We start from the raw sequence: 57671 nt of genomic DNA on the forward strand, positions 1-57671 counted from the left end.
TAATTAAAATTGCCAGAGAACGTGAGGATTTTCTCCGTTATCAGGAAGCAAGGGAAAAGAAGATTTCTGATTTAACGCAGGAAGTCAGTTCTCTTACCTCTGAAGTTGCAAAACTACATGAGTTATTAGAAAAGAATGGCATCAGTTACGAATCATCCGAAAACTAAATTATATAGTTAATTTTTATAAAACAAAGAGTCTGCTCCTTTATAGGAGCTTTCTTTTTGATCATATTACTCAACAGTTTTCATAAGTAATTTACGAGCCAGCATCCTCTTATAGTTATTTGCCCAATTACTTAATTCTTTGCATAGCAACTCGCCCTGATTGGCATATTTTAAAAGTTCCACTGTCGTAGTTTTCTTTTTCAATAATGCATGAATGACAGCATTTCTATAGTTCACTCACTCCATTACCTGCCCCATAAAATCATCAGCAAAATACCTTCCGATAATAGAACCCTTTTTCTCACTAAGTTTCATGATTTTATTTGCTTTTCTGGAAAAAGAAATAAACTCTTTCGCATTTTTATGAATGATCTGTTTTCCATCATAGGCTAGGATAGATTCTGCTCTATCTTCCATGATTGCATATTCTATAATAATCGCCTCAAGGTAAAAATAATAAGCAAATGCTTTTTTCAAACGGCCAAATTATGCTTTATAATTCTGTTGTTTTTCTTTAATGGTTATTGCCATGAACTTCTATCTCCAAAAAAAATATAAGTAATTCCAACGTTTTCATCTCATGTTAACTTCTTGTATACATATTTTTTAAATATTGTCTCTTTAAAAACCGCAAATATAACAGAAAAAGAAAGTGAAACTAATAAAACAATAATAGAAAGCGGCAACATACAATATAATCCATATTTTTTAAATATAGCTTCCAACAAGTAACCCATAGGACAATGAAATAAAAAAATGAAAACTGAACACTTGGTGCCAAATAAAACCAAGAATTTAGGAATCTTGATATTATATACTAGACCACACACTATTAGGCTTATTGATAATATTACAGAACCAAAATACAAAAAAGAATCTCCCCAAAAAGTCCGTTCTACGATAGTAAATATAATTCCCACTATTACCGCACATGCTGGCACACATTTCCAACCACAGTGTATTTCTTTAATACGTTGTTCTCTGATATAATAACCAATTAGAAAAAAGGGAATCCCTGTAAATAAAAAATTTGCAACCATCCAAAAATGCTCGCTGAATCTACTTGAAATAACGATATTACATAACAATAAAACAGGAACAATATAACGTATCTTATACAACAGTTTGTACTTATTTAATGCAATGAATATGCAAAACACATAAAGTAACATGAAAAGATAATACATAACTGAACTTAAAAAACGTGCCCTATTAAAAAACAAAAATAAAATAAATGTCTTAAAGCTTAGCGCATCTAGTAACCACTGATAAAAATGTTTATTTTCCAATAAATTACAGAAAGTATTAGAAATTGCACTACTTACCACCCCAAAAAAAATCAAGCAAAGAGTAGCTTTTATTCTTTTTTTGGAATAACTTATGTTTTCTAATACAGTCCCGCGATTAGCAAAGTAGCCTGATAATAATAAAAAAAATGGTACCGCAAATCTCGCAAGCGCAGTTAAATATTTCCCATACCAGCACTCAATTTTAAAATGACAAAAAATCACAAGTATACATGCAATACCTCTGATCAAATCAAAAAAATCATTTCTTTTCAATTATTCACCTCAATTATCAGCAACTTTACACTACGCCTTGTAATGATTAGTTTCATTATTACATTTAAATCTACCTTTCCTATACAGCCACTATACCTGATAAAAAAATTAATGTATCAGAAAGCTTCTATTTTTTGTTCTAAGCATTTTGTTATAAAATATCATCTAACTGATGATAATTCCCTTGGTCACAAGCTATCACTTCGCCTGAAATACACCCAGATATATCACTCATCAAAAAAACAGCCAGCTCCGCTATCTCTTCAGGCAAATAAATTCTTTTACCAATTGATTTTTTTCTATATAAATTGTCATTCTCCCCTACTCCCACCATATCAGATACCGTCACTCCGGGTACAATACCATTTACACGAATATCATAATCGATTCCTCTTCTTGCTAAGCCCTTAATCAAACTATTAATCGCCGCTTTTGTCAATCCATATGGCAAATCATCACCCATTTTCCCACGTTCAGATGAGATAAATAACAGATTTCCAGCATTCTTCATCGTGACTGTCACTTGCATTTTATCATTCAGGTACCACATACTTTATGAGCTGTCATCTCAAATACCTTCTTTATCACTCGGCATAAAATCTATGGCATATTGTAATCCTATCTTTCTCTTACATGTTATGATTCAATTTGGTTGCAAATCTTATCAACTAATAAGTCTATTTTTATAATCTTTTTGCAATATTCCAAAACAATAGATATAAGCAAAGAAATAGTAAATAGGATAATAACAATCAATGCAAAATGCTTAAACGAATATGTAAAATCGGCCATATAGCCGCCTCTTATAAATGAATGTATCAGAAAAATATTCATTGAATGTCTGCCAAAAAACTCTAGTATTTTATGTAATAAATATATTGGCATTATATACTCTACGCAAAACATAATGAAAAACACTGGTGCAATACAAAAATGAAATTCCCAGAATATATTCAGAGGAAGTCTTATATAAAACAATGCACAAATAAATAGTGCCAAAACCTCAACTATGCACTTTGTAGCCTTTTTTAGTACCCCCCCGAAAAAAACAATGTAGTGGCAAAAATGGAACCACTGATAAATACTGGAATAAAGGCATAAATGGAATTGCTTCCAGTAAATGAACCTGCATCCGTATGGGATAAAATAACTCTAAGAAAAAACATACTAAAAATTAAAATAATCCAAGTTTTATCCTTCAGCTCCTTATACAGCAATGGCACTAATAGTATATACACGACAGCTGCACTCATATACCACCATGTAACTAACAATGTATCTGTACCAAAAAGTTTAGCAAAACCTGCAAAATCCAAAAATACGCTTGCAATTCCAATCCAGATACCATGTCCAAAATACACTTTCAAAAAGCGGCTTCGAAAGATAATATTCACGAAAGCAAGTAAAATGTAAATAATCCAAAAACCAGAAAATGTTTTAATATATCTGCTCAAAGCCCATCTAGACGCTGTTGCCTTCTTTTTTTCATAGCTAATTATCAAACCATATCCAGAAATAAAAGCAAATAAAGCAACACATATCTTGCATATTACAGCTATGTTAACAATAATATTTTCCTTAAAAGGGAAGAACGAAATTGTATACTTTTCATAAAGCTCTGTTGAACTGAAGCAATGATGAAAAATCATCATAATTATTGCTATTCCTTTTAGAGCTTGAGCATCATCTTTTTTGAATGTATTTATCACAATCATCTCCCCCGATAATCCAGTACTATCGCTCTTTCCTGGACATTTTTAAGCTACATATGCATAAAGCCCATATGTTCATTTCACATATAATCTATATAACGCTTAGATTTCTTAACATAAAATCATAATTCAAAGCTGCTCTTCTCAGGCATTATGCAATTAAAACTGTGATGTAACTTCTTTTTTATCGCTTTATATTCTTCAATTGTACACTTTGTATCATTCAAGCATATGCGCTTATACTGATGATTTTCTATCGCCTTGAAAAGCATCTCGTCGTTCGTTAATGACATCATTTTGCCTTCTTTTAATACATTCCGCGGAATAAAATTTCCTTTTAGAAGATTCCATATTCTCATGACATATAAACATATATCCTTGTCACTTCGAAATTTCTGCATACACACAGAATCTAGCCTTTCCTCTTCTACATTCCATACTTCCTCATATGAACTTTTTAAATATGGCAAAGCATAATGTGGCGTTAGTATGCCAAAAAATTTTGGATATGGAATAATAAATTGCAAACAATTATAAAAAAGCAAGGCGCCATAATTGATATTTAGTATTTTTCCCATTAATCTATTTTTATATTCATTCCTACGAAAATGATTACCTAGTAAACAATAGTTATTAACTAATATATGTGCCATTGCTTCACTTCCACCACCACCACACATTATCGGGTATTCCATAAATGAATCGACAGGAACCCCTTTAATAAAAAAATCCTCTTTTTTCACATAATCGGTAAAATAAAAGTCATCATTTAGCACAATAAAATGCTCAGAAAGGCCTTTTATCCGATGATAGTTTAACTCAATAGTATTGCAATTAAATGTAGGTAGATATTTTGATGGTATATAATCTTTATGATCAACCAATACTAATTTAGGGTTCTCAAGATTAAGCCATTCAGGTCTTTGACCACAAGTAACAAAAAATACTTTATTTACCCAAGAAGCATACTTTTCTATACTACGAAAAACATATTTTAAACAATCCCAGTCCCTGTATCTAATATCATCAATACTTTTTTCTTCTTCTGACTGTTCCTTTTCGTATTGCTTTTTACTTTTTTTCCATACCGGATCATTACCATCAACCCAATCCAAAACTATATCTATGGGAAATAATTCTTCTTTCATACAACAACCTTATCCTCTTTAAATAAAATCAGTATTTCTATAATCTATTCGTTACAAGTGCAATTATAATCTTTTACAATAATCGCCCGTTCTTCTTTTTTAAACTCATAATTCCCCTAATATTATCCAACAATTTGTTTCGAAAGCAAAACCATAGTAATAACATAACAAACAATAATAAATACCTTAATACCAGACAATTATATGTAGAAAGCAGAACAAACCCACCAATCATAAAAGGTACAATTATACTTACAATCTTTTTGACATCATATGGATTATCTGTAGAGCAAATACTGCTTACATACTTTCTTCATAAATAAAAAATGTATCATACAGTATGTCATATAACATACTAACGTCGTATAACCAGCGGCAATATAACCATATTTTCTTATGAAAATGAAATTCAAAAGAACATTTAAAATTGCCCCTCCTACACTAGCTGCCATGATAAATCTTGTCTTCTCATAATAAAAAGCAAACTTAGCAAACAAATCATATAAAAACAAATAAAACACGCTCATTGCGACGGGAGGAATTACATAAATGGCTTCATAATAAGACTTAGGAGCAAAAATTGCCACTATCTCTGGTGCTAATGCAATAAGTAAAAGATTTACAATAGCAATTAACGTTAAAGCCACATACGCAATTGATGCGATGTCTTTTTCATTTTTCGTTTTTATTTTTTTATACATCCATGGACTTATTGTTTGCATAAGCGCATTGTTAAAGATTAACATAATCATAGAAAGAGAATAAGCAACCCCGTAAATACCAGCTTGACTATCGCCAATCATTCTTTGAATCATTATCCTATCAGATGAGTTAAGAACCGTTTGCGATAAATAATGAGGAATAAGCGGAATATTAAATCCAATAGCATAACTCCAATATTTTGTTATCTTGGAAGATACCATTCTTTTCTTCATACTGAAGAAAAACATCCATGAATAACCAATTATTTCTACTATAATTATGCATAAAATTCTTGCTGTCACCTTATCCTTCTTATAATCCATCCTAGAAAAGTGATCACCTAATAAACAATAATTATTTACAAAACAATGCCCCATTGCCCTACTAGCTCCACCACCACATGATATAGGGTATTCCATAAAGATATCTACCGGTAAAATATTTTTAAAAAAATCTTCCCTTTCTAAATAATTGGTAAAATACATATCATCGTTCATTACAATAAAATGATCAGACAACCCCTTAATTCTATAATAATTTAACTCAATAGTATTAGAATTAAATGTCGGAAGCTATTTTTGCGGTATATAGTCTTTATGATTTACCAATACCAATTTTGAACAATTAACATTCAGCCACTCTGGTACTTGACCGCAAGTAACAAAATATACTTTATTTACCCATGGAGCAAATTTTTCAATTCCTCTAAATAAGTATTTTAAGCAATACCAATCTCTAAATCTGATATTATCTATTTTCTTTTCTTCTATAGATTGATGATTTTCATATTTTTGTTTTCATTTTGCCAATTAATATCGCTACCATCAACCCAATCCACCACTATATCTATAGGATATAATTCTTCTTTCATGAAAAATCTTATTCCTTTCTAAAATAAGTATTACTAAAAACGCATACGTTCCAAATACAATCGTATACTATCAACCATAAACATCTTTTTATAAATCAATTAATGTTATAAATCTATATCATTCATAAACAATTCCAATGAATACACTAACCATTTCTGATCACCTGTCATTCCATCTTGACAATTAGGCAAAAACTCATTACGAGATGGTCCCTTCCATCTGCTTAACCATTCATTCATTGGTCTTGGCATTGGAGTCTTTGGAGGTATAATCCAATCAGGATATAACCTTGAAAATAATTCTCTTACTAAATATTTATTTTCTCCGCTCCTAATCCTCTTCAAATCTAATGGTTCTTTCATTTTTGTATATGCATATGGAGCTACAAGATCCATTCCCGCAGTCTTAGTTGCGTTAATATAAAAATTCAATGATGCATAATACTCAAACTCAGACAGAAATCTAGGGACATCGACCCAACCATCTACAGAATAATTCATATATGGCTCTGATATAAACTCAAAATCTTTTAATACATAATATGGTTTTACGAAACTCCATCTATCTGCAAACTCTCCTATTGTCCAATCTCGAGAAAGAAGATTACTATGCCCACCATATACACAATCAGCTGTTTCTCCAAATATTAACGTATCAAAACCATCCTTTTTTGCTTGAAGTGACGCTTTATATATTTGAATTTCAATTGAATGTGTTGGACAATTCTTAGCTCTCATAATTAAAGAAGCATATTTTTCAAAATCTTCCCAATATATATCTATAACTTTATGTTTCAACCCACACTCTTTAGCATATCGTGCAGCCATCTCCGTTTCGTCAGTCACTTTGCATCCAGGAACTATGCATCGAAATGTATATGCAGTAGCCCCCTCTGGCATAAACTTTGCCAATATAGCAGAATCTATTCCTCCACTCAACGCAATAGCCGCTTTTCTGTTTTCACATGTTTTTCTAACAACTTTTCTTAAATGTTCTTCAAGTTGGTAACTATCAGATATTAAGTTTCTCTCTATATCCCTTACTAATTTAGTTTTTGTCATACTATCACAGAAGCATTTCTCTTGATCAACAATGAATCTATACATAAGAAATGAGCTCATACAATACTTTAAATCTACTATCATCTTTAACCACCTTATCTTTAATACCAAGCACATTGGCAATTAAACATTTTTCTTAATACCTTTTCGTATACTAAGCATTCCCTTTATTGCTATAATTAACCTTTTTCTAAAAACAAAAATCATAATAATAAATACGGCCAGTATACAATAGCGAATAATGGAGTATTTGTATGTAAGAAGAAGAATGAATCCGCACAGTAAAAATGGAATCGCTATCATTAGTATTATTTTTGTTTCATATGGATATTTTCCAAAGCAACACAGTCTACAAACTCTCCTCATAAATAAATAATGAGCAAGAGCATATGTAATATAGCAAATTAGTGTTGTATATCCAGCTGCAATATATCCATATTTCCGAATAAAGAAATAATTCAATATAACATTCAACAAAGCCCCTAAAACACTGGCTGTCATAATAAACTTTGTCTTTTCATAATAAAATGCAAATTTTGCAAATAAATCATATGAGAACAGAAAAAAAACACTCATAGCTACCGGTGGAATAACATAAATTGCTTCATGATAGGATTTAGGTGCAAAAACAGCAATCACTTCTGGTGCCATAGCAATTAGTATAAGATTCACGACTGCTACAAAAAGTAATGATGCATATGCAATAGGAGCAATATCATTTTCCTTCCTATCCTTTATTTTTCTATATATCCATGGACTAATAGTCTGCATTAATGCAGTATTAAACAATGTCATTATTAATGATACAGAATATGCCAATCCATAAATACCTGATTGACTATCCCCTACCATTTTTTGAATCATTATGCGATCCGACGAATTTAATACAGTTTGAGACAAATAATGTGGTACAAGCGGTAAATTAAATCCTAATGCATAAATCCAATATTTCTTCGAATAAATACCCTTTCCTTTACGGATTAATGATAGAAACATCCAAGAAAATCCAATTAGTTCAACCGACACTAATCCAATTATTCTTGCCGTCACCTTATCTTTACACAATGATACCAGGATTATCCCTAGTATAGGCTTAATGCAGGATACAATAATTGTAATGATTACTAAATTTCTGTATGCATATTTTATTCGCTGTTCATTAGCCCAAAAGTGAAAAACCGATGACGACCATACCTTTACCAACATCGCCACTATCTGTATCGTCGTTAATGATAAAAAAACATCAATATAATCATGAAGCAAAAAATAAATACCCATCCACAATGATACTGAAAGTGTCATCAATCCAAGTAATGAAGATGAAAACAGATCTTTGTCTTTATCAAATTTAACTAATCCCTGCGTATGAACTCCTGAAGATAATGATAATCCTACTACAATAGCCACTATCCCCTGCCAAGAATTCCAAACTCCAAATCTCCCATATTCATCAGTACTCAGCAATCTAGTAAAAATTGGCATTGTTATTACTGAAATACCTTTTTGCAAAAAAGAACATACTAAAAACCAAAATGATGCTCTAACTTGAACTGGTAAACTCTTATATTTTTTCAATATTCCTATACTTTTTTTATATCCAAATGAATCACTTAATATCACTCAAATTATCCTTTCTCACAGCTTGAAGTGCCTGGGAGATTTTCGTACTAGAAACACCCTTTGTATATGGGAAATAAACTATTTGAATTCCTTCCTTAGAAAAATCAATTTCATACTGCTTCCATTTTTCTGTACCATACCAATCATCACCAACAAATAAATATGATGCCCCTAATTTTTTACATGCTTCAAGTTTATCCATATTATATTGTGGAACGGCAGCATCAACATATTTACATGAACGAACAATTTCAAGCCTATCTTCAAATGGAATCATTGCATTTTTTCCCTTGTATTGCACAAGTTCATCAACTGTAACCCCCACTATTAATTTGTCACACATTCCTTTAGCATTTTTTAGCAGATTCAAATGCCCCACATGAAACAAATCGTAAACACCTGTTGTATATCCAATTATCATAAATTTTCACCTCTTCTTTTCCTATCAGCGTAATAGCCAAAAGCATTGCACAAATCTAATAAATAAACGTTATGAAGTGTCTTTTGCTGTTCTTTCGGTGGTAGTTTCATATAATTTCCAAAATCCTGTTTTAGATATTGATCATAGCCAATCGGAACCGCTATTGTTGTATTTTCAAATGGTACTTCCACCACAGAATCGAACATTTCTTTTGCATATACTTTCCTGTTTATTGACGCTTTGTATCTCCAAGTAAATAAAGCCCTATCAGAATTTTCACCATCAAATTGCCTTAAACACTTTTCTATTTTGTTAGAATAATAATCAGGTTTATGGGTTATCTGAATTAATGCAAAAATGCAATGCTTTAGCTTACTTGACATAGATAATGATTTACGAAATGGCTTTCTATTTACATTATTCATATGAGATAACTTTTTAACTTTTTTAATAACAAAATCAACTTTATCTGCAGGAATGGCATCAACCGGCATAACATCAATAAACACACCCGAATATCGACTTGGGAAATCAACAAAATGCTGCTCTATATACGTTGTTCTGGAATCATGAATCTTCATATATAAGCCGTTATATATTTTGCAGTTATCACCATCAAGTTTTTGTAAGTAATCAGGTAACTCTTTATAATACTCTTTTCTGAATTTCTCATAATCTTCCCTAGGCATTGCAATGTCTATGTCATCATCCCAAGGAATGAAGCCCTGATGTCGGACAGCTCCAATACATGTGCCTCCTATAGCAAAATAAGTTAATCCATGCCTTTCTAATACTTTCTTTACCTCGATGAAAATTTCTAATTCTTTCTTTTGAAGTTCATTCATAAGTGCATACCCTCTCAATAAATTGAACGATATAACTCAAAATATTGTTTTAACATAGTATCTTCATCAAATCTTTCCCTATCATATTTAAGAAAGGTATTCCTTACTGATAATTCTCTAAAAGACAACGTTTCAATAATACTCAATAATTCTTTTTCATCATCCAAAGAAAATACCCAACCATTTTTAGAATTGACTATTTCACTATTTCCTCCGCTATTACTTGCAATTGCCGGTGTTCCACATGATAAACTTTCCAACAGAGCACAAGAATAATTTTCAGCTGCGCTAGGCAAAATAAATACATCGCACTCCGCATATATTTGTGCCATAATTTTTTCATCAGTAATATACCCATGTTCTACAACTTTATACTCTGTAGAAAGCATATCTGGCACGTCACCACCATAAATATGTAAAACAAACTTATTCTTTTCACGAACTTTATTCAAAACTCTAATCAGAAAACTAATATTCTTATATTTACTGTCATTTTTATTTGCACCAAATAGTATGGATATAGGACGATCATTCGAAAAATCTTTTGAAACATATTTAAAAATAGATAAACTAACACCATTACTTATCAGCACACGTTTTTGTGAACTCAAAAAACTCTCTTCCAGTAAATCAAATAACCATCTTGAAGGCGTAACATATGTTACACTTTCTCCATAAGCACTCTCTTTATTCCTAAATAATCGTTTGGTATTACGAAATAACACCGATGGGTATAAATCCTTTTGTGCACATTTGAAACATTTTTCGTATTTCCATTTATCACATTTCAAAGAATAACCACAATGTGCTGTAATTGGCCACATATCATGTAAAGTCCAAACCACTTTACAGTACTTTTGAAAATATTTCATATCAGAATACCCAATATAATTTCCATGAATATTGTGAAAATGAATTATGTCTATATGATATTTTTTAATTAGTGCTTTAACCTTATAACGTGTATAAAAATCTATTCTTCTCGCGTTATCAGTAACAACAGAATATACGTAATTGATACCTCGTACCAAACCATTGTGTGAATAAACATGATATACTTCACCAGAAGTCTCTTTTCCTTCCAAAAAGTATGTATTGCAGCCGTACTCTTTTTCCTTCTTGTACAATACCCTGGATATTTTTTCAGCACCACCGCCAACATATCTGGTATTTACATACAAAACATTCATATTGACCACCTATATAACAATCACAAAATATTCACTTCATGCTAATATTGCCACACTACATATCTATCATTTTCATATACAATACTGTGATTCTTTATATCTTTCATATTTTCATCATTATTAAGCGATATCACTAGTTTTCCTCTATCATCATCCGAAAACTCTTCTATCGTATCCTTTAAATATATCCTAGAGAACATATTGTTATACTGTAATAAACCACTACCATACTTAAAACCGTTATATACAATAAATTCGTCAACATCATTTAAAACTTTTTGTATGTCATATGTTTGTTCTACATAATTTCGTTGTTTTTCATACAATTCCATAGATTCTTTATTTGCTATGGAAACAGATATAATTACTACAATTGAAAATGTTATTATCTCAATTTGCTTAGAAAATTTGCTTATATTTTTGGAAATAAAAATCAACCAAAATACTAATGAAATGCAAAGTAACCCCACCTGAGTATGGTACAATGTAGCTTCCCACGGTGAAGTCTCAAAATATTGGGAAATAACACCTGGACAAGCATTTCTAAAAGCAAATAATTTCTTAACTTTATGATCATGTAATACATTAAATGTCGACAAACCTCCAATAATAAAAATCACCATTATAAAAATATATGCTCTTAATATTTTTTGAGTGTTTTTCTCAGTTAAAAGATACATCACCCCCAACATCAACATTGGTGCAAATAAATATGAACAATATCTCCCATAATGCATAAACTCAACACGTTTATAAACTGTTTTATTTGCAAATTGATATGTAGGTAAACAAATTCCGCCAATTGTAGTTGTAAAAATATAAAACAACCCGCCCCATTTATCTGGATTAAATAGTTTTATTCTCTTACGATTTTTCCATATATATGCAAATCCCCAAAAGAAAAGCCCACAATCTATAGCTCCGATATAATAAATCATTCCTCCAATGTTCTGAAGTGCTATAATCTCTTTGGATATATTAAGCAATATTCCTTTAATCAAAAACTCTAATGTGTACCCTCGGTCTGACAGTAAGTTTCCCATTTTCTTACCACTTTCGACAGCAGCATACATGGTCCCTTTATATATTGAAAGCGGAAGTTTATATGCAAGATAATAAAAAATCACTGAAGCCAAGCACGTAACGACAATTTTTGTTATCTCAATAAAGTTTATTTCTTTCCTAATAATACAAATCAATACTGCATAGGCAGATAGGAACACTGCCATTACAAGTAATAAAATACACCTTTGATGAACTGAAAAAGCATATATAGAAATAGCATTAATCAAGAAAACCTTGTACCATTTTCTTTCATTAAACCAACTTAAAGTCAGAGCTGAAAACGCCCAAAATACGAACCTTAATAAGCTTTCTGCAAAGAAAAAATAAACATAGAACAAATCAGTAACAGAGATAACACTCACAAAAGCAACTATTATTTTTTTATAGTCTTCAACATCTGGAAAAATGATAGATATACAATAATACGATAAAAATAAACAGCTAGCATGCATAATTGCTTGAAAACATAAAGCAACTTGTGTTAGTACACTGGAATTATGTCCAAATAAATTAACAAGAGGAGCAAGCAAGTAACCATATCCAAATCCATAAAAACCATTTTCTGAAACTACCTCTTTCCAGTTAAGATTCAAAATCCATGCTGCCCCTTGCCATACGCCAAATTCATCATTTTGATTCCAAATGGTCCGAACATCACGCACATGTAATGTTTCTAATAAAATAATCAAAACAAAGCTAATCAATAATGAAGTTTTTTGATCTATCCTAATTTGTTTTTTTAACACTAGAATCCCCTTTAATGCGTTTCCATATATACATGTAATCTGATATCATCGGATTTATAGATACAATTTTTGTTTTAATGCTATTAACATATCTATTGTGTTTCTTAGAATCTCTATTATATTTATGATTGATATCATCTATTTCCTCGTAAAGCGCAGAAAAATTCCTAGATGACACCCCTTCTCGATCAAATGTCGAAACAATAATATTTATCAGCTCTAAATGATACCCATCTTCAAATAGCTTAAGCAAAAGGTCTCTATCAGCAGCAACTCTATATTTTGTATTGAACCTAATTTCTTTCATGAGTTTTGTCCTAACTAAAACAGATTGATGACAAAACCTAATACTATCCTTATTAATTAGAGGTTTCTCTATAAACTCTCCACCATTACTCAAAATTGAATTCGTAGCTCCAATCATAGCATCTGCTGTGTTTTGGAACTTTATGCTGGCTAAGAGTTGCATCACATTCTTATCATATAAAGTATCACCAGCATTCAAGAAAAGAACATAATTGCTATCGCTACAAAAATCCAATCCCTGATTCATTGCATCGTAAATTCCACTATCTTTTTTTATAAAATGCTTAAATTCGATTTCCTTATCAGCAAATGCTTTTTCGTATTCCTTTAACATCTCATTTGTTCCATCTGTCGATTCACCATCTTTAACAACATACTCAAAACTAGCATGCTGTTGATTCAAAACAGAATCCATAGTTTTTTTTAAGCCTTCTTTATCATTTAAGCAAATAGTAATTATTGTAATATAATTCATCAAACAACCCACATCTCTATAAACATTTAGTTCCATGATATCTGTATTATTAAATAGCCTTTTTGAATTGAACATTCTTAAGAACTCTACATATTCTAACTGTAAATGAAACAGAAATCATCGATAAAGTGCTTAACACCCTAACCACCTTTGAAATATTATGATTCCTAAACACTTTAGTTTTATTCCGTTTTATAAAGTCCAAGTATTCCTGAGCATAGCTACTGCTATCTTTATAATTCTTAATTTGAGAAAGTAAATCGTATGATAATACAAAAATTCTACTATCAATTGCATCACGTATAATCACACTAGCTTCTTCTCTCTTATGAAGTAAATCTAAAAAATGCTTATGTGCTACTTCATAATCCAAATTATGTGTAATGCTGCTTACTACATCTAAATGGTAATAAAGGATTTTATTCACATATACTATCGTTTTTGCTCGTTCCAATACTTTACAGTTAAAATCTAAATCTTCTCCAAGTTTCAATTCATGTGAAAACCTAATATCACCAATAATGTCCTTACTAAAAAGTTTCAAATAAGGATATGGCATAACCAAGCGCTTATAAAACATTTTCTCTATGCTTTCTTCACCGCTCATAGTCAAGCAATCACTATCATTTAATTCACTTATATGTTTCGCGTACTCGGAATGAGAAAACTTATCTCTATCAAATTTCTCATAATTGCACATTACAATATCAGCATTTCTTTTCTCTGCCACTGAATATAGCAAAGACAAATACTCAGGATGCACAAAATCATCTGCATCAACAAAGGTAATATATTTCCCAATTGCTTTTTCTAATCCTGCATTTCTGGCAGATGATGGTCCCTGATTCATTTGAGAAAAATATTTTATTCTTGAATCAGAAAATGCCAAAACTTTGCTCTCTGTCCTATCCACAGATCCATCATTAATTACAATTAATTCCCATTTTGTAAACTTCTGAGCAGTAACCGCTTCAATCGCATCACCAATAGTATCTTGAGCATTATACGCAGGCATAATGACACTTATCTCAACATTATTCAGTTCATTTGCACTATTCATAGCTTGAACCATATAACAGACTCATACGAAATATAATTGCTCGACATGTTCAACTAGTCTTTCCCATGAAAAACAGGCCTTTTGTTCAACTATTCCAGCAGCACATTTCGTTGAATAATCTCCTTTATAAAAATCAATGACAGCTTTTGCAAAAGCCATAGAATCCTGCGCAGATACCAACAGCCCAGTCTCTCCATCTGTAACCACATCCGGCAAGCCACCAACATTTGTCGCAATAACCGGTTTATCAAAGCCGTACGCAATCTGGACTATTCCGCTTTGTGTAGCACTAACATATGGAAGAACAACTACGTCACAAGCTGCAAAGAATTTCTCAACATCCTTGTCGGGGATGTAGCCGTCATAGATATCAATCACATCTGAAACATCTCCATCTTTGATAAGCCCAAGATACTCGTCCTTGTCATCTCCGAAGTCGCCAACTACCAGCAATCTGCAATCCGAGAGATTTTTCTTTACTTCCGGCATAGCTTTTATGAGGTAATCCAGACCCTTGTACTTTCTAACAAAGCCAAAGAACAGAAGGATCTTTTCATCAGACTTTATACCAAGAAGTTGCCGAGCAGCTTCTTTTGACATATCCTGCATCTTGAACGCATTGTATGTAGGATGAACCGCTCTCTTATACTTGGCATTAGGGATAATTGTCTTTAAATCTTCTTCATCCTGAGTGGATTGAACGATATAATAATCACCATTCTTCAAAGTTTTCTCTGTAAGCCATTTGTCCAATGGAAAACGCTCATGCGGAAACACGTTATGGCAAATGAACATAACTTTTGCTTTGATGTGCTTTGTCATAATCTGATAGCAAGGTGCAAAATATGGATGCCACCATTGAATGATCACCAGATCTGGTTTAAGCTCATTTATCCTCTTTGCAGAACTGATCCAATTTAAAGGGCTTGCAGTATGTATAAAAAATTGTGTATTATTAATCTTGAAAGCATCATTCGAATAATCCCTCTGCTCTTTTTTGTAGAGCACTTTGGGATACTGAAAAGAATACGAAACCATTGTTACGTCGTATTTCTTAGATAATGCCCTGTACATAAGTCCCGTATAATGTGATATTCCTCCCTTGTACGGATATACTGGACCAATCAGTACAATTCTTTTTAAATCGTTCATTTCAACCCCTAATCCTTCTTCATGCATAAATACTGACTATGCTTTGCATGAAAAAGCCGTTCCAAAATGTTTACTTTTTGGAACAGCCGAAAACCCGCATGAATACTGCATTCAATTTTAAAAAAAATGAAAAAAGACAGAACTACATTTTGATATCTGTAGTTCTGTCTCACTTTTTGGGTGGATATGCTTTTTAAATCAGATTTCTCCAGCCTGCTTTGCCTTGTTATAGAAAGTGGTCTTGGACATGTTGCACTTATTGGCTGCTTCTGCTATTGTGCACTCATTGTTTCTAAGAAGAGTACAAACCACCTTGAAATTGCTGGGAAGCGCGGTTTTGGGTCTACCGAAGCGGACACCTCTTTTCTTGGCGGCAACTATTCCTTCTTTTTGCCTACGCTTAATATTGTTTCTTTCTGTCTCGGCGACAAAGGATAAGATTTGTAACACCAGGTCGCTAATAAATGTACCAAGGAGATTTTTGGCAACTCGTGTGTCAAGAAGCGGCATATCAAGCACCACTACGTCAGCTTTGATGGTCTTGGTAATGTACTTCCACTGATCGATAATCTCCGTATAATTTCGTCCAAGTCTGTCGATGCTCTTGATAAAAAGGACATCAGATTCTCTAAGCTTTTTTATCAGCTCATTGTACTTGGGACGATCAAAGTCTTTGCCGGATTGCTTGTCTACATAGATGTTTTTTGGCTTTACGCCAGCTTTCAGAAATGCGTCAATCTGACGGTTTTCATTCTGATCACGGGAACTTACTCTTGCATATGCTAGTTTTCTTTGTCTCATTTTGTAACCTCCATGAGAATAAACAGATTAGTAAGTTACAAGTAATATTTCGACATACTTTTGCAAAAGTTTTTAAAATATACTATTGAATTATTTTGATATTTTGAGTAGAATACAAAAAGAGTTTGTTCCAAAAAGTAAACATTTTGGAACAAACTCTTTTTATGATAGACAGTGCATCCTAGCACTTTTCATTTATTTTTGAGATATTTCTTGAGTTTATTTCTGACTCTCTGCATAGCATTATCAGTAGACTTTTCATCTCTGGAAAGAACTGCAGATATCTGTTTGATACTCATTCCTGTGATATAAAGATCGAGAACCTGCGTTTCCATAGGACTTAGCTCGCGCTCAATGGCTTCCTCGAGAGCGTTTAGATTTTCCTGGTCTATGATATGCTGTTCCGGGATAAGGCTTGAATCAGATTCCAGAATATCCTCAAGGGCAACATCGGAGCCCTCATCTTCGCCTTCTCTTTTTGCATAGATGGAGATATAGCTGTTTAGAGGGGTATGTTTCTTGCGGGCGAGAGCTTTTACCGCAGAGTACATCTGACGGGAAATGCACAGGTCAGCAAATGTGGCAAAGCTTGCATCTCTTCCGTAGTCATAATCACGGATTGCTTTAAAAAGACCTATCATTCCTTCCTGAATGAGATCGTCTCTATCAGCACCGAGGATAAACATTGAAGCGGCTTTCTTCTTTACAAGGTGCTTGTATTTATTCATGATATAGTCAACGGCATCTTTTTCCTCGTTATCATGAATCGAGAGGATCAGTTCTTCATCCGATTTGTCTCTGTACTTATTCTCGTTCAAATGAAATCCTCTCCTCTCTCATAAACGACATATTCTATTGATTATCTTTATAATAAACTGTAAATATATCTAACCAATATTCAAATATATAACCATTACTACCACAGCATCTTACAACAGTCTCTGTCTCACGATCTCGTAAGCAAGAACACCGCAAGCTACAGAAGCATTAAGGGAATCGATGTCTCCCTTCATAGGGATTGAAGCTATCATGTCACATTTTTCTTTTACAAGGCGTCCTACTCCGCTTCCCTCATTACCGATAACAAGGCCGATTGGCCCCTTAAGATTAAGGTCATACATAGTTGTTCCGCCCATATCTGCGCAGACAAACCAAAGTCCTTTTTCCTTGAGTTCTTCAATAGTAGCAGCGATATTTGTAACCTTGGCAACAGGAGTATAATTGATTGCTCCTGCAGAAGCCTTGGCAACAGTAGCTGTAAGTGATGCAGCCCTGTGTTTAGGGATAATAACACCATGAGCGCCTGCCAGATTAGCAGTACGGATGATAGCACCTAAATTGTGTGGATCTTCGATATTGTCAAGGACTATAACAAATGGCTCTTCGCCCTTTTCACTTGCTCTGTCAAGAATATCCTCAACTTCCACATACTCATAAGAAGCAGCATAGGCAAGAACGCCCTGATGCTTGCCAGTTTCTGAGAGCTGATCAAGTCTTTCTTTTTTCACAAAGCTGATAACGGTATCCTTATGTTTCTTGGCTTCACGCAAAATTGTCTGAACCGGTCCGTCTTTGCAGCCATCAAGTACAAAGAGTCTGTCGATTGTCTTCCCTGAACGAAAGGCCTCCAAAACTGCGTTTCTTCCCTCTATTATCCTGCTTTCAAAATTCTCTTCCATTTCATTACCTCTAAAAATCGTAAAACAATTCATACTATCCAAACCACATATGAATTGATAATATTTATACAATAAATACCTTATTCTTTACTACAACATGAACTCAATTGCAGCTAAATTACCTATCATTTCCATCAGATGGTCACTTCAATATATCCAGTTCCAATCTTTCAATTCCCTTTGCCACAAGTTCACAGGCTCTGTCCATGTTGTCTGTAAGATAAAGAAATCCTATCACTGCTTCAAAGCCTGTAGCCTCAAGGTAGTCCATCGTTGTGGCATTCTTAGCCTTGGTGTGTGGCTTGGAATTGCGACCTCTTCTATAATAATCAGCCTCTTCCTCAGTCAGATCATCCATGAGAACTTTGACAAAAGCAGCCTGAGTCTGTGCCTTAACCACCTGACTGGCTCTTTTATGAAGATTGTTGACAGCCGTGTTTCCTTTATTGACAAGTATTGAACGGATAATCACATCAAATATCGCATCGCCTATATACGCCAGCGTAAGTGGTGAATAGGTCCTGATATCTTTTCCCTCAATACCAAATCTGTCATTTAGATAATCATTTAAACCAGCTGCCATTTTACTCCCTCGCGAGTATCCTTGATCTCAACGCCTTTTGCAAGAAGTTCAGCACGAATAGCATCAGCTGTAGCAAAGTCTTTGGCCTTCTTTGCTGCTGTTCTGCGCTCAATGGCATCAAGAATATATGCCTCAAGTTCTGAATCTATCTCAGTTCCTTCTGAAAGGCTCTTTGCATGATTTATAAGGTCAAGAGAAAGAACCTTATCAAAGCTGTCAATAAGAGCAAGTTTGGTTGCATCGTTAGTATCAGCTTTAAGAGCATCATAAAGAACTGTGATAGCCATTGAAGTGTTCAGATCACCGCATACTGCATCTCTGAACTTGTCCTCAAACTGAGCCTTAACTGCCTCATCAACTGCTCCATCCTCTTTAAGCTCAGAAACTCTCTTCACAAGCTTATTGAATACAAGCGCTGCATTATCAAGAGCATCAAAAGAAAACTCCAAAGGCTTTCTATAATGTGACTGGAGGCAGAAGAATCTGTATACAAGCGGATCATAGCCTTTTTCCTTAAGAACAGAAACTGTAAGGACTGCTCCCTTGGATTTACTCATCTTGCCGGCTCTGTCATTTAAGTGATTGCTATGGAACCAGAATTTACACCACTCATGTCCAAGATAGCTTTCTGACTGAGCAATCTCATTAGTATGATGAGGGAAAATATTGTCGACACCGCCGCAGTGGATATCGATATATTCGCCAAGATGCTTCATGGAAATGCATGAACACTCAATGTGCCAGCCGGGATAACCAACTCCCCAAGGGCTGTCCCACTTAAGAGCCTGATCCTCAAACTTGGACTTTGTAAACCAAAGTACGAAGTCGGTCTTATTCTTTTTATTAACATCTTCCTCAACGTCGTCGCGTACGCCTACCTGAAGCTGCTCTTTTTCCACATCTGATGAAAAGACATAGTAATCCTTGAGCTTGCTGGTGTCAAAATATACGTTTCCGCCTGCGACATAGGCAAAGCCTTTTCCCAAAAGAACTTCAACCATGTTGATAAACTCAGGAATGCAGTTTGTAGCAGGTTCCACAATATCAGGACGCTTATTGCCTACAGCATCAAAATCTGTAAAGAAAGCATCTGTATAGAACTTTGCAATTTCCATAACTGTCTTGTGTTCTCTCTTTGCGCCTGCCAGCATCTTATCTTCACCGGTGTCAGCATCTGAAGAAAGATGTCCAACATCTGTGATATTCATTACTCTCTTTACGTCGTATCCCGCATATTCAAGGGATTTGATAAGAACATCCTGCATGATATATGTTCTGATATTTCCAATATGAGCAAAATGATAAACTGTAGGGCCGCAGGTATACATTGAAACCTTGCCCTCTTCTCTTGGTCTGAACTCTTCGACCTTTCTTGATAAAGTATTATAAAAAGTAAACTCGTGTGCCATGTTATCTCCTGTATTAATTCTCAAAAAGAGTTATTGTATTATTCTTATATTGTTTTTCAGCCCTTACACTTAGGGCAGCCTCCGCAGCCGTTTCCTTCGCTGTCATAAACTGATCTGCTTGCTTCAAAAAGACTCTCTATCATACAGATTGCCTGCGATGATATTCCTTCACCTGTACCGGTAAAACCAAGTCCTTCCTCAGTTGTAGCTTTAACGCTTACCTGAGATATATCTATTCCAAGTGTATCAGCAATATTCTTTCTCATGTTATCGATATGAGGTCTCATCTTAGGCGCCTGGGCGATTATCGTGGCATCGATATTTCCAACAAGATACCCGTTTTCTTCCAGGATTTCTCCAACTCTTTTTAAAAGAACCAGTGAATCAGCGCCCTTATACTCAGGATCAGTATCAGGGAAATGCTTTCCAATATCTCCCAGTGCTGCTGCTCCAAGAAGCGCATCCATTATAGCATGTAAAAGAACATCTGCATCAGAATGTCCCAAAAGACCTTTTTCATAAGGAATCTTCACACCGCCCATAATGAGGTCTCTTCCCTCAACAAGCCGGTGCACATCATATCCCATTCCAACTCTCATGTCAATTTCCTTCCCAAAAAACAAGTTATTAAATTACAACAGCAGCTCAACCAGAAATGCTGCTCCGCAGGCACAGCCTGCAACGGTCAAAAGGCTCTTTTTATTAAAAGCAAGAATAAGCGCAACCGCAAATCCTGCAATAGATGAAGCTACATAATCTGTAGCCTTAAGTATAGCCGGAAAAGTCATGGCTGCCAGTGTTGCATAAGGTACATAATAAAGAAAAGATCTGATAAACTTACTCTTTATCTCTTTTCTTATAAGTGTCAGCGGCAAAGCCCTGATAAGATATGTAACTACAGCCATAAGGAGAATATATAAATAAACTTTACTCATTCCTTTCCTCCTTTATGGGCGCAAGAATCGCGGCAACAGCTGCAACCGCTATTGTAACAATTATTATTCTAAATCCTGATGATATTAGCTTTAAAAATGGCGCGTAAGTAAACACACAGCTCATCACCATTGCGCAGATAACAACAAGCGCCACTGCCTTGCTGCTCCTTGTTTCAGGAATTATTATCGCTATAAACATACCATAAATTGCAAGTCCAAGACAACTTATCAGTCTCTGGGGAAGTAATTGTCCCGCCACGGCGCCAAGGACTGTGCCAAGCACCCAGCCAAAGACCGAAGTAAAGATAAGTCCATAGGAAAACATAGGATAAAGTTTTCCTTTTTTTAGAACGCTTACGCCAAAAATCTCATCTGTAACACCATATGAGATACCCAGTCTGTGCCCTGTGCTTACGCTAGAATCAAGTTTTTGTGAAAGTGCGCAGGACATAAGCATATATCTAAGATTAATTATAAACTGTAAAACCGCAAGTTCTATAAAGCTGCCATTTCTGGCAATTATCTCAAGCGCTGAAAACTGACCGGCGCTTGTGACATTAAGAAGCGATGTCATAGCCGCCTGGAAAGGTGTCATTCCTACCTTGGCGCTCTCGATTCCAAATGCAAAAGAAACTGCAATGTAACCAAGGCATATGGGAATCGCGTTTTGGCATCCCTCTTTAAAATCCTGTAAGCTTCCGCTGCTCATTCCTGACTCTTCCTCTGAAACTCCAACATCCATCAGCCATTCACTCCCAATTTTCTTGCCATGTTACTGTTCACTCACTTCACCGCAGATACTACCGTTTCCTTCACACTCTCGATATCATCTGCAAAAAGACTTCCCTGCACCATGTTCGCAGAACCGCCGCCCTTTGCTCCAAACTTTTCCCTTAAAACATTTACAACCTGCTTAAGGTCTTTATTAAGGCTTCCTGACCCCAGTATAAATCTGTAGCCATCAGCCTTATTTCCACATAAAACGCCGCAAACTCCTGCATGCTCAGCACAAAGAGAATTCACCAGCTTGCGCATGGAATTATTGTCGATTCCATCTTTTACAAGTATCACATTTTCAAGAGATGAATCTATTTCTTTAAGCTCATATTCTATCAATGCTTCGTTAAGGCTTGCAAGTTTGCCCTTGATATCGGCATTCTCTTGAAGCACCTTATTTATTGCTGCCTCAACCTTGTCTGAAGAAGTTGTAAACTTCCCGGAAAGGTCACTTACAATTCTCTGCTGCTCATTTAAGAATTCTAAAGCTCTTTTACCGCAAAGGATATTGACTCTCACGCCACCTTTGTAGTTCTGAAGGCCTACCACTTTAAGAAGACCGATCTCACCAGTTTTTTCAACGTGTGGCGCGCAGCAGGCGCATACATCGTAGCCATCTATTGTAACAAGCCTTATCCTGCCTGTCAGTTCCTTCTTACTTCTGTAATCGATATTCTCAAGTTCTTTTTCACTGGGAAAATCAGCAGATACACGGATATTCTCCCAAATTGCCTGATTCACCCTCATCTCGATATCAGAAATCTGCTCCCTGGTCAGAGCCTTGTCATAATCCATTGTAACTTCCGAATCACTCAGGTGAAATCCAACATTGTTGGCCCCATACATGCTATTTACAATTCCGGAAAAGATATGTTCTCCGGTATGCTGCTGCATGTTGCCAAATCTCCGCTCCCAGTCGATCACGCCATGGACCTTGGTTCCCACAGGAATCTCAATATCAGAACAGTGCTTTATATCTGCACCAATGCTAACATGGGAAACCTGCGCCTTAGTCTCATCCGCTCCATAGACAAGAACGCCTATATCGCTCCCCTGTCCGCCCTGTTCCGGAAAAAAAGCTGTCTCATCAAGAACTATCTCGTATCCGGCATCAGTTTTCTCGCAACTTAAAACTTTCGCGTCAAATTCCTTAATGTACGCGCTATCATAATATAACTCTTTCGTCATACCTTCATCCTCAAAAAATCAATCACTGCTTATTCTAACACATTTCACGGATAAATAACATGATGAAAAAAGGAGACTGCATCATGCAGTCTCCAATGGAAGGTCTGAAAGCACTCCTATTACTCTTCTCTTGATAACATCCTTTTCCGTCTCAAGAGAAAACGCAAGTTCAGTGTAAAGTATTTTCTCAGCCATATTCAAGTATTTTTCATTAAGAGTTGCAAACTTCTTGCCTTCGGCCTCTCTATGCGATTTGATCTTATGCAAGGACTTCACAAGACCCATCATCTCATACGCTGTGTTCCTCTTAATGATCGCCATTATCGCGGGCTCAGCCTTTTTACCCTCCGGAAGCTCAGTCTCCGGTGCTTCCTCAATGTCGTCTATCAATCCTTCAGCATAGTCAGCGCTAATAACTTCTCTTATCTTATCCTCGGCACCCTCTACCGGAACGTAGAGGACACTTCCGACATCGACAGCGGAAATCATCATGTAATATAGTTTCTCTTTTCCCCTCTCAAGAAACGACGGTACGAGAATATCCCGAACCTTACATAAACCATGACTACCGTAAATTACGCACTCTCCGATATTTAACATTTTGTTCCTCCTTTGCGAAACAATAACAACTGCTACCTGAAAGCGCTTTCATGCCTGAAGGAAAAGAAAAACATGGCAAGAGGATGTCCTTGGTCCCCACTTACCATGTCCTTGCTCGCATGGGAATATTATACCATACTATTACAAAATTTGTAACACTTTTACATGTTTTTTTGATACTTTTTTATAAAAATATGTTACCTAAGGCTTACTCTTGCACTGATGATACAAAGAAAAAAATGATTTAGGATTGTTCCGCAAAATGCACGCTCACACCCCTAAATCATTTATAGTAAAAAAAGAACTCCTCTCTAGTAAGAACATTTATATGCTCCACTTTTGTCTCGCCAAGCATGATAACCTTAGTATCATTATTAGTGCGAAGATACTTAAAGCAACATTTTTCCTGGACTCTTTTTGACCTCTCATTTCCCTGAAAGTATCCGCAGAGAACTCTTTTTAGGCCAAGATCCATAAAGCCATGCTTCAGAATTTCAATCGCCGCCTCGGGAACAAGCCCCCGCCCCCAAAAAGGATATCCAATCCAATATCCAAGCTCTGCTTCACCCTCCGAAAGAGGCCTTTCCTTGCTGCCTTCAAGAGTAAGTCCAATGCTGCCAACCGGCTCTTTTTCCATGCCTTTAAGGCAGATGGCATAGACCTCATCCCTGGCAAAAACAGTCCGTATCACAGCCCTGCTGTAACTTACATCTTTATGGGGCGGCCATCCGGCAGCCGGTCCTATCCTTTCATCGCTTGCATACTTAAAGAGACTGGGGGCATCTTCATCTCTCCAGCCTCTTAACAACAGCCTCTCTGTTTCCAATATCATCCTCATCTGCTATGGCTCATGTACTGAAATCCGGTTCTGGCGGTAATTCCTTCAATGTATTTTTTGAACATGGTAAAATAAGCTTCTTCCTTATGAACAGCGTCATGAGACATGAAGAAGATTACCTTTCCACTCTTAATATCAAACTCTATATCATGCTGAGGATCAAGCGCATCGATATCTTTAAAGGACAAACCAAACTTTTGTCTGCAATAGTCATCCTTATTATCCATATCCATTGTTGCCTCAATGATCTTACTCTTTGCTTTTATGAGAGTATCAATTTCCTCAAGCATTATCTGCTGAACGATATTAAGAGACGTTATTTCATAACCTACAAGTCTCATATCCGATATGATTCGGTCAAAATCTACTGCAGTAAGTTCAAATGGATCAATCTTATTTTCTCCATAACCAAAAACCGCATTATAAAGACCTTCGTTCATTGCCTTCTCCTTTCGTCAAAACGATCACACTTTTTGACTATACGTTTGTACTTTCAAACATTCCCTTTTGTGCTTTAAGAAAATCTATATATTCATTCTCAGGAATTGCCTTTGAGTAATAAAAGCCCTGAAGATACTCAACTCCTTTATCCACAAGGATTTTGGCCTGATCAAGATTCTCAACGCCTTCCGCAAGAATATGAAGCCCAAAATCTTTGAGGAAGTTTATTGTATACTCCAGCATTTTCATATTTTCAGGTCTGGTTATATCAAGACAATTCCAGACAAATTCTTTATCAAGTTTGACAAGGGCGTAATCCATTTTCAGTATTTCCAGCAGATTCGAGTAGCCCGATCCGAAATCATCCATGGAAAAAGAACTTCCTACTGCCTTAAGTCTTTTTACATTCTCAAGAAATACCTCGTCGTTACTAATATACGAGGTTTCAGTTATCTCAAAATTGATAAACTGAGGCGGTATATGATATTTTTCCATCTTGTTAAGAAGTCTTACATGCGTCTGTTCATCAACAACCTCATTTCCCGACAGATTGACTTCTATGATCTTTATTCCCAATCGTGGCAGATTTTCTCTTGCGATAAAAGAACATACTTTTTCAAAAACAAGATCATCGATCTCAAGGATAAGTCCGCACTTCTCAGCTATAGGTATAAAGTCTTCCGGTGAAACAAACTTCCCCGTGTCCGGGTGCTTAAGTCTTACAAGCGCCTCCGCGGATGAAAACTTTCCTGTCTCCACGCAAAGGATTGGCTGATAATAAACCTCAAACGCTTTTTCTTTTACCGCCTGCCTTACCACATCTTCGATGGTATTTCTAAAGATCATCTTATCAACAACGTTCTGATCTATGACAAGGTTTGGCGATGACTGGGTGTAAACATATTCCCCGGAAACGTAATTTAATATCTGAATGACCTGTTCTGCCCCATTCGCATATCTTTGCACATCCAGGACACTAAAGGTAAGCCGGTAGTTTTTGCCCTCACTGTCTTTAATGTTATTGATGCTGGTCATGAAGCTTTCCACCTTTTCAGGCGAATAAATGATCGAACAGAGTGTATTCCAATTGAACAGATATGCCGGAACTCCGATCTTATTCTCAGAAATCTTTCCTACATTCTTCATAAGCTCTGCCAGTTCAATTCTGTCAGAATTGCTCATTATTGCTGTTTTTCCGGTAAAAATAACAGAGATCACAAAAAATGATTTGTGCCCCGGTCCAAATCGCTCCGGCAGGACCATATTGAAAGCGTCCCGGTTTCTTATCCCATCTATCGACCGTTCATAAAACTCTTTCGGGTTTTCCATCGACAGGAAAAGAATAAGCTCCATCAGCATAGTAGCAACAGATGATACCTGCATATCTCTTTTAATAAACTGAAAAGCCGCTAAAACCGCCCAAACGCCCAGGCCTACAATAATAGCGGTAAAGTTTTCGACAGATAGCCTGTCTCTTAAGAATACCACCCTTATTATCGCGACAATTATGTACATAAAGCCGATAATATAGCATACTCCGATGACCGGTCCATAATTGTAATATATGCCTTTATCATTAACTCCAAATTCAATCTGTCTAAAGAAAATAGCTGTAAAAGCAAGCATTGCAGGCGCAAACGAAATAAGTATCGCCATGTTCTGTACGCCTATTCTCTTGGTAGTCTTGGAATAAACGTAGACGCACATCACCGCGGCTGTCAGTATAATGGACATAACGTACATTCCCTGCGAGACATGCCTTAGCGCCACAAAAGAATCATCCAGGTAGTAAAATACGGCACATTCAATTATTTCGCACAGGTTATTAAAAAAGACCGCAATCAAGAAAACGAAAAATATCCTTGCAGAGATAAGCTGCGGAAGATTTTTCCTGAGGTAAATGACAATCAATATAATAGATACTAAAATTGCAATAATTGGTGTACGTATTTCCATATATCGATTATATTATAGTTTCCTCGCACTCACAATAGTTACGCCTTATTCAGTTACTCTTTTCCTTTAAAAATCTGTCAAAGCAGATAGGATAAACACCTACAACAATAAATGTTGAAATCCCATAGCGAAGTGTCCGTACAAGATGCGCAAGAAGCGTCCCAGATGCAAGAAAATCCTTGCTAAAAGGCATCTTCAAAACTGTATTGAAGGCTAAAAATATCGCGCCGCCACAGACTACTCTCAATATGCACTTTAAAATATTCTTTGTATTCTTAAAGCGAATATTTTTTTCGTCGAACTCTATTCCCACGAAAAATCCTGCCATAATCCCCAGGCTTGCAAAATAATCATCTGTCTTGCAATAGAAATACCCAAGGCAGGATACTAAAAAAATGATCAGATTAAGGAGCCATCTCTTTTCCCCATAAAATTTCCCCATAAGGAAAGACAGAAGGAAAACTATTACTAATCCGGACAGCCATCCCACAAGTACATCCGTAGGATAATGAACGCCCACAGACACTCTTGAAAAGCCAACTAAAAGCGGCATCACAACTGCCAGTATCGTAAGCGCCTTTTTCTTTCCGTATTTGGCGATCGCGCTATACACCGTTACCGAATTTGTTGAATGACCACTGGGAAAAGAAAAGCCCTGCGCTGAAATGTCATATATATCAGTTCCCTTTTCCACCGGCCTGAAGCACTTTATCCCCGGATTATCAAAATACGGTCTTCTTCTCAAAAAGACATTTTTAATCATGGGATTTGCAATTATTCCTACAACAAGATTCGTTCCCACAAATATCCCGAATTTCTTGTCATAGCACCAATAAAGAAACCCCATAATGATTATCAAAAGAAATTCTTCCCCAAATGCTGAAAAATTTGATACAAATAACGCCCCTGTTTCCCCTAATAACTGCTGAAGTGCTTCCATAAGCCTGACTTCAAAATCAAAATAAAAAGTATTACCTACAATTGCCTCCATATTCTCTCTTAAGCTCCATTCCCGTTATTCACTACTCTTAATCCCATTTTACCACATTATGCCCATGCGTATTTCTGATAATTCTATAACGGTAAAAAAATTTTTAAAAAAATTTTATTTTATGTGTTGACATTAGTCTCTAAACGAGGTATATTATACGAGTCGGCTGCGGAACACAGCGACAGAGAAACAGACATGGCGAGATAGCTCAGCTGGCTAGAGCACGCGGTTCATACCCGCGGTGTCGAGGGTTCGAACCCCCCTCTCGCTACTAAATTTAAAGCTCATCAGGAATTCCTGATGAGCTTTTTTGTTGTCTAATGAACCTTGACCATCGTTCCAATATCCACCATATCATAGAGCGTCTTTGCCACATCCGACGGAAGATTTACGCATCCATGCGAACCATTTCTCTTATATATATCACCGCCAAATTCACTTCTCCAGCTGGCATCGTGAAGTCCCACGTTTCCGGTAAATTTCATCCATCTGTCTACCCACACATTCCAGGTTGGCCCCACAAGGTATTTCCCTGGAATCTTGGTATTTATATAAAATGTTCCGGTGGGAGTATCATTCCCATTACTTGCATTGCCCGTAACAATTGCAGATGATAAAACAGGCTCACCAAGCACATAATAGGTCATCTGCTGATTTGCTATATCCACATCCACATAGGTCTCAAATGACTGTAAAGCACCGGGAGTAGCAGGAGTATCAGAAGCAGCAGGCGTCTCATCATATCCGATACCATAAGCCATTTCTTCAGCGTTTTTATATCTATTCTCATGAACTCCAAATGTAACATAGTGATTATAAAGTGCCTCCGGATCTGTACCACACACAGCCACAACATCAGGATACATCTTTGCATAGAACTCAGCATCAAAATCAGAAGCTTTTGCACTGGTACTTAAAAATATCATTCCCCCAAGAAACAGAGAAACCGTAATAATCATAGTAACAACAGACTTTTTCATAAAAATACCCCCTTATCCACCTCAAAATCAATCGCAGCATCAGGCTCAAGCGGCTTGCTAAAGAAAAATCCCTGCACAGCATCCGCCTCAAATTCACGCAGTTTGGTAAACTGCCATTCTTCTTCGACACCCTCGATGATAATGTCTTTCTTTATATCATGGACAAGCTTAATCACATCGCCGATAAACTCATCTTTTCCCGGAACCAGATACGCATCAACCAGTGATTTATCAAGCTTAATTTCATCTATTGGCACATAAATAAGATATCCAAGAGACGAATAACCTGTTCCAAAATCATCCATCAAAAGCCTTATTCCAAGATGTTTGAACTCATCGAACAGCTTTTTTGTCTGAAGGCTCTGTTCTATCAAAAGCCCTTCAGTAATCTCAATTTCCAGATATCTTGCAGGAATATCGTATTTAAAAAGAAGTTCCTTCAAAAAATCTATATATCCGATATCATTGACCTGTTTAGATGAAAAGTTAATGGAAACCGGCAACAGTTCTTTTCCCGCCTTCTGCCACTCTGAAAGCTGTTTTAGCACCATCTCTGTAATAAGTCTTCCAAGCCTTATTACCCATCCGTTTTTTTCAATTAAAGGCACAAAAACATCCGGCCCCTGCTCAAAATCTCTGATTCTTACAAGCGCTTCAAATCCTATGATCTTGCCGGTCTTGGTATGCACCTTAGGCTGGTACAGCATATAAAAATCATCATCTTCGAAAGCTTCTATTATCCTGGCCTTTAGCTTATTTTCCTCACGCACCTTTATCTGCATCTCATCAGCGTAGACAAATGCATTATTTTTGCCATGCTCTTTAGCCTCATACATGGCTATTTCAGCATTAATGATGTGCTGCTCCGGATAGCCGGTACCCTCAGAATTAGCAATACCCATGCTGGCAGAAAGAATTATCGTATCTTCTCCTGCAGTTATCGGCCTTCTGAAAACATCCAGCACCAGCTTAGTCTGTCTTGAATCCACATCAAGGCTTTCATCAGGCACCATGATGATAAACTCATCACCGCCATATCTGCCGAGGAGCCACCTGTTAGCATCAGATGCTTCTTTTAGCTTATCCGACAGGTATTTCAGGATATAATCAGACATACTGTGCCCATAGTTCTCATTGATTTCCTTAAATGCATCAATATCAACCATCATTACGGAATATTCCTGATCACTCCGCACAGCTTTATTCATAGCATCAACTATAGCCCGCCTGTTTAAGATACCTGTCAGATCATCATGTTCAGCCTGATATCTTAATTTTTTCTGGGATGCTCTTATCTCATCCCTGGACCTTCGCAGCTGCTCATAGTCTTTTCTTTGCTGCACAAGCGTAAGTCTGTCGCTAATTATAAGAAGTATCAATGCCCCAACTATCATCAGCATCGTTGGGATGATATCTTTATAATACTCAAAGAAATTAAACGGCCTGTTAATTATTTCTGCGTTCGCAGGAAGCAGCTTTTCATTGATGTTATATTTTTGCATCAGGCGATAGTTATACACTGTTTTGCTGGGAGTATCGGTATCCAGAGGATATTCCGAAATATCAGTCTTTTTTTCCAGAACATTATAAACAATAATCGCTGCATCCCTGCACTGCACAGTAAAATCCATATATGTGCCGCCAAGAACGCCCTCATTTCTACCACCTGAATAATTTCTTATAATAGGCACATCAGCGTATCTTACAATAGTTGCGGTCCTGTCCTGCATGGATTTGGTTGTTCCATTGATCCCGCTATAGCAGGTCATGTAAAAGAGAACAGAATCTTCAGGAAGGCTTTTTAGTTTCTCAATAAGTTCCTCTTCAGTAAGCTGCTCAGTATTAATATCCGTAAAAGAATAATCCGGATATTTCTGATCATAGGAATAAAAAATCTCCGCATCAGCCTTTCCGGCTGCAGAATCATCATGAAGCGCCACAAATTTCTTTCTATCCGGCATTGTGGCCACAGCCTGTTCAATACAATCCCTCAGATAATCTTTTTCATAAAAGCCGGTAATCATAGGATTTTTAGCAGCTTCTATTGCAGCACTTGCATCATTTATACCAAAAAACACCATGGGATATCCCGAAAACAGTTCATCCTGATATTCAAGGGCAAAAGAAAGAGCATCATCATCGCCAAGGATAATTGCCTCATATCCTCTGTCTTTTTTTAATCTCTCCTTCAGATAATCATGAAAGACTTTCTTATCAGATTCCGTGTCATAGTTCTTGGAATCCATGTAGACAACATCAAAATCAATTCCATTAGGATAAAGGCCTTCCTTGAGGCCTTCAATCTGATCATCATATGTAAAATAAAGTGAATTATACGCGCATAAGAACAATACGCGGTGGCTTACCATAGAAGGCTCCTGCAATTCGTACTCATCAGTATCTGAACGTGTTATACTGACGAGCACAAAAACAGAAGCAACCAGAATCAACATTCCAATTACAGTTAAGGCGTAGCGTATGTAAAAAATATTGTTTCTATTATTTTTATCCATACGATTTTTCAAACCAAAACAAACTGTTAATAGCTACACCATAATTATATTTAAGTTCACAATATAATTTAATTAAAAAAACATTAAAATACTAAGAAGTACTACGAAACAACTTTGTGTATCCATTTTCCCCTGTAAAATCTGATTGTAAAAATTATTCCGCGGATTCCCCAGTCGCAGAACATTCCAATCCAGACACCCATAGCTCCGATCCCGGCAACGCGGATGAGGTATGTAGCAAGAGTAACTCTGCAAAGCCACATGGTAAGCGTAGCCACGATCATTGAAAATCTCACATCTCCTGCAGCCCTCATTGCATACGGTGTAACAAAAGAAACAGGCCACAAAACAGGCTTTATTATGGTTATCCATCCAAGCATGTATACGCAAAGTCTTGCGCTCTCTTCTTCCATACCGGCAAGATATGTTACAGGCCTTGAAATAGCGTATGTCAAAAGACAACTACTAAGTATCGCAATATATCCCCATCCGATCATCTTTTTGGTGTAATATACTGCTTCATCCTTTCGACCGGCGCCAAGACACTGGCCCGTAATTGTCATAAGCCCTATTCCAACGCCTATTCCGGCGACACCATTTACATTTTCAAATATATTGGTCATTGACTGGGCAGCAATAGCCGCAGTCCCTAAGATAGAAACAGATGACTGGATAGCAAGTTTTCCAAACTGGAACATGGAGTTCTCTATTCCATTTGGTATTCCCATTGCAAGTATGGTTCTTATCTTTTCAAAATCAGGACGAATCTTGTGATAATCTCTTACAAAAACAGCATTCTTATCTTTCCTTAGCATATAAAGAAGGACGACCGCCGAAAAGATTCTTGAAGATAGCGTCGCTATTGCTGCGCCATAAACTCCAAGATTAAAACCCCATATAAGGATGGCATTTCCTGCCACATTTAAAATATTGGAAACAATCGCAACGTTCATGGGAAGTCTTGTATTGGACTGAGCTCTGAAGATTGCGCTTCCCGCAGCAGCAAGGGATACTCCCGGATATGAAAGAATGGTCAAAAGGAAATATATGCTTGCAGCCTGCATGACATCCTTATCAATCTGCCCAAATATCATACTTAGAAGCTGATTTCTGAAAAGAAGGCATATAACCATCAGCAAAAATGAAATAAAAGCAGATACAAGCATCACCTGTCTGGCTGCGTCGTTAGCTCTTTTCATATCCTTTTGTCCCACATAGGTAGAACATATGATAACGCCGCCGGTAGCCATAGCATTAAAAGCCTGAACCACCAGATTGTTGATGGAATCCACAAGTGATACTCCAGAAAGCGCCGCAGCGCCCACATTGCTGACCATCATTGAATCAGCCATACCCATAAGGGAGTTTAAGAATTGTTCCGCTATAATAGGAATCAGCAACAGGAGAAGTTTCCTGTTGCTGAACATATGATTTGTATTTTTTACTTTGTTTTCTTTAATATTCATAATATGTAATAAATCAAATTTTCCCGCATCTTACATGCGACACTCTGTTTTACATTCTCTCAGGCGCATCAAATCCAAGAAGATCTATTCCTGTTTCCAATACCTTAAGAGTTATAGCAAGAAGAGCTATATAGCTGCTCTTTTTATCAGCATCACTCTCTGTAAGGATCTTTGTTCCATGATAGAAACTGTTAAATGCGTTACTAAGGTCATAAATATATGCACAGATTCTGTTAGGTGAAAGGTCTCTCGCAGCACTTTCAACTGAATCAGCAAATCTTGTAAGCAGAAGCATAAGATCCTTCATTGCTGCACTGTCTGGCTGATCAAGCTTTGCATCCTTGACATTTCCACCTTCAGCCTCATATTTCTTGAGAATAGACTTGATTCTTACCATTGTGTAAAGAATGTATGGGCCTGTATCTCCTTCAAATGAAGTGAATTTATCAATATCAAAGATATAATCCTTAGAAGGCTGATTTGAAAGATCGCCATATTTAAGAGCTGAAACAGCAACCTTATGAGCTGTATCCTTAGCTTCCTCATCGCTTACATCAGGATTTCCTTCTTTAATCCTGTTATACATCTTTTCATCAATCTCTGCGATAAGATTCTCAAGACGCATAACTCCGCCTTCTCTTGTCTTGAAAGGCTTACCATCGCTTCCGTTCATAGTTCCAAAGCCTACGAAATGAAGTTCAGTCTCAGGTAAAACAAGTTTGGTCTTGCGCGCACATCTGAATACCTGAGTGAAATAAAGCTCCTGTCTCTTATCTACCACATAAATGATTCCCTGTGGATGCTCTCCGTCCATACGCTGCTTGATAGTAGCAAGGTCAGTTGTGTTATAAAGTGAAGCTCCGTCTGACTTCAAGATCATGCATGGAGGAATTTCCTTTGTATCTGTCTCTTTTGCCACATCAACAACAAGAGCTCCCTGGCTTTCATGTGCATAGCCATGGGATTTCATGTATTCAACCATTCCCGGGATTGTCTCATGAGCATCTGACTCACCCTTCCAGAGGTCGAAATTAACATTTAATTTATTGTAATTCTTCTTAAGGTCTGTAACAGATACATTAAGAATATGATGCCATAAAGCTCTGTAAGGCTTATAGCCATCCTGTAAAAGCTTGGTAGCCTCCATAGCCTCAGCCTTAAATGCCTCATCTTCCTTGGACTTCTTGCTGGCTGCAGGATAAATCTCCTCAAGCTCAGTAACAGTAAATGGAGCTTCCTTAGGATAAGCGCCTGTATAATCAGGATCAAAGTAGCAAAGATCAGGCTTTCTCTCCTTAAGACCTGTGATTACAAGTCCCATCTGAAGTCCCCAGTCGCCAAGATGAACATCACCGATTACTTTATTACCTGTATATTTAAGGATTCTCTTAATACTCTCTCCGATTACTGCAGAACGAAGATGGCCTACATGAAGTGGCTTTGCAACGTTAGGTCCGCCGTAGTCAATGATATATGTAGGCTCATGTCCCGGCATTGTAACTCCCATGTGCTTTTCATGGAGCATTCTGACAATGTAGCCTCTTACAAATTCACCACTTACAGTGATGTTTAAGAATCCGGGCTTTACAGACTCAACCTTATCAAATATATCATTTCCCTGAAGATTTGCTGCAACTTCATCAGCAATGATAAAAGGAGCTTTTCCATACTTTTTGGCTCCTGCCATAGCGCCATTGCACTGATATTCGCAAAGGTCAGGTCTGTTTGACAAAGTTACCTTGCCAAGCTCACGCTCATATCCTGCCTTTTCAAATGCATCTCCTACCTCTTTAGAAATAAGTTCAAGTATTTTTTCCAAAATCCAACCTTCTTTCTTTATATATAAAAAACACCATTTTCACAACAAACATACAAGATTTTAACAAAATATCCCCCATCAATCAACACACAATTATCATTATATTATGAATTATATTTTTCCTTGTATTTCTGAATCATGTTCATAAGAATTTCGCAGCACAGTGCGTATTTTCTTCTAATCTTTTTTGTTCTTTTTCCCTCTCCCTCTGTGCCTTTGAAAAACCACAGCCGCAAAAATCCTGCCTGTAGAGACCAAACTTCTCAGATAGTTCCACTGACCGCTTATATCCGTTCTTTTTCTTAAAATCAGATGGTAAGAAAAAGACTCTGTCTATTGTTCTTAAATCTTTATCGCCGGATAAAGTGCCCGAAGCATTGACCATTTCAGCCGCCTGCTCTCCCACCTCATTAAGTACATCTGCATTTTTGAGAGGGCTTATGGTTAAAGTGGTCGTAAAAAATTCAAATCCATTTTCAAGCGCTGCCCTTGCCGTTTCATTAAGTCGCAGTTCAAAGCACTTCCTGCATCTTTCGCCGCCTTCAGGGCAATTCTCCAACCCTTTTACTGCCTCAAAGTACTCTGACGGGAAATACTTTCCTTCCAAAATATTTATTTTTCTCGCCTTTGCATCGGAATTCATTCCTTCAAAATCACTATCATCTATCTGCCTGTTATATTCTTCAATCAGCCTCTTTTCCTCTTCAACACGCTTTCTGTACTCTGTCTCTTCTGTAATATTGGGGTTATAGAAAAAAACTGTAACATCAAAGTATTCTCTTAAATATTCCAGACAATATGATGAGCATGGTGCGCAGCAGGCATGAAGCAGCAATTTGGGATATATCCCCTTTTGCTGAAACTCTGCTATTTTCTTTTCAAGTTCTTTTGCATAATTTCGTTTATTCATAAGATCAGATAAAACTAACTCCAAGTCTATTTATTATTTCTCTTGCAATCTCCGCAGGCGTAAGTTCGTCGGTATCTATGATAATATCAGCTATGCTCTCATATTTTTCCGACCTCTCACCAAGAAGATCATTTATTCTTTTAAGAGGATCATCGCTCTTAAGAAGTGGTCTTGTGGTATCTCCCTTAAGCCTGTTATAGACTGTCTGTGCCTTTGTCCTTAGATAAACAATTTTTCCTGCCGCCTTAAGGAGCTCACCATTTTTTTCTCTAAGAGGAAGGCCTCCTCCAAGGGAAACTACCATATCTCTGTAATGCTCAGCAACAACAGATTCAATAAGTTCTGTCTCCATGTCTCTAAATGAAGCTTCGCCGTCCTGTTCAAATATCTCCTTGATGGTTCTTTCCTCAGCCTCTTCTATGGCCTTATCCGTATCTAAAAGTTCCATATCGAGTAAAGCTGCGAGTTCTTCAGCCACAGTAGACTTGCCGCTCCCCATAAAACCCTCAAGAATAATATTTCTCGCGCCTATAATCTCAAGCTCAAGCAGCCTGTACACTTCATCAGCCTGCTCTCTGCTCACCTTTATCTTTTCATCTCCCTCTTCATTATTCCATAACTCAAATGCGTCTATTCCCTGATAAAGCAGCATCTTAAGACCGGAATATGCCGTCGCTCCTGCCTCTTTTACCAATTTCATAAACTTAGTTTCGATAGGGCGATAAATCATATCCATCGCAACACTTACATGCTTATAAAACTCACTATCCTCGATAACAGCGCTGTTCACATCCGGGAAAAGCCCTACAGAGGTGCATTGCAGCACGATAAACTTATCTTCTTTATATAAATCCTTATAATCCTCAAGACGCATGGGAATTACAATCTGAGGATACTCCGAATCTTCGCCGTTTGCAGGAATTCCATCCGCAGTCAGCTTCTCATCATTCCCATACTCAAAGATAGCCTTGTTTACTTCATCAGCCACGCTCTCAGCCTTATCATAAGTTCTGTTCAAAAGAAATACTTTCTCAGCGCCCTTTGTTCCGCAAAGAAACGCTGCAGGCCTTGCTACGCCCCCTGCTCCAAGAATGACCACTGTTTTTCCCTGAAAATCTACTCCCTCCTCCTGTAAGAAACGGTAAAGGCCTGTCATATCCGTATTATAGCCCTTAAAGCCGCCATTTTTCATTCTGACTATGGTATTTACCGCCCCTATTCCCTTTGCCAGAGGATCAATATCATCAAGGTACGGAATCACTTCATTCTTATAAGGAATTGTAACGTTCAGCCCAAGAATATTAAGAGCCTTTGCACCTTTTACCGCGTCCTGAATACTGCCTGAAGGCACTTCAAAAGGGACGTAAACCATATTGATGCCAAACATCTGCGCAAGGTTATTATGTATAAACGGAGAAAGCGTATGCCTTGCCGGATTCGCTAAAAGTCCACATGTTCTTGTATTACCATCAGTATAATTTACCATTTGTCTGCCTCCCCAACGCGTACATTATTTTTGGTCTATTTTACACCAAGCGTAACTTTCTATTCAAGGATAAAAAGACATGCATACAAAGCTGAACTATTATATTTAAAATGACATTTATTCATATTAAAAGAAAAAGAACCATGCATCGAACACGGTTCTTTCATAATCATGATGTAAAGTTCAAAAGTGATGTCACGGATTGTTCCGAACAATGTACTCAAACAATTCTTCGAAATAATTACAGTTTAATTACAACTCCATCACCGGTATCTGCAATAATCTTGTTTTCTTTTTCAACATTCACACTGCTTCCTACAAAATACTGATACTCATGTAAAATATGGTCTTTTCTCATTCCGGAAATAGCGTTTCTCATATCATCAGAAGCAAGTCCTCTTTCACCCATGATATCTAGTGAAGAAGCATCATAAACACCAAAGGTAATCGCAACGTTCTCAATCGAAGCATTTTCTCTTACCGGTATCTCAGCTACTGACAAATCAAATTCTTTTTCGCTTCCAGATTTTTGTTTCTCCTGCTGATTGGTCTCAGGATGCTGCTTTTCATTTAAAAGAGTCCTCTCATCGACCTTAAAATCATTAGACGCAGGAGGAATGCTATAAGCATTATAATTACTTATATACCCGCCTAATCTGTTCAATATTATCTCCCCATCCTTTCCAACATATCCGCCATTACTCTCAACTTATATATCGGAAAATTCATACTTTTCTTAATATGATTATATAAAAAAATGCGTCCCCTGTCTTGCACTAATTTATCATAAACACACATCACTTAATTCGCAGTTACTGTTCACTCGCTATCAGCTCGCTCCAGTAACAAATTATATGTCTATTTGCAGAACAATATTCTACTTCCTGATTCCCGCAGCCTGCAGTAGTTGCTTTGTATAATCAGCCTTGGGATTTTTGTACATTTCCCTTGTGTTGCCGTACTCTACGACTCTTCCATTTTTCATTACAAGACAATTATCACTTATCTGATATACAACCCTGAGATCATGTGAAATAAATATTATTGAAATTCCAAGCTTTTTATGAAGATTAGTCAAAAGCTCCATTATCTGAGCCTGAATTGTTACATCCAAAGCAGAAACCGGCTCATCAGCAATAAGAACCTTGGGATTTCTCATAAGAGCCATGCCTATGCATACTCTCTGCCTCTGTCCTCCGGAAAGCTGAGAAGGATATCTGTCAAGCATAGATAACGGAAGTTCAATCTCCTTCATTATCTCCTCAACTCTTTTCTTTCTCTCTTCCTTGGTCCATTTACGCTGAGTATCAACTTTTAACGGCTCTTCCAAAAGCCAGCCGATCTTTTTGGCAGGATTAAGCGAATTATATGGATCCTGAAAAACCATCTGCGGTCTCTCGTACTTTTGCCATATTTCACCGTTATAATCTCTGTTTATGCCAACGATTGCCCTGGCAAGCGTAGATTTACCGCAACCGGATTCTCCTGCGATTGCAAGCACTTCGCCCTCTTTCATTTCCAAAGAGACATCAAACAGCGCCTGAATCTTCTTATCTTTTTTTGAAAAGAGCTTTCTTTTCCTGTTTTTGTAAAAAACATTCAGGTTAGTCACTCTTAAAACAACATCATTTTCCATCTGACACCTTGTTTTTCATTAAATATCTATTTTAGGAATTGCCGCTATAAGCTTTTTTGTATACACATCCCTTGGATTCATGAAAACACTTTTAGTCGGGCCACTCTCAACTATTTTGCCCTTCTGCATTACAATTACCCTCTCACAGAGCTGATTCACAAGACTAAGGTCATGTGAGATAAAAATAATTGAGGTTCCTTTTTCTTTGTTAAGCTTTTTAAGAAGTTCAACTATCTGTGCCTGAACAGTTACGTCAAGAGCTGTTGTGGGCTCATCAGCGATAAGGATCTGCGGATTACCTATCATTGCAGCAGCTATCATTACTCTCTGTCTCATTCCGCCTGACAATTCATGAGGATACATATAATAGACATCCTCTGCATTTTCAAGGCCTACATCCTTTAGCATATCGATAGCAAGCTTTTTTCTTTCTTTTTTCTTTATCTCCGGATGATGAATAAAAAGCGGTTCCTCGACCTGCCAACCGATGCGTTTAACCGGATTAAGACTTGTCATTGGCTCCTGGAAAATGATTGAAATCTCATCTCCCTGAAACGAACGAAGCATCTTTCTGTCACAGGTAAGAAGATCCTGGCCCGCAAACATTATTCGGCCCGTCTTGGAAATCGCATGTCTGTTCAAAAGACCTGCAATCGCAAGCGCGCTCATACTCTTTCCCGAGCCTGACTCTCCGACAATACCAACTATTTCGCCCTTGCCAAGCATCAGATCAAAGTCTTCAACTGCTGTCTCCGGCTGATCCGAATCATGAAATTCTATATGAAGATCCGTAACGTCTAATATTATTTCCATCTCTTGATTCCCTCCCCAAGAAATGCAAATCCAAGAACCATAAGAACTATTACAAGTCCCGGACATAAGACATAACTTGGTCTGGTAAACATATATTGCTGTGCATCAGATAACATTCTTCCAAGACTTGCATACGGAGGCTGTGAGCCTACTCCAAGATAACTTAGTCCCGCTTCTGCAAGCACCGCGTTGTTAAAGCCTATAAGAATCGAAGATGCCAGTACTCCCTTGATATTTGGAAGAATATGCACAAATATCATCCTGAGGTCCGATACCCCTATCAGTCTGGCATTTTCAATATAATCCATATTTTTACAGCGAAGAACTTCGCCTCTTACTATTCTGGCAAAGCTTGGCACAAACGCTATTCCAAGTGAGACCACAAGCTGTACCCAACCTACACCAAAAACACTTACGATTACCAGCGCCAAAAGAATACTTGGAAATGCGAACAGCGCATCAATTATTCTCATTACCACTTCATCAATAATGCCGCCATAGTAACCTGTAATGGCCCCGATAATAGTGCCAAGTCCTGCACCGATGATAATCGTTCCGATAGCGATCATCAGTGTAACTCTGCTACCATACATCACTCTGCTGAATACATCACGTCCCATATTGTCAGTTCCCATAATGTGTTTTAATGAGATTCCCTGAAGCTTCTCTGCTGCATTCATTTTAGTAGGTTCATACGGCATCCAGAAGCATCCGACAATGATCATAAGAAGAACCATTCCCATGATCACAGTCCCAAACAAAAGATATGGATCCTTTATGAACTTTTTGATATTGTTCTTAGCCATTTTAGCCATTACTCATCTATTCCTATTCTCGGGTCAATTATCCTGTAAATAATATCCACCAAAAAATTAATTCCGATAACAATCATCGCAATTCCCATTATTATTGCCTCAACAACAGGATAATCCCTGTTACTGATGCTGGTAAGCAGTATTCTGCTTATTCCGGGAATGCTGAAAACCTGTTCAACAACGATACTTCCTGCCACCATATCGGCAAGCGCCATTCCAAGGAAAGTTATGACCGGTATCATTGCATTTTTAAGCACATGTCTGTAAAGCACTCCATTTGTATTATTTCCACGGCTGTAGGCAGTTCTGGCATAATCCTTAGCTGCTTCGTCAATAAGATTGCCTCTAAGCATCTTGACCGTCATGGATATCTTAGGAAGTGCAATAGCCAAAGACGGAAAGAAAAGATATCTGAAAAATCCTTTCAGATTATCCGTATAGGATACAAATCCTCCCGGTGTAAATAATCTAAATATCATTCCAAAAACGAAAGTAATAAGTATTCCTGAAAAAAACGGCGGTATAGCCATTATAACCTGATTTATAACAGTAATTGTCCTATCAAGAAGTCCGTTCTCATACTTGGCTGTAAGAATTCCAAGCGGGATAGAAACAAGAACTGTAAGAATAAAAGCATATATTCCCAAAGTAAATGTGATTGGTATCTTACTTGCGACCATACCAGCAACCGGAACGCTGTAAGTGTAAGAAGTACCAAAATCACCATGTAAAAACGCAAAAAACCATCTAAAATACCTTACCAGGAGCGGGTCATTTAACCCCATTCTCTCTCTTGTCTGTTCAACCAGTTCCGGTGATGCCTCAAGTCCAAGCATTCTGACTGCAGGGTCACCCGGAAGCACATTAAAAGCGAGGAATACGCATAATGAAACCACCACCAAAGTCACTATCATAGATGAAAGCTTTTTAAGTGTATATTTCATATTCATATTCCTCGCTATAAATTCATTGTATTGTAGCAAAAGACATATTAGTATAACCGTCATCTGCTAATATTATTAAACTATTACTGTCCATTCAGATGCAGCTTACATTTCTGTCTAAGCAGCAACATTAGGTTCATTCTGCCGGTTTGATCTTGGCAATGTTCTGAACATAAAGTGGATAAAATACATATCCTGTAAATTTCTTGTTAAGCACTACAAACTCAGGAAGATCCTGAATATATACGCTTGCTGCTTCCTCTGAAAGAATAGTCTCACACTCTTTGTAGAACTTAGTCTTTTCAGCATCATCAGTTGTAGACTGCGCATTCTTGTATGCTGTATCATATGCTTCACTGTTGAAGTTTACGAAGTTCTTTCCTGCGTCAGATACATATCTTGAAAGAAGAGCTGATGCAGAAAGTGTTGAAGCATCGATTCCAACTACTGTAGCCTCATACTGTCTTCCGGAATAAACATCACTAACCCATGAATTCCACTCGATTTCCTGAATGTTTGCTGTAACGCCTATTTCCTTGAGTTCCTCAGCAATTACCTGTGCTGTGTCAACATGCTGACCATAGTTGGATGGAACTGTAATTGTAAATTCAAAGCCATCTGGATATCCGGCTTCTTTAAGAAGTTCTTTTGCCTTCTCTGTATCTGTATTGTATGTGTCATTGAGTTCAGGCATATAATACTTGGTAAATGCAGGGAACATAGCACTTCCAACTTCTGTTCCTGCTCCGTCTGATACGAAATCCATAATCTGCTGAGGGTCAACCGCATAGCAAAGTGCCTGACGAACTCTCACATCATCAAATGGTTTAACCGCATTGTTAAGATAAAGAGCCTGTACAAGGTTCATAGTTCCTTCATATACCTGGAACTTATCAGATAGCTGATTTACCTGTGTGCTTGTCACACGCGCCATCATATCGATTGAACCGCCTTCAAGGTCCATTACGATAGCATCCATATTTGACTCGATCTTAAATACAACGTCCTTGATGTATGCCTTTTCACCCCAATAATCATCGAATCTTGTAACGATGAAATTCTCCTGTGGTGAATTAGAAACATATTTGTATGGACCAGTTCCGATAGGTGTTGTCTCCGGATGCTCGTTAGCTGCAGGAATTATTGCAACTGTAAGCTGAGTAAGGAAATCTGAATCTGCATCCTTAAGTACAACTTCTACATGGCTGTCATCTACAATATTTACACTATCAATCTGTGCATAAGCGCGGATAAGTGGCTCGCTGCCATCAACGCCCATATTTCTTTCAAGGGAATATTTAATATCCTCTACAGTAACTAATGAACCATCATGGAATTTGATTCCATCACGTAATGTAAATGTGTAAACTTTACTGTCTTCTGAGATTGTGTATTCACTGGCTACAGCAGGGTTAAGATTACCGTTTTCGTCTGCTTTGACAAGGCCCTCAAAAATATTGTAGAACACTTCTCTGGTTCCTGCCCCCGTTGAATTGTGAGGGTCAAGTCCGTCGATATCCTGAGGTATACCTACGATAAGCTTAGAAAGATCATCCGCAGTTTCTGTTGTGGAGCTTTCAGCTGTGCTTGCTACTGTATCTGTAGCTGCCTCTGTTCCATTACTGCTATTTGCGGAATCTCCTGCCTTGTCGCTTGAACATCCGCTCAATGCAACAGTCAGTGTTGTTAACACGACCATCAGAAGTGAACAACCTGCCTTTCCAATAGTTCTTCTTCTCATCATGTTAAAATCTTCCTCCTATATAATTGTAAAATTGCTGCTTCATTGAAAGAAGTCAGCGACTGTGACACAGATATTGCTTTAAACAATAGTCTCTTTTGTCACAATGACAAATATACGGCTTTGACAAAGATTTGTCAACATGACATACGGCCTAAACATATAAAAAAAGCTCCGCATAAAAGCATCATATACAACTCTATGCGAAGCCAAAAATATCACTCTTTCTTAAGGAGCGGCGTATTCTTATTGGTTGAATCTGTGATGGTTCCCTCAGCCTCTTTTCTAAGAACAGACTTAAGTTCATCCATAAAGGTATTAACATCCTTGAATTCTCTGTAAACAGAAGCAAAACGAACATATGCAACAGGATCAAGGTTCTTCATCTTATCCATTACAATTTCACCGATTGCACGGCTCTGTATTTCTTTCTGTTCCATGTTGAATACTTCTGTCTCAACAGCATCTACAAGCTGTGTGATCTGTTCTGCGCTTACCGGACGTTTATGACATGCTCTGAATACACCTGCTTCTATCTTAGCTCTGTCATAAGGCTCGCGAATATCTCCTTTTTTAATAACAATAAGTGGAATAGTCTCAACCTTTTCATAAGTTGTAAAACGCTTACCGCATGAATCGCATACCCTTCGCCTTCTTATAGATGTATTCTCATCAGCAGGCCTTGAATCAATTACTCTTGTGTCATCTTTTCCGCAAAAAGGGCATTTCATTTCCATACCTCCATCAACAAAACTTTAGTACTGTATATTGTGCAAATAATAAAGCGCTCTACCATTTATTGTATCATCAATTTTTACTCTTTTCTACAATTTATTAACAAAGAATAAAATTATAAATGAAATTGCAGAAATACACAAAAAACCCTCCTGTAATCAAACAAGAGGGTTATCATCAATCATTTATTTTCTTTGAAGGAAATCCGGAATCTTAAGAGATTTAGGTTCTACTGTGCTCTTAATCTCTGATGGCTTATTAAGAGTAAGAGTTGAAGTAGGTCTTGGAATATTAACTGTATTTACTGGCTCTGGAGCAACCGTGCTAGGTGTAACAACTGACTGTAAAGGTGTGATTGGCTGCGTCTGAACCGGACTCACAGTTGGCTGAACCTGTGTCATTCCCATTGGAGCTGCCTGTGGCTGCTGAGGAATCGGCTGTGCAGCCGGCTTACTTGGAAGCGGAATTTCATTAGCCTTATCCTCAATACCTGTAGCAATTACAGTAATTGTACATGTATCAGTCTTGGTCTCATCATACATAGCACCAAAGATAACATTAGTATCATCTCCTGCAAGACTACGAACATACTCTGAAGCATCTGATGCATCAGCGAGTGTTATATCACCGGAAATATTGATAATAACATTTGAAGCGCCATTGATCTGTGTCTCAAGAAGAGGACTCTCTACTGCCATCTTAACAGCATCTGTAGCCTTATCATCGCCCTTACCGCTACCGATACCGATATGCGCAATACCTCTGTCCTTCATAACAGTCTGAACGTCAGCAAAGTCAAGATTGATTACAGCAGGTACATTAATAAGGTCAGTAATACCCTGTACTGCCTGCTGAAGAACCTCATCAGCCTTCTTAAGAGCATCAGGCATTGTTGTACGTCTGTCTACAATCTCAAGAAGCTTATCGTTAGGGATAACAATAAGTGTATCTACATTACTCTTTATATTCTGAATACCGAGCATAGCGTTCTGCATACGAACTCTTGCCTCAAACTTAAAAGGCTTTGTAACTACGCCAACAGTAAGGATACCCATTTCCTTGGCAAGTTTGGAAACAACAGGAGCTGCACCTGTACCGGTTCCGCCGCCCATACCGCAAGTAACAAATACCATGTCTGCGCCCTTCAACGCTGCTGATATTTCCTCTGCACTCTCCTCGGCTGCCTTCTGACCAATCTCAGGCTTTGCACCTGCACCAAGTCCCTTAGTAAGCTTCTCACCAATCTGTAGAAGCTTAGGTGCCTTACAAAGCTGAAGTGCCTGCTTATCAGTATTGATACCAATAAACTCAACACCAGTAATATTCTCATCTACCATTCTATTTACAGCATTATTACCTGCGCCGCCAACCCCGACAACGATGATTTTGCAGCCAGATTCAGCCTCATTTGACTTAATCTCCAGCAAGATAACTCCTCCTTCATAAACCTCATAAACTACTAATAGTTATGATACGATTTTTTTTTTTATTTATCAACCAGTTTTTTAATACTTAATTTATAATTTTGCGAAGAAATTTTATTGCTTTTTTTCCTCAAATGTGACGTTCTTTTTATCTTCGCTAAAATCCTTCATTTCCAATATTCCTTTTTTGTCAGCCAGATTAGGAAGTATATATTGAAGCTGAATAATCTTTTCATCAATATAATCATTAGTTCCAAGACTGACCTCAACGTCATCAAAATATAAGTATACATTATATTCCGAATCAAAAAAGATTTTATTTGCATTTAGCTGATATTTATCCAAAAGCTGCGTGATATCAAGTATCTCGGAAAACACCTTCTCATTCTCTACAGGAAGCTTCTCATACAATATGCAATAATGAAAGTCCAGCCCCATGACCTGCGGAACACTGTCTGATGTTTCCATCGAGCTTTCAACAACTATACCATCCCTGTCAAAGTACATGTAATGCCCAAGATATGCGATATATCCGGCAACAGCCTTCTCGTAGACATTTATTCTTACAGTGTCAGGCGATATTATGTCAACATCCATTTTTTGAACAAACGGAATATCTTCAATGCTCTTATCTCTATATTTAAGTGAAAGAAAAATCGAATTATGACTAAGTTTATCAGTCATTACCATATCGATTATCTCTTCATTTGTATAATGCGTATTTCCATTTACATATATGTTTGTGATCGTATACTTTGTCGACACATAATTAAAAACTATAAAAGCCACAGCAAACAGCATAAGGATTATAGCAAAAATAATGCATATACTGCGGCTATATTTCAAAAGATTTTTAAGCGACTCCAACGGATGAAAATCCGCAAGCCTTTCGCCAAGGCTCGGAGTGTAATCATCATAATAATAGTCTCTTGTCCGCCTTCGCAGAACTTTTCTTTTTCGCTTCTTTACCATAATGCCATTATCGTCCTATATTTCGCGCAACATTCAGAGTCATTCCAACTTCCGCAAGCTGAATGATAACAGCCGAACCGCCATAGCTTATAAATGGCAAGGTAATTCCGGTGTTTGGTATTGTGTTTGTTACAACTGCAATATTCAGAATAACCTGAATAGCAATGTGTCCCATTACACCGATTACCAAAAGCGCGCCAAACATATCCGGAGCATTATTGGCAATTACCATAAGTCTCCATATAAGAAGAATGAACATAATCATAACAGCAATTGCGCCAAACAAGCCAAGTTCCTCGCAAATGATAGAGAAAATCATATCATTCTGTGCCTCTGGAAGCTTCATCTTCTGCATGCTCTCTCCAAGACCTTTGCCAAAGATACCGCCCGATCCAATTGCATAAAGAGCCTGGAGCGTCTGGAAACTCTTGTCACTGGCATACGCATTGGGATCAAGCCATGCCAGAATACGTTCAAAACGATAGTTCTTACCGCCGTTATCCTTCGAATTAACTACAATCATAATTACTGCTGCTATAAATGCCGCCAGCGCCAAGCCCCCGAGTATATATCTCTTGTACCCCGGAGTAGCCACAAAAAGCATAATTACCGTTATTCCGATTATAATAACTGCCGAGCTTAAGTTTCTGGTGATCTTATATACCATAAATGCCAAAATTGCCGGAAAAAGAATAGCAATTCCAAAGCCTTTTGGCGTAGTAAGATTTTTTTGAAGCTTGATAATAATTGTCGCAGTAAAAACTATTGTCGCAACCTTTGCAGCCTCCGCAGGCTGAATTGACACACTTCCGATATATATCCAACGTCTTGCTCCATTAATAGTTCTTCCAAACGGAATAACCAGTATAAGAAGCAGGGCCGCCACTCCGTATATTATAACTGTCATTTTTTGCCATAACTTATACGGAATAAAAGAAATCACAATCATAAACGAAAGTCCGATTATAGTTGGCAATAGCTGATGCTTGAAATAATAAGCAGGATCACCTGTTTGTAAATTAGCATCGTAAGAACTTGTAGAATATAGCATTATAAGCCCAAACATAACCAAAAACAAGATTATAAATATCAGGCTGTAATCCACATATCTCTCTTCCCTTTGTTTCTTTAATGTAGCTGTTCTATTCAAATTCATCCCCCATAAAACAGGCATTTCTTGTTAATACCATTCCCATAAGATATACATTCATTACCACTCAAAAATCGCAGTAATTACGCGTTTCTGCAATTCTTTCAGACATAAAATATCATCGATCAATCCGGGAGTTTATTTACATATTCCTTAAACTTCTTTCCTCTTGTCTCATAGTTAGGGAACATATCCCAGCTTGCACAGGCAGGTGATAAAAGAACTGCATCACCGGGCTCTGCATTTTCTGTACAGAATCTAAGTGCATCTTCATAGGTATCCTTGAACACAAAATTGTTAAAGCCGTGCTTTTTCGCACATTCTGCAATTTTTTCCTTAGTCTGTCCTATAAGAACAAGGAGTTTGACTGTATCACCAAAGTTTTCAATCCACTCATCATATTCGTTGCCTTTATCATAGCCACCACCTATAAGAATAGTAGGCTTGCTCATCGCTCTGATTCCCTGGATCGCTGCGTCAGGATTAGTTCCCTTTGAATCATTATAATAATCAACGCCCCTCTTGGTTGCAACAAATTCGATTCTGTGTTCCACTGCCTTAAAGTTTCTGATAACGCTAAGAATAGTAGCAAGCGGCACATCCATTGCAAGTGACATAGCAAGGGCAGCCATAACGTTCTCGATATTGCACATTCCAACCAGATTCATATCATGAACATTCATCACTTTCATGGCATTTCCTGCGGTTGCCATATAAATGTCCTCGCCATCAAGATAAAAGCCATCCTGAAGCTTTTCTTTTGATGAAAAGAAAACAACCTTTGCAGGACATCTCTTCCCGAAGTCCCTTGTATATTCATTGTCATAGTTAAGGACACAGGTATCCTCTTTTGTCTGATTATGCGCAATATTCTCTTTCATGGAAGCATAGCATTCCATTGTATGATGTCTGTTAAGATGATCAGGCGTTACATTTAATATAGCAGAAACATTGGCATGAAAATTATCTACTGCCTCTAACTGAAAAGAGCTTATTTCTCCTACAGTAACTGAAGAATCCGTCATCTCAAGCGCGCTCTCCGCATAGGAAACGCCAATGTTACCAACAACATATGCTTTTCCAAAATGAGCTTTCATTATTTCGCCAACCAAAGTAGTTGTTGTTGTCTTGCCATTTGTTCCTGTAATTGCTACAAACTTACCCTTTGCAAAATTAAAAGCAAGCTCTATCTCACTCCAAATAGGAATATTTCTATCCTTTATACGCATTATTGTTGGTGTATCAAGAGGTACTGCAGGACTTGGAACAACCAGTGATATTTCATCAAGAACTTCATCAGAAATTGTTCCTATTATAATCTGAGTATTCTCACGGTCTGCATCATGTAGTTTCCCTCTGATGTCATCTTCAGATACTTTTGTATTCTCCTCAAGCATTATCGGAACTGCGCCAACCTTATTAAGAAGGCTCACTGAGCCGACTCCTGATAAACCAGAGCCTATTACAAGTACCTTTTTTCCTTTTAATTCCGCTACCATTTGCTTTTTCCTCGTAATTATATTGTTTTTTCGTTAAACTATCACAGTTAGTAATCATTCACCGTTATTTTCCTCGGCACTGCCATCTGGCTCTGCTCCTCCCTCAAAATCAGGAAGTGTATCCGCTCCGGAAGGACTTCCATTATTCGGGTCAAGAAGCTTCCCTGTATCTGGGTCAATATAATACCCCGTCTCAGGGTCTACGTCAAATGACTGCCAAATTGAAGATCTGCCAGATTCTTCCTGTGTTTCTTCTACGGTTATCTCTACAGTCTCTTCCGAGTTCTGGCCTTCTTCGCCTTCATTTCCTTCAGCATTTTCCTCGGCTCCCTCTTCAGTTTCCGTAGCAACCGGAGTAACCATCTTTTCCCTGAGCTCAGCAAGTTCAGTCTGTTCAGACTCAGAAAGTTCCTCAGTCATAGGGAAATTCAGATATGGAAGAGCCTCTGTAAGAATGCTTCTCACAAGTAAAGTTGCCAGCCTTGTTGCTGTATCCTGATATTGCACATTTGGTCTGTCTACAACAACATATATTGCTATCTTAGGGTCATTAGCAGGAGCATATCCCATAAAAGAAAGTACATACTGCCTGTTTTTTCTGGGAAGTGTCTGCGCTGTACCAGTTTTTCCGCCTATCATGTAGCCTGCAGGTCTTGCAGTTTTACCCGTTCCTTCGTCACTGGAAACTACTTTATTACAATACTGAATTACTTTTTCAGAAGTGCTTGCGGAAATAGTCTGTCTAAGAACCCTTGGCTCTATGCTTTTTACCGTCGCACCGCTTGAATTAATAATTTTCTTTACAATGTGTGGTTCATAATAATATCCGCCATTGATCAGTGAGCAAAAGCTTGTGATCATCTCTATCATGTCCACGTTGAAGCCCTGGCCGAAAGTATTGGTCGCAAGTTCAGTCGGTCCCATATTTGAAGCATTATAGGTAAGCCCCTCAGTTCTTGCCTCACCTGCAAGGTCAATGTTAGTCTTTAGACCAAATCCGAAATTCTTCTGAAATGTTGTAAAATTATTAACTCCTATAGCCTGACCGATATACATCATCGCTACGTTACAGGATATCGCAATACCTCTCTCAACAGATACTGCGCCATCACCATATGTATTATGGCAGGAAATATCCCAGCCACCCACATTCAGATAGCCTTTACAATTATACACTTCATTTCCCGTGATAGCACCTGTTTCAAGGCCCGTTGCCACAGTAAACGGCTTAGCGACAGATCCCGGCTCATATGTATCTGCTATGCAAAAATTCTTCCAAAGCGCATTATAATTCTGATAAAGCTGTTCATCAGAAAACTCTTCAAGCATCTCTTCCGTAATATATACACCTGAATCATAGATGCTCTCTCCCTTAACTTTATTACCCTTTTCATCTACCGCAGGCATACCAAGCAGTTTGGACTTGTCCCTTGGATTATTAAGATCAAAATTAGGGTAGCTCGCCATCGCCATTACTTCCCCGGAATCCACATCCATTATGATGCAACCCACGTTGTTGGCGCCATTTCCATATCTTACGTTATTCTGATAAGTCTCGTTAAATTCATTCAGATGTTTCTCAACGATATTCTGAAGATTTCCATCTATTGTAGTAACTATACTGTCGCCATCAGTTGCCGGTATTGTTGTCCTCTCAAGATTGGAATCATCATCCAGATACCCGTACTCTCGCCCCATCGTACCGCTAAGTGTATCGTTGTAATACTCCTCAAGTCCATACATTCCGTTGTTATCACCTGATGTGAAGCCTATTACATCACATGCAAGTGACCCATTGGGATATTTGCGGATATATCCGGATTCAAACCAGATTCCCTGAATGTTCTCATCATAATTATCTGTACCGGGAGTTATCATCTCCTGAAAATTAGCTATCTGATCAAAAGAAAGTTTTTTAGCAAGTATATAATACTGAGAAGTCGGATTTTCTTTGAGATACGCTCTTATCTGTGAAATATCCAGATCAAAATTTGAAGAAAGCGCATTTAATGTTGGCTCTAAATATTTTTCATCTCGTAAAAGAATTTTTGCGTCAAGTATAAGATTATATACTTTTTCGCTGTATGCAAGGATTGTTCCGTTGGCATCAAGGATTTCTCCTCTTCTGAAAGGTAATGTCTTCGAATCATACTGCTGTTGTGATAAAACCTGTCTTTCGTATTCTTCTCCGTTATTTTTCGTTATCAGAATAAGTCTTACCCCTAATCCAACGAAAGCCAGTAGTACCAATGTAAATAGCACTACCAGCTTTTTCTTCATCCAAATTGTAAACTTTTGGCCAACTTTTTTTCTATTACGTTTCATTTGCTATACATCACTTTCCATCGCTTTCAGGAATAGGCGCTACCTGACGAACATAATCATTCCCACCACCATCAGAATATGTAACTATCTGACCTTCTGTAGCGTATGACATTCCGTATTCCTGGATGGCTATTCTTTTCACTTCATCGAGATCCAAGTTGCCATTCGCTCTATTATACGCCTCATCATTCTCCTGTTTCAATGTATTAAGTTGACTTTCTAAACTGGCTATATTTTTGACACTGCCCTGTATCTGTGACTGCAATGAGATGTACCACGCAAGTGTTGCCGCCATCATCATTACTGCCAGAGATAAAAACAAAAGATAACCAAGGCTCATATGATGTCTTCTGGTTCTTGAAGGTTCATGAACATGGTAATATCTACTGTCATGAACCGGCTCTTTTACTTTTCTAACAGTATTCCCATACACGTATCTGTTTGCCATGTCCAACCTCCTTCTTATAGTAGTCTTGCTCATATGAGCTATAGTTTGTTAAGAAAATACCGACCAAATCAATAATGTCAGCATCTTATATTCACTAAATCAATTCATTGCTTTCTCAAAGACTCTAAGTTTAGCGCTTTGAGATCTCTTATTTTCTGAAAGTTCCTCTTCACTTGGTAAAATGGGTTTCCTTGTCACCACTTTACCCTTGGACTTTTTGCCACATACACATACCGGAAAATCAGACGGGCATGTACATGGATTTTCATTTTTCCTGAAATTGTTCTTGGTTATTCTATCCTCCAGAGAATGGAATGTAATTACGCAAAGCCTTCCACCCGGATTCAGGAAATCAATAAAACCATCCAGTGAGTTCTGAAGAACATCAAGTTCTCTGTTAAGGGCAATTCGAATTGCCTGATAAGTTCTCTTGGAAGGATGTCCTCCCTTTTCTCGCATCTTGGCCGGAATAGCTGCCTTAATTATGTCATTTAGCTGAAATGTTGTTTCAATAGGCGCTTTGCTTCGCTCTATACAAATATGCTTTGCTATATTCTTGGCAAATTTATCTTCTCCATAATCTCTGATAATATGGAAAATCTCAGTTTCGGAATAATTATTAACTATGTCTCTGGCTGTGAGTGTCTGCCTCTGGTCCATTCTCATATCAAGCGGAACATCTTCCTTATAAGTAAAGCCTCTGTCTGCGTTATCAAGCTGATATGAAGAAACACCAAGATCAAGTAAAATCCCATCAACTCCGGTAACTCCCAAAGCTCTCAATCTGTCAACAGCATTCTCATAATTGTCTCTTATGATGGTAACTCTGTCTGCGAATGGCTCAAGGCGCTTCGTTGCAGCATTTATTGCAGCTTCATCCTGATCTGTTCCATATAGATGACCACCATCGTTAAGTCTCTCAGCTATATGAAAAGAATGTCCTGCTCCGCCCAATGTCCCGTCAAGATAAATACCATCCGGCTTAATATTCAGATTTTCCAGGCACTCCTCAAGGAGTACAGAATAATGTTTAAATTCCATGTCTCTACCACTTTAAACCCGAAACCAATCATCAGATCATCACATTATTAAATGCTAAGTCCGTATTCACTCATCTTGGCGGCTATCTCGTTAATGTCATCAAAGCTGCAAGCCTTCTCCCACTCTTCCTTGCTCCAGATTTCTGCCCTGTTACCAACACCGGCAATCACAGCCTCTTTCTCGATCTTGGCATATTCAAGAAGATTGGTGGGAATATTTATTCGTCCCTGCTTATCCACTTCAGCATCACAGGCTCCTGAGATAAAAAAGCGGCTCAATGCTCTAGCACCGGGATTATCCATAGGAAGTTTCTGAATCTTACCCTCAAACACTTCCCACTCATCATTGGAGAACACAAATAAACATCCGTCAAAGCCCTTAGTAACCACAAACTGTTCACCAAGAAGTTCACGGAATTTAGCAGGTATTATGAGTCTTCCCTTGGCGTCTATGGAATGACTATATTCTCCTTTGAACGCTGCTCCCACTTATCTACCACTTTCAACCACTTTTTGACACTTTTTACCACCTGATTGTATTATAAGATATTTTTTTTCATTAAACAACCCTGTTTTCCGCACTATCCAGGTAAAGCAACAAAAAAATCCACCCAACAACAAATAGTTGGGTGGATATAAAACATTCCATCAATATATAGTTATAAAAAAATATAACTTTTTATAAAATCATAAAAATAATCGCTCCGTCGCCTCAAGCAGCAATCTCTCTTATTCAGATACAGGCCAGGTTTCAGCCTTGTTTTTCCCAAGTTTAATTCTGACAACAATATCAGCAACTACCGCAAAAACGATAAGTCCTATAGCAAGCATCTGTGAAACCGGAAGTCCCAAAGAATGCATCTTAAGCTGGTCGGTTCTAAGTCCTTCAATCCAGGCTCTTCCAAGTCCATAGCCTCCCAGATAAAGAAGTACAATCTCACCGTTAAACTTCTTGTGCTTACAATATAATAGAAGAATCAGAAGCAAACAAAGATTCCAGAGACTTTCATACAAAAATGTGGGGCTAACCTGAACATAGTTGATATTACCGGTGATATGTTCCTTCATAAGTTCAGTGATCTCACCACTTCTCACCATTTCGATAGGAATTCTCATTGCAAGAAGCCCGTTTGTATATTCGCCGAAAGCTTCTCTGTTCGTAAAATTCCCCCATCTTCCAAGCACCTGCCCCAGAACAAGACCATACATAATTGTATCGGTCATCATCAGGAAGCTCTTTTTCTTTATTCTGGTGTAAATAAATGCTGTAGTAAAGCCAGCAATCACCCCACCGTAAATAGCCAGTCCGCCATTTCTGATATACAGTATGCTTATCGGGTTGCTCTTATAATAATCCCATGCAAAAAAAACATAATATAATCTCGCACCGATAATTGAAAACACTATTATATATGTAGCAATATCCCAATAATCATCAGAGTTCTGACCGGTTCTTTTTGCCATTGCAGAAATAAAAACAAGTGCAAGGAAAAATCCAAGTCCGATTATCACGCCATACAAGGCAATTGTAAAACCAAAAATCGTGAAATTCTTAGGTACATTCTCCAGATAGATATTGATATTTGGAAATGCAATATCCATCTTCCCCATTATCTCCGGCATATCATCCTCCAAACCCGCAAATTTGTGTATTTCAGCTATCTTGAATCATACATTGAATCTGAACAAAATAACGTCTCCATCCTGTACCACGTACTCTTTTCCTTCCATACGTACAAGTCCCTTTTCCTTGGCAGCTGCTATTGAACCCTCGCGAAGAAGATCTTCATAATTAATTACTTCAGCCTTAATAAATCCTCTCTCGAAATCAGTGTGGATCTTACCTGCTGCCTGTGGAGCCTTTGTTCCGATTTTGATTGTCCAGGCTCTTGTCTCATCTTCACCTGATGTAAGGAAGCTCATAAGTCCGAGTGTCTTGTAGCTTGCTGCTATAAGCTTATCAAGACCTGACTCTTCAAGTCCAAGGCTCTCCAAAAACTCAGCCTTTTCATCAGCTTCAAGTTCAGATATTTCTGCTTCAATCTGCGCACTTATCACAAATACTTCACTTCCTGACTTAGCAGCAAGGTCTCTAACCTTTGCAACATATTCATTAGAAGCGCCATCATCAGCAAGATCATCATCCTTAACGTTGGCAGCATAAATAACCGGCTTCCATGTAAGAAGATCATAACCATTCATAAGCGCAAGCTCATCTTCATCATCAATCTCAAGTTCTCTTGCCATCTTGCCTGCTTCAAGAACTTCTTTTATCTTATTAAGAAGTTCAAGTTCCTTAGCTGCTGACTTATCCATTCTTGCAGTCTTGGAAGTCTTGGCAATTCTGCGCTCAAGCACTTCAAGGTCAGCAAAAACAAGTTCAAGATTAATTGTCTCGATATCTCTTGCAGGATCAACTGAACCGTCAACATGTACTACATTAGGATCCTCAAAGCATCTTACAACATGAACAATCGCATCAGTCTCACGGATATTGGCAAGGAACTGGTTTCCAAGTCCTTCACCCTTTGATGCTCCCTTAACAAGTCCCGCAATATCTACAAATTCAATTGTTGCAGGTGTAACCTTCTTGGAATGATAAAGATCTCCTAAAAGCTTAAGTCTCTTATCCGGAACAGCAACCACACCTACATTGGGATCAATAGTTGCAAACGGATAGTTTGCAGCAAGCGCCCCCGCATTTGTAAGTGAATTAAACAGTGTACTTTTTCCAACGTTTGGAAGTCCTACGATTCCTAGTTTCATATTTGTATATTCTCCTTCTAAAAATGCTTTATTTAAGCCATTTGTTATCTCAGCTTATTGTACCGAGTACCACGCCGGGCACCATTTATCTATTATGACATAAAAATAGTCCTGACACAGCGAATATATATTACCATGTCAGGACGGATTTGTAAAAACATGCAGTAATGAACCTAGGGAATGGACCTAGGGGACGGGGTCAATGTCATTTAGATAAGAAAAAGATGTGACAGAGCAACAAGCATGATATTTATAGCGTTTACGTGAGATGCTGCTCTTTATTAGTTGTAGAACACGTAAAACTAAACAGATATTTGGAAAAAATACGTGAGGAGAGGCTTGTTAATGGGGGTGTATCACGTAGAATGCCAGAAAATCATTGCGAAAATACGTGATAACAGTCTAAAGATAAAGCTGTGTCACGTAGATATCCACGCTACTGTATAATCTGAAGAACGTAGCGTGCCTATTTCGCATTTACTGCATTTTCTTATCTAAATGACATTGGAACCGTCCCCGTGACTTCCCGTCCCCGTGATTGCCCTGACCGGTATTACATTATTTCAGCCTCTGCGCCTGATCATATATCCCCTTCAGCAGAATATCAAACTCATCAAATTTCTCCACCGCTGTCCTTGCTCCCTCTTCGCCCATACTGGACAAAGATGCCACCTGCTCACTTGTGGCGGCGAGGCTCGCAATATTATTATTGATCTCCGTTGCACTTCTTCCTATAGCTTCTATGGAAGTACCGATATCATTAAATCTTCCTATAAGGTTTCCAACGTTCTCCCCGATCTCTTCAAAAGTATCTGCGGTCTCTCTGATAAGAATGTCCTGAGCCTTGACAGACTCAGCTACCGCATTGGTAGAGTCTACCGCATTCTGAACATCAGCGGAAAGCTCCTGCATGATGCTGGTGATCTGATTTGAAGCACTGCTGGTCTGCTCCGACAGCTGCCTTATCTCATCGGCAACCACAACGAAACCTTTCCCGGCTTCTCCCGCACGCGCTGCCTCAATTGAAGCATTGAGCGCAAGAAGATTGGTCTGCTTTGATATCGATATGATGGAACCGACAATCTTCTCAACCTTTTCGACCTTCTCAGTGACAGCTTTTGTGGATGCCACCGTCTTATCACTCATCTCAACAACATTTGCGGTCTTGTCCTTGAGCTGGTCGATGACCTTAGTCCCATCAATAACGGCTTTCTGCGTGCTCTCGGACATCTCAACCATCTGATTTCTCTTGGCATCAGCCACTTCCGTCTGCTCATGGATATCTGCTATCTGATGTGACTGCTCTGTCACGGCAGCTGCGGTATTTCCTGTGCTGCCCGCAATTTCCCTCATGCCATCGTGGTTTCTTCCTATGATGCTCTTTAACTCATCGACTTCCCCATGGGCCTCATCAAACAGCCCCGTAATTTCCTTGGCGATCTCCACCATCTGGATACGGGTCTTTTCCTGGGTCTCCTGCCCTTTCTTGATGGCCTCGTCGTCCTCTCTTACCAGGGTCCGCCTCATCTTAAGCGACTCTATTCCGGCAATTCCCGCAAGAATGATTATGAAACAGGCCACAAAATGGTCCCTGGGTATCGAACCTGTAGCAATAAGATTTCTGACCAGGACAATAAGTCCGCCTATGGTCATAGCCATCTGTCCCACCACATAGAGCCTTAAGTCCAGATAAAGAATACACGACAGCATTACCGGTATCGCGAATGCATAAAAAATCATTTCATTTTGTATTATCATGATAATGATATAGTAAAGAGTCGGACCTCCCAGAATGACCACTGCGCCAAACCTGGTCTCTCTGAATTTGATAAATCCAACCGTCATCTGCAGCACACCTGCCAGGACAGCGACAATATCGATGACAAG

The 57671-nt window shown here is 37.8% G+C and carries 53 protein-coding genes, 1 tRNA gene and 1 pseudogene (1 of these 55 only partly in view); 1 reads left to right on the forward strand and 54 read right to left on the reverse strand.

Annotated features, from left to right (window positions below; all coding sequences use genetic code 11):
- Positions 1-404 precede the first annotated feature (404 nt).
- The 30 genes and pseudogenes from BM086_RS15595 to BM086_RS15745 all read right to left on the reverse strand — a co-directional run bounded on the left by BM086_RS15595 (position 405) and on the right by BM086_RS15745 (position 28302).
- Complete coding sequence (locus BM086_RS15595) at positions 405-644, reverse strand: hypothetical protein (protein ID WP_092328885.1); 240 nt, start codon at positions 642-644, stop codon at positions 405-407.
- Positions 645-745: 101 nt separating this feature from the next.
- Positions 746-1729: an acyltransferase family protein gene (locus BM086_RS15600; RefSeq protein WP_092328889.1), complete on the reverse strand. Its 984-nt coding sequence runs from the start codon at positions 1727-1729 to the stop codon at positions 746-748.
- A 151-nt stretch (positions 1730-1880) separates the two neighbouring features.
- Positions 1881-2240, reverse strand: a complete 360-nt coding sequence (locus BM086_RS15605) for an SDR family oxidoreductase (RefSeq protein ID WP_207650997.1) — start codon at positions 2238-2240, stop codon at positions 1881-1883.
- 517 nt (positions 2241-2757) lie between these two features.
- Positions 2758-3438: an acyltransferase family protein gene (locus BM086_RS15610; RefSeq protein WP_175560318.1), complete on the reverse strand. Its 681-nt coding sequence runs from the start codon at positions 3436-3438 to the stop codon at positions 2758-2760.
- A gap of 125 nt (positions 3439-3563) precedes the next feature.
- Positions 3564-4589, reverse strand: a complete 1026-nt coding sequence (locus BM086_RS15615; protein ID WP_092328902.1) for a stealth family protein — start codon at positions 4587-4589, stop codon at positions 3564-3566.
- Between the two features lie 278 nt (positions 4590-4867).
- Positions 4868-5788: a lipopolysaccharide biosynthesis protein gene (locus BM086_RS15620; protein ID WP_442857345.1), complete on the reverse strand. Its 921-nt coding sequence runs from the start codon at positions 5786-5788 to the stop codon at positions 4868-4870.
- A 3-nt stretch (positions 5789-5791) separates the two neighbouring features.
- Positions 5792-6061 (reverse strand): annotated as a pseudogene (locus BM086_RS21475) (capsular biosynthesis protein); the annotation flags it as partial.
- A 206-nt stretch (positions 6062-6267) separates the two neighbouring features.
- Positions 6268-7308: an asparagine synthase C-terminal domain-containing protein gene (locus BM086_RS15630; RefSeq protein ID WP_092328911.1), complete on the reverse strand. Its 1041-nt coding sequence runs from the start codon at positions 7306-7308 to the stop codon at positions 6268-6270.
- A gap of 39 nt (positions 7309-7347) precedes the next feature.
- Positions 7348-8844 (reverse strand): lipopolysaccharide biosynthesis protein, encoded by a 1497-nt coding sequence (locus tag BM086_RS15635; RefSeq protein WP_242952238.1) that lies wholly within the window; start codon positions 8842-8844, stop codon positions 7348-7350.
- Positions 8831-9265, reverse strand: a complete 435-nt coding sequence (locus BM086_RS15640; RefSeq protein ID WP_092328916.1) for an adenylyltransferase/cytidyltransferase family protein — start codon at positions 9263-9265, stop codon at positions 8831-8833. Before BM086_RS15640 ends, BM086_RS15635 begins: the two co-directional genes overlap by 14 nt.
- Positions 9262-10110: a LicD family protein gene (locus BM086_RS15645; RefSeq protein ID WP_092328921.1), complete on the reverse strand. Its 849-nt coding sequence runs from the start codon at positions 10108-10110 to the stop codon at positions 9262-9264. The genes BM086_RS15640 and BM086_RS15645 overlap by 4 nt, the downstream gene beginning before the upstream one ends.
- A 14-nt stretch (positions 10111-10124) precedes the next feature.
- Positions 10125-11300, reverse strand: coding sequence for a glycosyltransferase (locus tag BM086_RS15650; protein ID WP_092328926.1), 1176 nt, complete (start codon positions 11298-11300; stop codon positions 10125-10127).
- Between the two features lie 41 nt (positions 11301-11341).
- A complete protein-coding gene (locus BM086_RS15655; RefSeq protein WP_092328931.1) occupies positions 11342-13111 on the reverse strand; it encodes a hypothetical protein in 1770 nt (589 codons plus the stop codon).
- Positions 13092-13967 carry a glycosyltransferase gene (locus tag BM086_RS15660; protein WP_092328935.1) on the reverse strand — a complete coding sequence of 292 codons (876 nt, stop codon included), beginning with the start codon at positions 13965-13967 and terminating at the stop codon, positions 13092-13094. Before BM086_RS15660 ends, BM086_RS15655 begins: the two co-directional genes overlap by 20 nt.
- Positions 13942-14964, reverse strand: a complete 1023-nt coding sequence (locus BM086_RS15665) for a glycosyltransferase family 2 protein (RefSeq protein WP_092328938.1) — start codon at positions 14962-14964, stop codon at positions 13942-13944. Before BM086_RS15665 ends, BM086_RS15660 begins: the two co-directional genes overlap by 26 nt.
- Before the next feature lie 9 nt (positions 14965-14973).
- The gene (locus tag BM086_RS15670) at positions 14974-16104 is read right to left on the reverse strand and encodes a glycosyltransferase family 4 protein (RefSeq protein ID WP_092328942.1); all 1131 of its coding nucleotides are present in this window, start codon (positions 16102-16104) and stop codon (positions 14974-14976) included.
- Positions 16105-16302: 198 nt separating this feature from the next.
- Positions 16303-16905, reverse strand: a complete 603-nt coding sequence (locus tag BM086_RS15675; protein ID WP_092328947.1) for a recombinase family protein — start codon at positions 16903-16905, stop codon at positions 16303-16305.
- Between the two features lie 191 nt (positions 16906-17096).
- Positions 17097-17723 carry an RNA polymerase sporulation sigma factor SigH gene (gene sigH / locus BM086_RS15680; RefSeq protein WP_092328951.1) on the reverse strand — a complete coding sequence of 209 codons (627 nt, stop codon included), beginning with the start codon at positions 17721-17723 and terminating at the stop codon, positions 17097-17099.
- A gap of 111 nt (positions 17724-17834) precedes the next feature.
- Positions 17835-18584, reverse strand: a complete 750-nt coding sequence (gene rlmB, locus BM086_RS15685; RefSeq protein WP_092328955.1) for a 23S rRNA (guanosine(2251)-2'-O)-methyltransferase RlmB — start codon at positions 18582-18584, stop codon at positions 17835-17837.
- Positions 18585-18726: 142 nt separating this feature from the next.
- Positions 18727-19167, reverse strand: coding sequence for a Mini-ribonuclease 3 (locus BM086_RS15690; RefSeq protein WP_092328960.1), 441 nt, complete (start codon positions 19165-19167; stop codon positions 18727-18729).
- Positions 19152-20576, reverse strand: coding sequence for a cysteine--tRNA ligase (cysS, locus tag BM086_RS15695; protein ID WP_092328965.1), 1425 nt, complete (start codon positions 20574-20576; stop codon positions 19152-19154). The genes BM086_RS15690 and cysS overlap by 16 nt, the downstream gene beginning before the upstream one ends.
- Before the next feature lie 56 nt (positions 20577-20632).
- Entirely contained in the window at positions 20633-21175 is a 543-nt protein-coding gene (gene ispF / locus BM086_RS15700; RefSeq protein ID WP_092328970.1) for a 2-C-methyl-D-erythritol 2,4-cyclodiphosphate synthase, read from the reverse strand.
- A gap of 33 nt (positions 21176-21208) precedes the next feature.
- Positions 21209-21511, reverse strand: coding sequence for an AzlD domain-containing protein (locus BM086_RS15705; protein WP_092328975.1), 303 nt, complete (start codon positions 21509-21511; stop codon positions 21209-21211).
- Positions 21504-22253: an AzlC family ABC transporter permease gene (locus BM086_RS15710; RefSeq protein ID WP_330391616.1), complete on the reverse strand. Its 750-nt coding sequence runs from the start codon at positions 22251-22253 to the stop codon at positions 21504-21506. Before BM086_RS15710 ends, BM086_RS15705 begins: the two co-directional genes overlap by 8 nt.
- A gap of 41 nt (positions 22254-22294) precedes the next feature.
- A complete protein-coding gene (locus BM086_RS15715) occupies positions 22295-23476 on the reverse strand; it encodes an alanyl-tRNA editing protein (protein WP_092328980.1) in 1182 nt (393 codons plus the stop codon).
- Positions 23477-23557: 81 nt separating this feature from the next.
- Positions 23558-24076, reverse strand: coding sequence for a CarD family transcriptional regulator (locus BM086_RS15720; protein WP_092328985.1), 519 nt, complete (start codon positions 24074-24076; stop codon positions 23558-23560).
- 283 nt (positions 24077-24359) lie between these two features.
- Entirely contained in the window at positions 24360-24914 is a 555-nt protein-coding gene (locus BM086_RS15730; RefSeq protein WP_175560319.1) for a GNAT family N-acetyltransferase, read from the reverse strand.
- Positions 24911-25354: a hypothetical protein gene (locus tag BM086_RS15735; protein WP_092328995.1), complete on the reverse strand. Its 444-nt coding sequence runs from the start codon at positions 25352-25354 to the stop codon at positions 24911-24913. The genes BM086_RS15730 and BM086_RS15735 overlap by 4 nt, the downstream gene beginning before the upstream one ends.
- A 37-nt stretch (positions 25355-25391) precedes the next feature.
- On the reverse strand, positions 25392-27089 hold the full coding sequence (locus BM086_RS15740; RefSeq protein WP_175560320.1) for an EAL domain-containing protein: 1698 nt from the start codon (positions 27087-27089) through the stop codon (positions 25392-25394).
- Positions 27090-27360: 271 nt separating this feature from the next.
- Positions 27361-28302 (reverse strand): phosphatase PAP2 family protein, encoded by a 942-nt coding sequence (locus BM086_RS15745; RefSeq protein ID WP_092329102.1) that lies wholly within the window; start codon positions 28300-28302, stop codon positions 27361-27363.
- Between the two features lie 197 nt (positions 28303-28499).
- Between BM086_RS15745 and BM086_RS15750 the strand changes: the two genes are divergently transcribed.
- Positions 28500-28573, forward strand: a tRNA-Met gene (locus BM086_RS15750).
- A gap of 46 nt (positions 28574-28619) precedes the next feature.
- On the opposite strand, the gene BM086_RS15755 is transcribed toward BM086_RS15750, so the two are convergent.
- From BM086_RS15755 to BM086_RS15870, 24 genes are all read right to left on the reverse strand, one after another.
- Complete coding sequence (locus tag BM086_RS15755; protein WP_092329106.1) at positions 28620-29282, reverse strand: L,D-transpeptidase; 663 nt, start codon at positions 29280-29282, stop codon at positions 28620-28622.
- The gene (locus tag BM086_RS15760) at positions 29279-31795 is read right to left on the reverse strand and encodes a bifunctional diguanylate cyclase/phosphodiesterase (RefSeq protein ID WP_092329111.1); all 2517 of its coding nucleotides are present in this window, start codon (positions 31793-31795) and stop codon (positions 29279-29281) included. The genes BM086_RS15755 and BM086_RS15760 overlap by 4 nt, the downstream gene beginning before the upstream one ends.
- A gap of 101 nt (positions 31796-31896) precedes the next feature.
- Positions 31897-33261, reverse strand: a complete 1365-nt coding sequence (locus tag BM086_RS15765) for an MATE family efflux transporter (RefSeq protein WP_092329115.1) — start codon at positions 33259-33261, stop codon at positions 31897-31899.
- A 49-nt stretch (positions 33262-33310) separates the two neighbouring features.
- Positions 33311-35080 (reverse strand): arginine--tRNA ligase, encoded by a 1770-nt coding sequence (gene argS, locus BM086_RS15770; RefSeq protein ID WP_092329119.1) that lies wholly within the window; start codon positions 35078-35080, stop codon positions 33311-33313.
- Positions 35081-35222: 142 nt separating this feature from the next.
- Positions 35223-35990, reverse strand: a complete 768-nt coding sequence (locus BM086_RS15775; protein WP_092329123.1) for an epoxyqueuosine reductase QueH — start codon at positions 35988-35990, stop codon at positions 35223-35225.
- 4 nt (positions 35991-35994) lie between these two features.
- Positions 35995-37476, reverse strand: coding sequence for a shikimate kinase (locus tag BM086_RS15780; protein ID WP_092329127.1), 1482 nt, complete (start codon positions 37474-37476; stop codon positions 35995-35997).
- A gap of 241 nt (positions 37477-37717) precedes the next feature.
- Positions 37718-38140 (reverse strand): hypothetical protein, encoded by a 423-nt coding sequence (locus BM086_RS15785; protein ID WP_092329130.1) that lies wholly within the window; start codon positions 38138-38140, stop codon positions 37718-37720.
- Positions 38141-38353: 213 nt separating this feature from the next.
- A complete protein-coding gene (locus BM086_RS15790; protein ID WP_092329133.1) occupies positions 38354-39112 on the reverse strand; it encodes an ABC transporter ATP-binding protein in 759 nt (252 codons plus the stop codon).
- An 18-nt stretch (positions 39113-39130) separates the two neighbouring features.
- Positions 39131-39925, reverse strand: a complete 795-nt coding sequence (locus BM086_RS15795) for an ABC transporter ATP-binding protein (RefSeq protein WP_092329138.1) — start codon at positions 39923-39925, stop codon at positions 39131-39133.
- Positions 39916-40731, reverse strand: a complete 816-nt coding sequence (locus tag BM086_RS15800; RefSeq protein ID WP_092329283.1) for an ABC transporter permease — start codon at positions 40729-40731, stop codon at positions 39916-39918. The genes BM086_RS15795 and BM086_RS15800 overlap by 10 nt, the downstream gene beginning before the upstream one ends.
- An 8-nt stretch (positions 40732-40739) precedes the next feature.
- Positions 40740-41684, reverse strand: coding sequence for an ABC transporter permease (locus BM086_RS15805; protein WP_092329142.1), 945 nt, complete (start codon positions 41682-41684; stop codon positions 40740-40742).
- A 136-nt stretch (positions 41685-41820) separates the two neighbouring features.
- Positions 41821-43428: an ABC transporter substrate-binding protein gene (locus BM086_RS15810; protein WP_330391618.1), complete on the reverse strand. Its 1608-nt coding sequence runs from the start codon at positions 43426-43428 to the stop codon at positions 41821-41823.
- A 215-nt stretch (positions 43429-43643) separates the two neighbouring features.
- Positions 43644-44156: a transcriptional regulator NrdR gene (nrdR, locus tag BM086_RS15815; protein ID WP_092329146.1), complete on the reverse strand. Its 513-nt coding sequence runs from the start codon at positions 44154-44156 to the stop codon at positions 43644-43646.
- Positions 44157-44345: 189 nt separating this feature from the next.
- Positions 44346-45587, reverse strand: coding sequence for a cell division protein FtsZ (gene ftsZ, locus BM086_RS15820; RefSeq protein WP_092329151.1), 1242 nt, complete (start codon positions 45585-45587; stop codon positions 44346-44348).
- A 111-nt stretch (positions 45588-45698) separates the two neighbouring features.
- On the reverse strand, positions 45699-46556 hold the full coding sequence (locus BM086_RS15825; RefSeq protein ID WP_092329156.1) for a cell division protein FtsQ/DivIB: 858 nt from the start codon (positions 46554-46556) through the stop codon (positions 45699-45701).
- Between the two features lie 7 nt (positions 46557-46563).
- Positions 46564-47712, reverse strand: coding sequence for an FtsW/RodA/SpoVE family cell cycle protein (locus BM086_RS15830; protein WP_092329160.1), 1149 nt, complete (start codon positions 47710-47712; stop codon positions 46564-46566).
- Positions 47713-47831: 119 nt separating this feature from the next.
- Positions 47832-49205, reverse strand: a complete 1374-nt coding sequence (gene murD / locus BM086_RS15835) for a UDP-N-acetylmuramoyl-L-alanine--D-glutamate ligase (protein ID WP_092329165.1) — start codon at positions 49203-49205, stop codon at positions 47832-47834.
- A 54-nt stretch (positions 49206-49259) separates the two neighbouring features.
- A complete protein-coding gene (locus BM086_RS15840; RefSeq protein WP_092329168.1) occupies positions 49260-51530 on the reverse strand; it encodes a penicillin-binding transpeptidase domain-containing protein in 2271 nt (756 codons plus the stop codon).
- Between the two features lie 10 nt (positions 51531-51540).
- On the reverse strand, positions 51541-51978 hold the full coding sequence (locus tag BM086_RS15845; protein WP_092329171.1) for a cell division protein FtsL: 438 nt from the start codon (positions 51976-51978) through the stop codon (positions 51541-51543).
- A gap of 99 nt (positions 51979-52077) precedes the next feature.
- Positions 52078-53019 (reverse strand): 16S rRNA (cytosine(1402)-N(4))-methyltransferase RsmH, encoded by a 942-nt coding sequence (gene rsmH / locus BM086_RS15850; protein WP_092329175.1) that lies wholly within the window; start codon positions 53017-53019, stop codon positions 52078-52080.
- Positions 53020-53066: 47 nt separating this feature from the next.
- Complete coding sequence (mraZ, locus tag BM086_RS15855) at positions 53067-53507, reverse strand: division/cell wall cluster transcriptional repressor MraZ (RefSeq protein WP_092329180.1); 441 nt, start codon at positions 53505-53507, stop codon at positions 53067-53069.
- Between the two features lie 240 nt (positions 53508-53747).
- Positions 53748-54641, reverse strand: coding sequence for a prolipoprotein diacylglyceryl transferase (gene lgt / locus BM086_RS15860; RefSeq protein WP_092329185.1), 894 nt, complete (start codon positions 54639-54641; stop codon positions 53748-53750).
- Between the two features lie 45 nt (positions 54642-54686).
- Positions 54687-55784, reverse strand: coding sequence for a redox-regulated ATPase YchF (gene ychF / locus BM086_RS15865; protein ID WP_092329188.1), 1098 nt, complete (start codon positions 55782-55784; stop codon positions 54687-54689).
- Positions 55785-56342: 558 nt separating this feature from the next.
- Positions 56343-57671, reverse strand: partial view of a methyl-accepting chemotaxis protein gene (locus BM086_RS15870; RefSeq protein ID WP_175560322.1) — the 3' portion only. 120 nt of this gene lie beyond the right edge of the window; the window shows 1329 of its 1449 coding nt (coding positions 121-1449); its start codon lies beyond the right edge, outside the window; its stop codon occupies positions 56343-56345.

Source organism: Butyrivibrio sp. YAB3001, assembly GCF_900112195.1.
Taxonomy (GTDB): Bacteria; Bacillota; Clostridia; order Lachnospirales; family Lachnospiraceae; genus Butyrivibrio.

What these genes read in the sequence shown, in the direction of transcription:
- BM086_RS15605 (WP_207650997.1), bottom strand. Translation starts at nt 2,240, where the DNA reads ATGAAGAATGCTGGAAATCTGTTATTTATCTCATCTGAACGTGGGAAA.
- BM086_RS15615 (WP_092328902.1), bottom strand. Translation starts at nt 4,589, where the DNA reads ATGAAAGAAGAATTATTTCCCATAGATATAGTTTTGGATTGGGTTGAT.
- BM086_RS15620 (WP_442857345.1), bottom strand. Translation starts at nt 5,788, where the DNA reads ATGAACGATGATATGTATTTTACCAATTATTTAGAAAGGGAAGATTTT.
- BM086_RS15630 (WP_092328911.1), bottom strand. Translation starts at nt 7,308, where the DNA reads ATGATAGTAGATTTAAAGTATTGTATGAGCTCATTTCTTATGTATAGA.
- BM086_RS15640 (WP_092328916.1), bottom strand. Translation starts at nt 9,265, where the DNA reads ATGATAATTGGATATACAACAGGTGTTTACGATTTGTTTCATGTGGGG.
- BM086_RS15645 (WP_092328921.1), bottom strand. Translation starts at nt 10,110, where the DNA reads ATGAATGAACTTCAAAAGAAAGAATTAGAAATTTTCATCGAGGTAAAG.
- BM086_RS15650 (WP_092328926.1), bottom strand. Translation starts at nt 11,300, where the DNA reads ATGAATGTTTTGTATGTAAATACCAGATATGTTGGCGGTGGTGCTGAA.
- BM086_RS15660 (WP_092328935.1), bottom strand. Translation starts at nt 13,967, where the DNA reads ATGTTCAATTCAAAAAGGCTATTTAATAATACAGATATCATGGAACTA.
- BM086_RS15665 (WP_092328938.1), bottom strand. Translation starts at nt 14,964, where the DNA reads ATGGTTCAAGCTATGAATAGTGCAAATGAACTGAATAATGTTGAGATA.
- BM086_RS15670 (WP_092328942.1), bottom strand. Translation starts at nt 16,104, where the DNA reads ATGAACGATTTAAAAAGAATTGTACTGATTGGTCCAGTATATCCGTAC.
- BM086_RS15675 (WP_092328947.1), bottom strand. Translation starts at nt 16,905, where the DNA reads ATGAGACAAAGAAAACTAGCATATGCAAGAGTAAGTTCCCGTGATCAG.
- rlmB (WP_092328955.1), bottom strand. Translation starts at nt 18,584, where the DNA reads ATGGAAGAGAATTTTGAAAGCAGGATAATAGAGGGAAGAAACGCAGTT.
- BM086_RS15690 (WP_092328960.1), bottom strand. Translation starts at nt 19,167, where the DNA reads ATGGCAGCTGGTTTAAATGATTATCTAAATGACAGATTTGGTATTGAG.
- cysS (WP_092328965.1), bottom strand. Translation starts at nt 20,576, where the DNA reads ATGGCACACGAGTTTACTTTTTATAATACTTTATCAAGAAAGGTCGAA.
- ispF (WP_092328970.1), bottom strand. Translation starts at nt 21,175, where the DNA reads ATGAGAGTTGGAATGGGATATGATGTGCACCGGCTTGTTGAGGGAAGA.
- BM086_RS15705 (WP_092328975.1), bottom strand. Translation starts at nt 21,511, where the DNA reads ATGAGTAAAGTTTATTTATATATTCTCCTTATGGCTGTAGTTACATAT.
- BM086_RS15710 (WP_330391616.1), bottom strand. Translation starts at nt 22,253, where the DNA reads ATGGATGTTGGAGTTTCAGAGGAAGAGTCAGGAATGAGCAGCGGAAGC.
- BM086_RS15715 (WP_092328980.1), bottom strand. Translation starts at nt 23,476, where the DNA reads ATGACGAAAGAGTTATATTATGATAGCGCGTACATTAAGGAATTTGAC.
- BM086_RS15720 (WP_092328985.1), bottom strand. Translation starts at nt 24,076, where the DNA reads ATGTTAAATATCGGAGAGTGCGTAATTTACGGTAGTCATGGTTTATGT.
- BM086_RS15730 (WP_175560319.1), bottom strand. Translation starts at nt 24,914, where the DNA reads ATGAGGATGATATTGGAAACAGAGAGGCTGTTGTTAAGAGGCTGGAGA.
- BM086_RS15735 (WP_092328995.1), bottom strand. Translation starts at nt 25,354, where the DNA reads ATGAACGAAGGTCTTTATAATGCGGTTTTTGGTTATGGAGAAAATAAG.
- BM086_RS15740 (WP_175560320.1), bottom strand. Translation starts at nt 27,089, where the DNA reads ATGTCCATTATACTGACAGCCGCGGTGATGTGCGTCTACGTTTATTCC.
- BM086_RS15745 (WP_092329102.1), bottom strand. Translation starts at nt 28,302, where the DNA reads ATGGAGGCAATTGTAGGTAATACTTTTTATTTTGATTTTGAAGTCAGG.
- BM086_RS15755 (WP_092329106.1), bottom strand. Translation starts at nt 29,282, where the DNA reads ATGAAAAAGTCTGTTGTTACTATGATTATTACGGTTTCTCTGTTTCTT.
- BM086_RS15760 (WP_092329111.1), bottom strand. Translation starts at nt 31,795, where the DNA reads ATGGATAAAAATAATAGAAACAATATTTTTTACATACGCTACGCCTTA.
- BM086_RS15765 (WP_092329115.1), bottom strand. Translation starts at nt 33,261, where the DNA reads ATGAATATTAAAGAAAACAAAGTAAAAAATACAAATCATATGTTCAGC.
- BM086_RS15775 (WP_092329123.1), bottom strand. Translation starts at nt 35,990, where the DNA reads ATGAATAAACGAAATTATGCAAAAGAACTTGAAAAGAAAATAGCAGAG.
- BM086_RS15780 (WP_092329127.1), bottom strand. Translation starts at nt 37,476, where the DNA reads ATGGTAAATTATACTGATGGTAATACAAGAACATGTGGACTTTTAGCG.
- BM086_RS15790 (WP_092329133.1), bottom strand. Translation starts at nt 39,112, where the DNA reads ATGGAAAATGATGTTGTTTTAAGAGTGACTAACCTGAATGTTTTTTAC.
- BM086_RS15795 (WP_092329138.1), bottom strand. Translation starts at nt 39,925, where the DNA reads ATGGAAATAATATTAGACGTTACGGATCTTCATATAGAATTTCATGAT.
- BM086_RS15800 (WP_092329283.1), bottom strand. Translation starts at nt 40,731, where the DNA reads ATGGCTAAGAACAATATCAAAAAGTTCATAAAGGATCCATATCTTTTG.
- BM086_RS15805 (WP_092329142.1), bottom strand. Translation starts at nt 41,684, where the DNA reads ATGAAATATACACTTAAAAAGCTTTCATCTATGATAGTGACTTTGGTG.
- BM086_RS15810 (WP_330391618.1), bottom strand. Translation starts at nt 43,428, where the DNA reads ATGATGAGAAGAAGAACTATTGGAAAGGCAGGTTGTTCACTTCTGATG.
- nrdR (WP_092329146.1), bottom strand. Translation starts at nt 44,156, where the DNA reads ATGAAATGCCCTTTTTGCGGAAAAGATGACACAAGAGTAATTGATTCA.
- BM086_RS15825 (WP_092329156.1), bottom strand. Translation starts at nt 46,556, where the DNA reads ATGGTAAAGAAGCGAAAAAGAAAAGTTCTGCGAAGGCGGACAAGAGAC.
- BM086_RS15830 (WP_092329160.1), bottom strand. Translation starts at nt 47,712, where the DNA reads ATGAATTTGAATAGAACAGCTACATTAAAGAAACAAAGGGAAGAGAGA.
- murD (WP_092329165.1), bottom strand. Translation starts at nt 49,205, where the DNA reads ATGGTAGCGGAATTAAAAGGAAAAAAGGTACTTGTAATAGGCTCTGGT.
- BM086_RS15840 (WP_092329168.1), bottom strand. Translation starts at nt 51,530, where the DNA reads ATGAAACGTAATAGAAAAAAAGTTGGCCAAAAGTTTACAATTTGGATG.
- BM086_RS15845 (WP_092329171.1), bottom strand. Translation starts at nt 51,978, where the DNA reads ATGGCAAACAGATACGTGTATGGGAATACTGTTAGAAAAGTAAAAGAG.
- rsmH (WP_092329175.1), bottom strand. Translation starts at nt 53,019, where the DNA reads ATGGAATTTAAACATTATTCTGTACTCCTTGAGGAGTGCCTGGAAAAT.
- lgt (WP_092329185.1), bottom strand. Translation starts at nt 54,641, where the DNA reads ATGCCGGAGATAATGGGGAAGATGGATATTGCATTTCCAAATATCAAT.
- ychF (WP_092329188.1), bottom strand. Translation starts at nt 55,784, where the DNA reads ATGAAACTAGGAATCGTAGGACTTCCAAACGTTGGAAAAAGTACACTG.